The organism is Deinococcus arboris, assembly GCF_009755355.1.
Classification (GTDB): domain Bacteria; phylum Deinococcota; class Deinococci; order Deinococcales; family Deinococcaceae; genus Deinococcus; species Deinococcus betulae.
In genome coordinates, this window is the sequence record NZ_WQLB01000010.1 from 55,669 (window position 1) to 109,806 (window position 54,138).

At 65.9% G+C, this 54,138-nt stretch carries 59 protein-coding genes and 1 riboswitch (2 of these 60 cut by a window edge); of the genes, 31 read left to right on the top strand and 28 right to left on the bottom strand.

The genetic code is table 11. The annotated features are described in order from the left end of the window. The 6 genes from GO986_RS09490 to GO986_RS09515 form a co-directional block, all read right to left on the bottom strand. Positions 1-144: the 5' portion of a malate dehydrogenase gene (locus tag GO986_RS09490; RefSeq protein ID WP_157459053.1), read on the bottom strand. 849 nt of this gene lie to the left of the window's left edge; 144 of the gene's 993 nt are visible here — the first part of the coding sequence; the start codon lies at positions 142-144; its stop codon lies beyond the left edge, outside the window. 87 nt (positions 145-231) lie between these two features. Beyond that, on the bottom strand, positions 232-624 hold the full coding sequence (locus GO986_RS09495) for an Imm10 family immunity protein (protein WP_198170556.1): 393 nt from the start codon (positions 622-624) through the stop codon (positions 232-234). Between the two features lies 1 nt (position 625). Beyond that, on the bottom strand, positions 626-1,447 hold the full coding sequence (locus GO986_RS09500; RefSeq protein ID WP_369409269.1) for an enoyl-CoA hydratase/isomerase family protein: 822 nt from the start codon (positions 1,445-1,447) through the stop codon (positions 626-628). A gap of 95 nt (positions 1,448-1,542) precedes the next feature. Then, the gene (locus tag GO986_RS09505) at positions 1,543-2,478 is read right to left on the bottom strand and encodes an ABC transporter substrate-binding protein (RefSeq protein ID WP_157459056.1); all 936 of its coding nucleotides are present in this window, start codon (positions 2,476-2,478) and stop codon (positions 1,543-1,545) included. Between the two features lie 73 nt (positions 2,479-2,551). Next, positions 2,552-3,067, bottom strand: coding sequence for a hypothetical protein (locus tag GO986_RS09510; RefSeq protein ID WP_232337690.1), 516 nt, complete (start codon positions 3,065-3,067; stop codon positions 2,552-2,554). A gap of 118 nt (positions 3,068-3,185) precedes the next feature. Beyond that, on the bottom strand, positions 3,186-4,127 hold the full coding sequence (locus GO986_RS09515) for a response regulator (protein WP_157459057.1): 942 nt from the start codon (positions 4,125-4,127) through the stop codon (positions 3,186-3,188). Between the two features lie 128 nt (positions 4,128-4,255). On the opposite strand from GO986_RS09515, the gene GO986_RS09520 reads away from it, so the two are divergent. Both GO986_RS09520 and GO986_RS09525 read left to right on the top strand, forming a co-directional pair. After that, complete coding sequence (locus GO986_RS09520; protein WP_232337693.1) at positions 4,256-4,921, top strand: HD domain-containing protein; 666 nt, start codon at positions 4,256-4,258, stop codon at positions 4,919-4,921. Between the two features lie 31 nt (positions 4,922-4,952). Continuing rightward, on the top strand, positions 4,953-5,528 hold the full coding sequence (locus GO986_RS09525) for a hypothetical protein (protein ID WP_157459058.1): 576 nt from the start codon (positions 4,953-4,955) through the stop codon (positions 5,526-5,528). Between the two features lie 12 nt (positions 5,529-5,540). On the opposite strand, the gene GO986_RS09530 is transcribed toward GO986_RS09525, so the two are convergent. The 3 genes from GO986_RS09530 to GO986_RS09540 all read right to left on the bottom strand — a co-directional run bounded on the left by GO986_RS09530 (position 5,541) and on the right by GO986_RS09540 (position 9,856). After that, entirely contained in the window at positions 5,541-6,182 is a 642-nt protein-coding gene (locus GO986_RS09530; RefSeq protein WP_157459059.1) for a hypothetical protein, read from the bottom strand. A gap of 28 nt (positions 6,183-6,210) precedes the next feature. Continuing rightward, positions 6,211-9,351 carry an eCIS core domain-containing protein gene (locus GO986_RS09535; RefSeq protein WP_157459060.1) on the bottom strand — a complete coding sequence of 1,047 codons (3,141 nt, stop codon included), beginning with the start codon at positions 9,349-9,351 and terminating at the stop codon, positions 6,211-6,213. Between the two features lie 64 nt (positions 9,352-9,415). Then, positions 9,416-9,856, bottom strand: a complete 441-nt coding sequence (locus GO986_RS09540) for a MarR family winged helix-turn-helix transcriptional regulator (RefSeq protein ID WP_157459061.1) — start codon at positions 9,854-9,856, stop codon at positions 9,416-9,418. A 70-nt stretch (positions 9,857-9,926) separates the two neighbouring features. Between GO986_RS09540 and GO986_RS09545 the strand changes: the two genes are divergently transcribed. Next, the gene (locus tag GO986_RS09545; RefSeq protein ID WP_232337695.1) at positions 9,927-12,752 is read left to right on the top strand and encodes a DUF6022 family protein; all 2,826 of its coding nucleotides are present in this window, start codon (positions 9,927-9,929) and stop codon (positions 12,750-12,752) included. Between the two features lie 455 nt (positions 12,753-13,207). Here GO986_RS09545 and GO986_RS09550 read toward each other — a convergent pair whose 3' ends face one another. Both GO986_RS09550 and GO986_RS09555 read right to left on the bottom strand, forming a co-directional pair. Then, positions 13,208-13,831 (bottom strand): histidine phosphatase family protein, encoded by a 624-nt coding sequence (locus GO986_RS09550; RefSeq protein ID WP_157459062.1) that lies wholly within the window; start codon positions 13,829-13,831, stop codon positions 13,208-13,210. After that, complete coding sequence (locus tag GO986_RS09555; RefSeq protein ID WP_157459063.1) at positions 13,828-14,271, bottom strand: acyl-CoA thioesterase; 444 nt, start codon at positions 14,269-14,271, stop codon at positions 13,828-13,830. Before GO986_RS09555 ends, GO986_RS09550 begins: the two co-directional genes overlap by 4 nt. 374 nt (positions 14,272-14,645) lie before the next feature. Here GO986_RS09555 and GO986_RS09560 point away from each other — a divergent pair, with 374 nt between their 5' ends. Next, a complete protein-coding gene (locus GO986_RS09560) occupies positions 14,646-15,083 on the top strand; it encodes a response regulator (RefSeq protein WP_157459064.1) in 438 nt (145 codons plus the stop codon). Positions 15,084-15,147: 64 nt separating this feature from the next. On the opposite strand, the gene GO986_RS09565 is transcribed toward GO986_RS09560, so the two are convergent. After that, on the bottom strand, positions 15,148-15,309 hold the full coding sequence (locus GO986_RS09565; protein ID WP_157459065.1) for a hypothetical protein: 162 nt from the start codon (positions 15,307-15,309) through the stop codon (positions 15,148-15,150). A gap of 48 nt (positions 15,310-15,357) precedes the next feature. Here GO986_RS09565 and GO986_RS09570 point away from each other — a divergent pair, with 48 nt between their 5' ends. After that, complete coding sequence (locus GO986_RS09570; protein WP_157459066.1) at positions 15,358-15,558, top strand: hypothetical protein; 201 nt, start codon at positions 15,358-15,360, stop codon at positions 15,556-15,558. Between the two features lie 29 nt (positions 15,559-15,587). Here the strand turns inward: GO986_RS09570 and GO986_RS09575 are convergent, their stop codons facing one another. After that, positions 15,588-15,848, bottom strand: coding sequence for a hypothetical protein (locus GO986_RS09575; RefSeq protein WP_157459067.1), 261 nt, complete (start codon positions 15,846-15,848; stop codon positions 15,588-15,590). 181 nt (positions 15,849-16,029) lie between these two features. Here GO986_RS09575 and GO986_RS09580 point away from each other — a divergent pair, with 181 nt between their 5' ends. The 7 genes from GO986_RS09580 to GO986_RS09610 all read left to right on the top strand — a co-directional run bounded on the left by GO986_RS09580 (position 16,030) and on the right by GO986_RS09610 (position 19,532). After that, the gene (locus GO986_RS09580; RefSeq protein WP_157459068.1) at positions 16,030-16,263 is read left to right on the top strand and encodes a hypothetical protein; all 234 of its coding nucleotides are present in this window, start codon (positions 16,030-16,032) and stop codon (positions 16,261-16,263) included. Between the two features lie 106 nt (positions 16,264-16,369). After that, positions 16,370-16,618, top strand: a complete 249-nt coding sequence (locus GO986_RS09585) for a DUF7669 domain-containing protein (protein WP_157459069.1) — start codon at positions 16,370-16,372, stop codon at positions 16,616-16,618. A 303-nt stretch (positions 16,619-16,921) separates the two neighbouring features. After that, on the top strand, positions 16,922-17,368 hold the full coding sequence (queF, locus tag GO986_RS09590) for a preQ(1) synthase (protein ID WP_157459070.1): 447 nt from the start codon (positions 16,922-16,924) through the stop codon (positions 17,366-17,368). 2 nt (positions 17,369-17,370) lie between these two features. Continuing rightward, a complete protein-coding gene (locus GO986_RS09595; RefSeq protein WP_157459071.1) occupies positions 17,371-17,775 on the top strand; it encodes a 6-pyruvoyl trahydropterin synthase family protein in 405 nt (134 codons plus the stop codon). After that, the gene (locus GO986_RS09600) at positions 17,772-18,464 is read left to right on the top strand and encodes a 7-carboxy-7-deazaguanine synthase QueE (RefSeq protein WP_157459072.1); all 693 of its coding nucleotides are present in this window, start codon (positions 17,772-17,774) and stop codon (positions 18,462-18,464) included. The genes GO986_RS09595 and GO986_RS09600 overlap by 4 nt, the downstream gene beginning before the upstream one ends. A gap of 97 nt (positions 18,465-18,561) precedes the next feature. Next, positions 18,562-19,263: a 7-cyano-7-deazaguanine synthase QueC gene (gene queC, locus GO986_RS09605; protein ID WP_157459073.1), complete on the top strand. Its 702-nt coding sequence runs from the start codon at positions 18,562-18,564 to the stop codon at positions 19,261-19,263. A 44-nt stretch (positions 19,264-19,307) separates the two neighbouring features. Next, positions 19,308-19,532 carry a hypothetical protein gene (locus GO986_RS09610; protein WP_157459074.1) on the top strand — a complete coding sequence of 75 codons (225 nt, stop codon included), beginning with the start codon at positions 19,308-19,310 and terminating at the stop codon, positions 19,530-19,532. A gap of 52 nt (positions 19,533-19,584) precedes the next feature. On the opposite strand, the gene GO986_RS09615 is transcribed toward GO986_RS09610, so the two are convergent. Continuing rightward, entirely contained in the window at positions 19,585-19,755 is a 171-nt protein-coding gene (locus GO986_RS09615; RefSeq protein ID WP_157459075.1) for a hypothetical protein, read from the bottom strand. 158 nt (positions 19,756-19,913) lie between these two features. Further along, a riboswitch (guanidine-III (ykkC-III) riboswitch) is annotated at positions 19,914-19,983 on the top strand. A 20-nt stretch (positions 19,984-20,003) separates the two neighbouring features. Between GO986_RS09615 and GO986_RS09620 the strand changes: the two genes are divergently transcribed. Continuing rightward, positions 20,004-20,324: a DMT family transporter gene (locus tag GO986_RS09620; RefSeq protein WP_157459076.1), complete on the top strand. Its 321-nt coding sequence runs from the start codon at positions 20,004-20,006 to the stop codon at positions 20,322-20,324. Positions 20,325-20,371: 47 nt separating this feature from the next. On the opposite strand, the gene GO986_RS09625 is transcribed toward GO986_RS09620, so the two are convergent. Next, positions 20,372-21,460, bottom strand: a complete 1,089-nt coding sequence (locus tag GO986_RS09625) for a quinone-dependent dihydroorotate dehydrogenase (protein WP_369409270.1) — start codon at positions 21,458-21,460, stop codon at positions 20,372-20,374. Between the two features lie 5 nt (positions 21,461-21,465). Next, the gene (locus GO986_RS09630) at positions 21,466-22,686 is read right to left on the bottom strand and encodes an MFS transporter (protein ID WP_157459078.1); all 1,221 of its coding nucleotides are present in this window, start codon (positions 22,684-22,686) and stop codon (positions 21,466-21,468) included. Positions 22,687-22,717: 31 nt separating this feature from the next. On the opposite strand from GO986_RS09630, the gene GO986_RS09635 reads away from it, so the two are divergent. Beyond that, entirely contained in the window at positions 22,718-23,410 is a 693-nt protein-coding gene (locus tag GO986_RS09635) for a hypothetical protein (RefSeq protein ID WP_157459079.1), read from the top strand. Positions 23,411-23,458: 48 nt separating this feature from the next. Here the strand turns inward: GO986_RS09635 and GO986_RS09640 are convergent, their stop codons facing one another. Further along, on the bottom strand, positions 23,459-23,920 hold the full coding sequence (locus GO986_RS09640) for an RrF2 family transcriptional regulator (protein ID WP_157459080.1): 462 nt from the start codon (positions 23,918-23,920) through the stop codon (positions 23,459-23,461). Between the two features lie 100 nt (positions 23,921-24,020). Here GO986_RS09640 and GO986_RS09645 point away from each other — a divergent pair, with 100 nt between their 5' ends. The 3 genes from GO986_RS09645 (at position 24,021) to GO986_RS09655 (ending at position 27,491) form a co-directional block, all read left to right on the top strand. Next, a complete protein-coding gene (locus GO986_RS09645) occupies positions 24,021-24,791 on the top strand; it encodes a hypothetical protein (RefSeq protein ID WP_157459081.1) in 771 nt (256 codons plus the stop codon). 118 nt (positions 24,792-24,909) lie between these two features. After that, entirely contained in the window at positions 24,910-26,799 is a 1,890-nt protein-coding gene (locus tag GO986_RS09650; RefSeq protein ID WP_369409271.1) for a chorismate-binding protein, read from the top strand. Further along, positions 26,796-27,491 (top strand): aminotransferase class IV, encoded by a 696-nt coding sequence (locus GO986_RS09655; RefSeq protein WP_157459082.1) that lies wholly within the window; start codon positions 26,796-26,798, stop codon positions 27,489-27,491. The genes GO986_RS09650 and GO986_RS09655 overlap by 4 nt, the downstream gene beginning before the upstream one ends. A gap of 439 nt (positions 27,492-27,930) precedes the next feature. Here GO986_RS09655 and GO986_RS09660 read toward each other — a convergent pair whose 3' ends face one another. Further along, positions 27,931-28,530 (bottom strand): hypothetical protein, encoded by a 600-nt coding sequence (locus GO986_RS09660; RefSeq protein ID WP_157459083.1) that lies wholly within the window; start codon positions 28,528-28,530, stop codon positions 27,931-27,933. 126 nt (positions 28,531-28,656) lie between these two features. Between GO986_RS09660 and GO986_RS09665 the strand changes: the two genes are divergently transcribed. The 3 genes from GO986_RS09665 to GO986_RS09675 all read left to right on the top strand — a co-directional run bounded on the left by GO986_RS09665 (position 28,657) and on the right by GO986_RS09675 (position 32,611). Continuing rightward, complete coding sequence (locus GO986_RS09665) at positions 28,657-29,631, top strand: polyprenyl synthetase family protein (RefSeq protein ID WP_157459084.1); 975 nt, start codon at positions 28,657-28,659, stop codon at positions 29,629-29,631. A 305-nt stretch (positions 29,632-29,936) separates the two neighbouring features. After that, positions 29,937-31,181, top strand: a complete 1,245-nt coding sequence (locus tag GO986_RS09670) for a Glu/Leu/Phe/Val family dehydrogenase (protein WP_157459085.1) — start codon at positions 29,937-29,939, stop codon at positions 31,179-31,181. Positions 31,182-31,288: 107 nt separating this feature from the next. Next, positions 31,289-32,611: a Glu/Leu/Phe/Val family dehydrogenase gene (locus GO986_RS09675; protein ID WP_157459086.1), complete on the top strand. Its 1,323-nt coding sequence runs from the start codon at positions 31,289-31,291 to the stop codon at positions 32,609-32,611. 76 nt (positions 32,612-32,687) lie between these two features. Here GO986_RS09675 and panB read toward each other — a convergent pair whose 3' ends face one another. From panB to GO986_RS09690, 3 genes are all read right to left on the bottom strand, one after another. Beyond that, on the bottom strand, positions 32,688-33,509 hold the full coding sequence (gene panB, locus GO986_RS09680; protein WP_157459087.1) for a 3-methyl-2-oxobutanoate hydroxymethyltransferase: 822 nt from the start codon (positions 33,507-33,509) through the stop codon (positions 32,688-32,690). Between the two features lie 194 nt (positions 33,510-33,703). Then, on the bottom strand, positions 33,704-34,939 hold the full coding sequence (locus GO986_RS09685) for an MFS transporter (protein ID WP_369409272.1): 1,236 nt from the start codon (positions 34,937-34,939) through the stop codon (positions 33,704-33,706). A 197-nt stretch (positions 34,940-35,136) separates the two neighbouring features. Beyond that, positions 35,137-35,619: a DUF420 domain-containing protein gene (locus GO986_RS09690; RefSeq protein WP_157459088.1), complete on the bottom strand. Its 483-nt coding sequence runs from the start codon at positions 35,617-35,619 to the stop codon at positions 35,137-35,139. 149 nt (positions 35,620-35,768) lie between these two features. On the opposite strand from GO986_RS09690, the gene GO986_RS09695 reads away from it, so the two are divergent. From GO986_RS09695 to GO986_RS09730, 8 genes are all read left to right on the top strand, one after another. Then, complete coding sequence (locus GO986_RS09695; RefSeq protein ID WP_157459089.1) at positions 35,769-36,740, top strand: COX15/CtaA family protein; 972 nt, start codon at positions 35,769-35,771, stop codon at positions 36,738-36,740. Continuing rightward, a complete protein-coding gene (locus tag GO986_RS09700) occupies positions 36,737-37,660 on the top strand; it encodes a heme o synthase (protein WP_157459090.1) in 924 nt (307 codons plus the stop codon). Before GO986_RS09695 ends, GO986_RS09700 begins: the two co-directional genes overlap by 4 nt. Positions 37,661-37,825: 165 nt before the next feature. Further along, complete coding sequence (coxB, locus tag GO986_RS09705; RefSeq protein ID WP_232337705.1) at positions 37,826-39,022, top strand: cytochrome c oxidase subunit II; 1,197 nt, start codon at positions 37,826-37,828, stop codon at positions 39,020-39,022. Next, positions 39,019-41,475 (top strand): cbb3-type cytochrome c oxidase subunit I, encoded by a 2,457-nt coding sequence (locus GO986_RS09710; RefSeq protein ID WP_369409273.1) that lies wholly within the window; start codon positions 39,019-39,021, stop codon positions 41,473-41,475. The genes coxB and GO986_RS09710 overlap by 4 nt, the downstream gene beginning before the upstream one ends. Before the next feature lie 707 nt (positions 41,476-42,182). Further along, the gene (locus GO986_RS09715) at positions 42,183-42,878 is read left to right on the top strand and encodes an SCO family protein (protein ID WP_157459091.1); all 696 of its coding nucleotides are present in this window, start codon (positions 42,183-42,185) and stop codon (positions 42,876-42,878) included. Between the two features lie 75 nt (positions 42,879-42,953). Next, entirely contained in the window at positions 42,954-43,952 is a 999-nt protein-coding gene (ruvB, locus tag GO986_RS09720; protein WP_157459092.1) for a Holliday junction branch migration DNA helicase RuvB, read from the top strand. 80 nt (positions 43,953-44,032) lie between these two features. Further along, entirely contained in the window at positions 44,033-44,398 is a 366-nt protein-coding gene (locus tag GO986_RS09725) for an ArsC/Spx/MgsR family protein (RefSeq protein ID WP_157459093.1), read from the top strand. A 264-nt stretch (positions 44,399-44,662) separates the two neighbouring features. Then, complete coding sequence (locus GO986_RS09730) at positions 44,663-45,646, top strand: glycoside hydrolase family 6 protein (RefSeq protein WP_157459094.1); 984 nt, start codon at positions 44,663-44,665, stop codon at positions 45,644-45,646. Positions 45,647-45,692: 46 nt separating this feature from the next. Here the strand turns inward: GO986_RS09730 and GO986_RS09735 are convergent, their stop codons facing one another. The 7 genes from GO986_RS09735 to GO986_RS09765 all read right to left on the bottom strand — a co-directional run bounded on the left by GO986_RS09735 (position 45,693) and on the right by GO986_RS09765 (position 51,675). Continuing rightward, positions 45,693-46,034, bottom strand: a complete 342-nt coding sequence (locus GO986_RS09735) for a hypothetical protein (protein ID WP_157459095.1) — start codon at positions 46,032-46,034, stop codon at positions 45,693-45,695. 85 nt (positions 46,035-46,119) lie between these two features. After that, positions 46,120-48,156 (bottom strand): molybdopterin oxidoreductase family protein, encoded by a 2,037-nt coding sequence (locus GO986_RS09740; protein ID WP_157459096.1) that lies wholly within the window; start codon positions 48,154-48,156, stop codon positions 46,120-46,122. A gap of 250 nt (positions 48,157-48,406) precedes the next feature. Then, complete coding sequence (locus GO986_RS09745; protein WP_157459097.1) at positions 48,407-48,799, bottom strand: VOC family protein; 393 nt, start codon at positions 48,797-48,799, stop codon at positions 48,407-48,409. A gap of 11 nt (positions 48,800-48,810) precedes the next feature. Further along, positions 48,811-49,224 carry a VOC family protein gene (locus GO986_RS09750; protein ID WP_157459098.1) on the bottom strand — a complete coding sequence of 138 codons (414 nt, stop codon included), beginning with the start codon at positions 49,222-49,224 and terminating at the stop codon, positions 48,811-48,813. A 1-nt stretch (position 49,225) separates the two neighbouring features. Beyond that, positions 49,226-50,689, bottom strand: coding sequence for a DHA2 family efflux MFS transporter permease subunit (locus GO986_RS09755; RefSeq protein ID WP_157459099.1), 1,464 nt, complete (start codon positions 50,687-50,689; stop codon positions 49,226-49,228). 20 nt (positions 50,690-50,709) lie between these two features. Then, on the bottom strand, positions 50,710-51,255 hold the full coding sequence (locus GO986_RS09760; RefSeq protein WP_157459100.1) for a DUF4287 domain-containing protein: 546 nt from the start codon (positions 51,253-51,255) through the stop codon (positions 50,710-50,712). Between the two features lie 6 nt (positions 51,256-51,261). Beyond that, on the bottom strand, positions 51,262-51,675 hold the full coding sequence (locus GO986_RS09765) for a VOC family protein (protein WP_157459101.1): 414 nt from the start codon (positions 51,673-51,675) through the stop codon (positions 51,262-51,264). A 169-nt stretch (positions 51,676-51,844) separates the two neighbouring features. On the opposite strand from GO986_RS09765, the gene GO986_RS09770 reads away from it, so the two are divergent. The 3 genes from GO986_RS09770 to GO986_RS09780 form a co-directional block, all read left to right on the top strand. Continuing rightward, positions 51,845-52,489, top strand: coding sequence for a winged helix-turn-helix transcriptional regulator (locus GO986_RS09770; RefSeq protein ID WP_157459102.1), 645 nt, complete (start codon positions 51,845-51,847; stop codon positions 52,487-52,489). A 47-nt stretch (positions 52,490-52,536) separates the two neighbouring features. Continuing rightward, the gene (locus tag GO986_RS09775; RefSeq protein WP_157459103.1) at positions 52,537-52,995 is read left to right on the top strand and encodes a hypothetical protein; all 459 of its coding nucleotides are present in this window, start codon (positions 52,537-52,539) and stop codon (positions 52,993-52,995) included. 66 nt (positions 52,996-53,061) lie between these two features. After that, positions 53,062-54,138: the 5' portion of a hypothetical protein gene (locus tag GO986_RS09780; protein WP_232337706.1), read on the top strand. Its footprint extends 450 nt past the window's final position; the window shows 1,077 of its 1,527 coding nt (coding positions 1-1,077); the start codon lies at positions 53,062-53,064; its stop codon lies off the right edge, out of view.

Consider the following 54,138-nt stretch of genomic DNA (forward strand, 5'->3'; position numbering starts at 1 on the left):
GGCCGGGGTGATTTCCAGCAGTTGCAGAATGACGGGCTGGTCCTTGCCCAGCATGTCGCCGGACGCGATGCGGAAGAGCAGGCTGTAGCCAATCTGGCCGGCGGCGCCGGTCACGGCGACACGGACGGGTTGCTTGGTGGTCATGGGGTTCCCTCCTACAGGAATGGTTTTTCGGCCCACAATAACGCGGGCCGGGCGCATGGGGGCCAAGTTCCCCGGACAGAGACAGGGCTAAGCCAGCTGAAATACAGGCGGGAGGCGGTCAGCCATGACCCGCTGCAAGCCGCGTTTTAGCTCGGCAGAAGCGGCTTCAGTCAGATGCAACTTCAGTTGGAATACAGAGGTGCCCAGCACACCCGCCGCCTCTTGGTCCAGGTGGAGTTCGAGAACAGCCGCCGACAGGATGCAGGCTGTCACGCCCCCGTATACAACTGCACCGTTGGCCCGCACCAGACAATAGGTCTCCATGCCCAGGGCCATCTCCTGTTCATCCTCAAACAGCGCGCGCTGAAGCTCCAGCCACTCCTGTGGGTCGTCTGGGTGATCACTCAGGACCACTGCGAACGTCTCCAGGTCTTCAAGTTCACCGACAAACACGGCGTTGACGTCAAAGGTCACAGTCATTCTAAATCGGTGCATCTTTCTGAAACTTCGGCTCCCGCTTTTCTCGCAGGCTGCTCAGACCTTCCTGCACATCTGGGCCAGTAAAGCCCAGGAATTCCAGCGCCAGGCTGGCGTCAAAGGTGGGGCCCATCGCGCGCAGCCAGTTGTTCAGGGCGTACTTGGTCCAGCGGATGGCGGTGGGACTGCCGGCGGCCAGTGTCCGGGCCACCTTCCAGGCACGGTCCAGCAGCTCATCGTCAGGCACGCTGAGGCTGACCAAGCCAATGCGCTCGGCCTCCTCGCCACTGACGGGTTCGCCGGTCAGCAGGTGGTACTTGGCCTTGTTCAGCCCGCACAGCAGGGGCCAGATAATCGCGGCGTGGTCGCCTGCCGCCACCCCCAGACGCACATGCCCGTCCAGCAGCCGCGCCGACCTGGCCGCCACGCTGACATCGGCCAGCAGCGCCACCGCCAGCCCCGCGCCGACGCAGGGGCCGTGAATGGCACTGACGATGGGCCGCGAGCAGTTGATGACGTTATAGACGAGGTCGCGCGCTTCCTTCCAGACACGGGCCAGCGCAGTAAAGTCGCTGGCCATCTCTTCAATCAGGGTAAAGTCGCCGCCCGAGGAAAACCCCCGGCCTTCGCCACGAATCAGCACAGCCCGGACACCCGGCGTGTCGTCTATATCGCGCCACACGCGCGTCAGGGCGCGGTGGGCGCCTGCATCCACCGAGTTCAGGGTCTTCTCGCTGCGGATAACAATTTCCAGAATGCCGCCGTCGTGCAGTTCAAGGGTCAGGCCGGGGTACTGGCCCAGCGCGGTCAGGGTCTCAGGATTCACTCTGGCAGGGTACGGCAGCCGCCTGCCGAGGAGAGCAGGCTAGCCAGAGGCGCGGCCCCTCATTTCAGCAGGGACCGCATCATGAGACATGCTTCCTAGCGCCGAATCAGTTTGGCCAGGGCTTCGGCGCGTTTCAGGTCGGTCAGGGGCCCGCTGGAGGCTTCCTGCGGGTCCAGCGGATAGGTGAACACCGGCTTGCCCAGGCGCTTCAGCACCTCATCTGTGGCGTTGCGGGGCACCATCTGGCCGTTGTTCAGGCGGCGCAGAATCAGCACGCGGTCGGTCTTCAGGGTCAGCAGTTCCTCAGTATTGAGCTGCTTGAAGCTGATGCTCGGGTCAATGCCGGCCGGCGTGTTCAGCGTCAGGCCCAACGTGGCGAGGTTCCGGCTGAAGGAGAAACCGCGCCCCAGCACCATGATGGAATTAGGCTCGTACATATACAGCAGCGTGGTGTTCGGCGCCGCCTTGCTGACCGCTGCCAGTTGCGCTTTCAGAGTGGCAATGCGGGCGTCATAGGTCTGCAAGTAGCGCTGGGCCTGGGCCGACTTGCCAAACAGGCGGCCCAGTTCGCTCAGGGCCGTGCGCCAGGGCAAGGTGTCGTAGTTGTAGGCCAGGGTGGGGCCGTACTTTCTGATGGTGTCGTAGGTGGCCCGGCTGCTCTCTTCTCCGTCCATCAGAATCAGGTCGGGTTTCAGAGCCGTCATCAGCTCGGCTGAGGGCTGGTTGTACGCGCCCACGAACACCGCACTTTGCAGGCTGCCCTTGGCCAGAGTGCTCAGATTCTGTGCCGGCTGACCCAGACGCCCTTCGACGCGGCCCGAGCCAAACCCCACCGCCTTGATGCCCAGCACACTGAGCAGCTCCGCCTGCTCCTCGCTGAGCGTCACCACGCGGGCTGGGGTCTTCTGAAATGCCAGGGTGCCCAGGCTGTGCTTGATAGCGAGGGGAAAGGAACCTGCGGCCCAGGCACCCGCAGCGGCGAGACAGCCAGAGGTGAACAGCACATAGGAGGCCAGACGAACACGGGTCATGTCTTCATGCTGCCTTAATCCGACTAGCTCAGTCAACTTTTACCAGGCAGTAGGCCCCTCGGAAGCGGCGGCTCTACGCCAACTCACCGGGCAATAGCAGCGTGGGCCGCGCCTCCAGCGCCACGCTACCGGTGTCGTCCAGCCGGGCCAGCACGGCCTCAAAGCCCCAGTCCTGCGCCCAGAGCCGCTTGACCGCGTGCAGGGCGGCGGTGCCGGGAGGCTGCACCTGCGCGGTTTCGGCCACCTGTTCACCAGGGCGGCGCACCACGAGTGTGGGGCCCAGGTCGGCCCGCGCCAGCGCCCGGTAGAACTGCTGCACAGCGTCGTCCATCAGGTAGGTGGTGCGAATCAGCACCTGGGCCTGGGTCGCCAGTCCTTCCAGGGCGTCCTCATCAATGCGCGCGGGGCGCAGAGGCGCGAAGAGGCGACGGAGCTGCTCCGGCAGATTGCCGTGACGGTAAAAACTTTCCTCAAAGGTGGGCGGGAGGCCCAGGCCCCGCACACCCTGTTCGGCCAGACGCGCGCCCTCGGCGCCCAGGTCGCGGGCCATCTGTGCTGGGGACGCCCCCGCTTCGGCCAGAATCACCATGGGACCCAGCCTAGCGTGCTCCTCTGCCCGTGACAGCGAGAGAGTGCCTTCTGGCCGTCAGGTGGCGTGAGCAGCACCAGACAAGTCAGCCTCTCCCTGAGAGTGATAAGGCTTCCTCTCAGTTCAGGCGGTGGCGCAGCCAGGCCTTGACGCCGCTAGCGCTGGGAGTGTCGCGCACCAGGGCCGCCACCACCCCGCCGGGCACCGGGCAGACCACCAGCACCTGCTCCTGAAACTCGACTTGCAGCGCCTTGATGGGCAGAGGCTGGGCCAGGTGATGGGTCAGGGTCTGCGCCGCCGTCATCAGAAAGCGCAGGTATGCACCCACCTCGGCACCTATTTCAGTGGTCACGCTCAGGGCCGCGCCGCTGCTGTCAAAGGCGCCGGCTGCACTGACGCCCGGCAACACGCTCAGGCCTGCGATATATGCCTGGGCCTGCTCGGCGGCCTGCAGGCGGCTGGCCGCTTCCTGACGCTGGGTGGATGTGGGAGCAGCCAGAGGCTGAGAGGCGGGCGCCTCTTCAGGCTCTGGGGGCGCCGGCACAGCAGCTGGTTCAGCGGGCACTGGGGCTGCCTGTCCCTGCGGGGCCTCTGGCGTCACCCGAATGGGGCCCAGGCGCGGCGCAGGAGCAGGCGACGGGGGGGGCACCGGGGCCACCTTCACCTTAGGGTCAGGCAAGATCAGCTGCCCGGCCAGCCACTCCTGCAAGGCCGGAAACAGCCGCTCGGCCCGCAGGGGCTTACGCAGCACGTCCAGCACCCCCAGCGCGCGGGCCTGGGCACGCAGTTCATCCTCGACGATGCCGCTCATAAACACTACGGGCAGGTCAGGGTGAGTGCGCCGCAGCCGCTGCGCCAACTCCACACCGCTCATGCCGGGCATCCGCACGTCGGTCAGCACCAGGGCCGTGTCAGGGGTCAGGCGCTCCAGGGCAGCGCTGCCGCTGTCAGCCAGGGTGACCGGCAGATGAGGCCGCAGCATGGACTCCATGGTGTGCAGCAGCCCCGGACTGTCATCCACGATGAGAATCGAGGGCGGGTGGGGGGCGGCGGCGGTCATGCCCTACGGTAGCCGCCGGAGCATCACCCGCCGCTTACGCCCGGCCCGGCCTGCGTGAGGTTTCTCACCCGATCTCATGAAGTGGCGCCCCCCACCTGGGGGCATACTGCACCCATGATGGAGTCCGCTTGACCTCGCCTCTGGCGCCGCTGCTGGCGCATGATCCCCGACTGAACGCCGTGTGGACCTGGGTTCAGGGCAACATGCGCGCCGACGCCGCCCATGATGAAGGGCACCTGGCGCGGGTCGCCCGCTGGACGGTGCGCTGCGCCCCAGACGAACCCGCTGCGCTGGCAGTGGCGGCGGCCCTGACGCACGACGTCGTCAATCTGCCCAAAAACCACCCCGAGCGTGCCCAGGCCAGCGAGCGCAGTGCCCAGGCGGTGCGGGCGCATCTGCCAGGGCTGGGCTTTACCGCCCACGAAACCGAGGAGGTCGCGCTGGCCGTGCGCGACCACAGCTTCTCGCGCGGGGCCATTCCGCAGACCACCCTGGGCGCGGCCTTGCAAGACGCCGACCGGCTGGACGCCCTGGGAGCACTGGGGGTGCTGCGCGTGGCGGGTGTGGGCGGGCAACTGGGGCGCGCGCTGCTGCACCCAGAAGACCCCTGGGCGGTGGCCCGCACCCCCGACGACCTGACCTATACTGTGGACCACTTTTTTACCAAGTTGCTGCGCCTGGACGGCACCTTCCGGACCCTCCCCGGCCAAACCGAGGCCCGGCGCCGCACCCTGACCATGCGCGCCTTCCTGGCTGAGCTGGCCAGTGAGTTGGAGGTGGCCCCGCCAGGATGACCTGCTCATCGCTGGGCTTTACGCTGGACCTATGCTCCGGCGCACCTGGCAGTCCGCAACCGCCCTTCTTGTGCTGGCAGGTGGCAACGTACAGGCTCAGTCCACGCCTGTCCTGACTCCGCTGACCCTGAAGGGCTTTCAAGACTGGGTGAACCGGGTCTGCGCCAGTGGGTGTACTGAGGTCAAACCAGCAACCTTGCTCGCTGTCCACGGCGAGCAGCTGCTTCCAGGCGGCAAGGTTTTTCTCGTGCGCCGTGGCCAGGAAAGGTTTTATCTGGCATACGACCTGGGCACCTACAACGGTCAGCTGGACCTGAGTCAAATCGCCTTCTTTCCCGTTCGTCTACAAGACCGGTGGACGCCGCAGCGACTGGAGACTGTTGCTGCGTGGTTCAAGGCCCTGGCTGGCGGTCAGGCGGATGCCAAGAAGTTATGGACTTGCGTTGAAAGTTTAAAGAGGAATCAAGTGTCGAGCGAGCTTTTTGATAATGGCTATGGCAAGACAGCACTCGGCATTCTGAAGGTTGGGCCGCAGGGCACGACCCAGGGAAAGTGCTTTTGGCTCAAGGGCGACAAAGCCGTGGGGTTTGGCTTCAGAACGTACTGAAACTAAAGTCCGTTACCTGTCTGCCATGAGGTTCTTCTTCAGTTTGGCTTCCAGGAACTGGGGCCTCAATTGAGCAGGAGCCAGCATGCTTAAGCCCAGCTGAGTGAAGCCAGGCGAACATGATTTGAATTTTGCACGAAGCGACAGCCGCACGCCCGCCACACTCTTTGCCTGCTGATAGTCAAAGAACGCAAACTCTCGAAAGTCAAAGGGTTGAAGAGAGAGGCACCTTGTGACTTCCAGTGCCTCGTTGATAGTTTCCAGATCCGAAATTGCTCCTGTAATACCGTAATCTCGCAGGGCTTTTTGAACGAATGGGTCCCCCGAAAGGGCTCTGAGTACCTCCGCTCTACTGAAGAGTTCCAGAAGACCAACAGGTTTCCCTGTGGCCAGATTCAAAGTCCCATACGTTCTAAGAATCGCTGGACTGGCCCCGCAGTAGTACTCCTCCTGCGTGAAGTAGGAGGCGAAATGGCCGACCAGAGACTTGACTTCGCCCTGCCAGCGGTCAGCTGAGGTCGGGCAATCAGGGTCTTTCCTGCTCTGGTAGATGGGTGTTGTTTTTGACGAACTGAAGGCGGTGGCTCGCTGGCCGTCATAGAAGACTTTCCAAGCGGAGTTCGAGAGCTGTCCGGCGCTACTGGTACCAGACACGCAGAGGGCGGCAAGCCAGAGGGAGCGCCTACGCATTCCCGGCTGCCTTGTAAGCCGTACTCAGATTTTTCCAGTTCTGATTCTTTAACAGAGTCTGCAAGAAGGCCTGGGCTTCTGCGGCAACCTTGGCTCCGTTCTGTAGTCCGTCGCCGTTGATCATGTTTCTGGCTCCAGTGAAATCATTCCCCTGAACATTGAAATACATATCGAGGCTTTGCAGAATGCGCTGTCCCGCAGCATTCTTCTTACTTCTAAAAGACCCCGCCTTCATACCTTGCACCAAGATCACGCTCGCAAGCTCTGGGACCTGGCTGACATGTTCATGCTGGGTCAGCAGGTCAATAGGCACCCCGCCCTTGCCATATTTTTTCCCTGCAAAAGAGTATGAAAAGCCGATCTTGTTGAGCAGGGCACTCATGGTCCCGTAGTTGCTTCTCCCGGTGAGCTGGACGAAGCCTTGGCCCCTGTAGTTGTAGCCGTCATCGGTTCCCGCCCTGTTGCCCAGCCCAGTATTGCGCCCATACGCCTCGTTGAAATAGGCAACGAGGCTGGCACCAGGAACCCTTCGACCTGTGACGTGATTCACGCGGTAGGACCCCTGTGCATCCTGCTTCAGAGGGTTGGCATCTTCCTGAAGAGTAGCGCTTCTTGTGAACTTAGGAATGCCGAATCCAGTTTCGTGATAGGCCGTCGCCAGGACGTAAGCGACTTGGTTAGGATTGTCGATTTTTGCGCGCAAACAGTCGTTGAAGATCAGTTCGAGATGCTTTCGCAGGAGGGCCGGCACCTCAGCCTGTCTCTGAACTGACAGCTGGTTGGGCGACAGCATAGGCATCTGCACAAACTGGTCAATCAGACCGGCTAACTGTCCCTGAAAGCCGCCGCCGCCGAGAGCAGCTTTGGTTTCTTTAGCCATGAGTTCCGGCGTTGTCCCAGGCACTCGCACACCAGCACGGGCGAAGAAAAGCATCGGGTCTTCATAATGCTGTTTGACAAATTTGTTGATTTCTTCCTGGGTTTTTCCTACTGGTGTACCATTCCACATCGCCGCATTGACATACTCCTTGATAACATCAAAGTGAAGATGTGGCAAACCAGTGTTGGTATTTCCAAGAACTGCCATCTCGGCCCCGGCCTTGACAATCTGACCAACCTTCAATGTCCCCAGATCTTTCAGATGGCCGTAGCGTGTGTGGCGTTTAAATTGCGGATGGTACAGAACGATGGTGTTGCCCATCCCAGTCCAGCCCTTGTACCAAACGATGCCATCTGCGGCAGCTTTGGCCATGGAGCCTCCAGGAACATTTTCCATGGTGGTATTTAAGTCCCAACCGCTATGCACCTGATGAAGACCAGAAGCGTACTTCAGAGGACCATTTTTGTCCTGGTAATCCGGCCCTTGGCCAAAGAACTCGGTGCCTGTCCAGGGACGTGCCGTCTGCACTTCAGCCGGCTTCAGGCCTTTGACATCCGCCAGCATTTGCCGTGTGACGGCTCCAGCGAGACCAGTTGGCTGGGGAGCAAATCTGGTTTGGCCTGTGGTGGCCGTGGTGGTGGCGAATGACCCCTGCGCGCTGAAATCCTTGGGGTCCAATTTCAAAGTGGTGCCATCGGGCAGCTTGAGAGAGGCCGGCACGGCGTGGATGCCTTGGTCTAGGCCCGGGCCACCCCCGGCACTGTCTGCCTCCGCCTCCGGTACAGTCTCTGATTCCTGATGCTCTGCCTTCAGTCGGTAGGCCACAGGTTTGCCCTGGGCATTTTGCCCCAGCCAAGTACCCAGCACCCGCGTCGGCACGCCCTTCTCGTTCTGCTCAATACGGCCATGAAACTTGCGAGCCTTGTCCTTCAGGACACCCGTTTGATAGCGGGCGGTCCAGTACACGTTCCCCTTGCTGTCCAGAAATCCATCAATGCGGCCCGTCCCGTTCGTGGCCGTGAACTGCCCAACAATTACCCCTTTGCCAATCACTTGGAGAGCTGTGATGCTCAGTTCAGAACTTCCAGTAGGACTGGCAAGTTGCCCTTCGAAAGCGTGGGGCTGCTCCCAGCGCCGCGAGGCTGTAGGCGCTGCCAGTCGCTGAAGAGCCTGACCGGGTGACATGTGACCAAAGCTCAGCGGCGGCGTGGCACGCCGAACCGCCTGCCTGGGCAAAGCCGCTATCTGCCGACCCATGTTCTGCGCCTGCACCTCCAAACCGGCGTCCGGGTCTACGCCAGGCCCCACCTGCCCCCGCATCTGCTGCACGGCGTGGGTGGCCTCGTGCGCCAGCAACTCCAGCCCAGTCTGGGTGTTGGGGTCATATCGCCCGGCCTGAAAGTAGATATCAGTGCCACTGGTAAAGGCGACGGCATTGACTCCTTTGGCAAGGGTATGGGCTTCAGCGTCGGCATGGACGCGGACTCGGCTCAGGTCATGGTTGAGGCCCTGTTCCAGATGCCGCTGCACTGCTCCGGGCAGTGGACGCCCTGCCCCCCGCCGCGCCTGTATACGTTCCAGGGCCGGTTGCGCCTCCTGGGCGTCCAGTTCTGCCAGCTGCCGCTGAAGGGTCTGCTGGGCCAGTTGCGCCCGCGCGGTCTGCTCACGGGCCAGGGCGGCGTCCAGCGCGCGTTGCAAGGCTGGGCGCTCTCCAGGGGGCACCAGCGCCAGGGTCGCCCCCGCCACCGGCGCGCTAAGTGGGTGGTCCTGCAAATGGGCCAGGTGCGCCGCCAGACGTTCTTGCCGCACCTGAGCAGGCCCTGACTCCCGGCGGTAGCCTTGGCTGAGGTGCGTGGCCACCTGCCGCTGAAGGGCCGTCCACGCTGTCCATTCTCGTGGCGACAGCGCTTTCCCCTCTGTCTGCTGGGCCTGATGGCGCATGACGGTAACCCAGTCGGCAGGGCTGCGCGGCGCAGTAGGCACCGGTGCAAGCGTGGAGGGGACTGGGTGGGCGACATCCTCCTGCGACTGCGTCATCAGTCTCTGCCGCTGAAGCGCGCGGGCCTGGGTATCTGCCTGAAGCAAGGCAGAGGCCGCCAAGACAGGCTGAACCACCTGCCGCTGAAGTGAAAGCGGACGGAACAGGAAGGAAGGCAAGGCGGGTGATGGGGCGTCAACCTGCGGAGACAAAGAGGAGGACTTGTGCGGGCGGCCCGCCTTTGTCCGGCGCAGGGGTTTGGATTCAAAGTTCATGGTGCCCTCCCGGTCAGCTTCATGGTAGGAGGTTCACCCGAAAAGTCACGCGAACTTGTGGCCCTCAGCGCCGGGCCAGTGCCCGCTCCACCGCTGCCAGCAGTTCCACGGCGTTTCGCACGGCCACTTCATCTAACCCGTCAGCCACCCGATTGGCCCAGGCCGCCTGAGCGTCTTCGATGGTCGTCAGCACCCGCTGGCCTTCGGGGGTCAGGCGCAGCAGCTTGGCGCGCTTGTGGTCAGGGTTGGCTTCGTAAGCCGCCAGGCCGTCCCCCACCAGCAGGTCGGCCGTGCGCTGCACGCTCTGACGGGTCAGGCCCATCGTGCGGGCCACCGCCGCCACCGACTGCGGCGCGTGGTCAATGCAGCCCATCACTTGCCAGCGACTGCTCGTCTGGTCACTGGGGGCTGTCAACCGGTCACCGGCCTCTAGTAGCAGCCCATTCAGGTGAAACACCTGCACCACAAGATCGGCAAAGGCAGCGGCGGCGGGCGTAAGGGCCATATCTTGACAGCATACTGTCATTTTAAGTACGCTCATTGACTTGACAGAACACTGTCAAAAGGAGGCTTCTATGACTGTCCTTCCTTCTGTTCCAAGTGGTGAGATTGAAGCGCTAGGCGAGTGGCTGGATGCTGTTCTGGCCGCCCAGTGGCAGACCGTGCTGACCACGCACGCCGACAAGTTGGCCGACGCCTATGCCCGGGCCGGCGACGCGGCCTACGGCACCTACCTGAATCTGCTGCTGCGCGGGGCCAAGCGCGACCTCCGCGCCGCTGGCCTAAGCGCCGAGCCACCGCTGCCGGGCGAGTTCGGGGTTTCGCGTGAGTGGGGCAACGCCGACGAGACCGATCAGGAACGCTGGATGTGGAGCGTGGTACGCAGCCCAGCAGGTGAGGCGCTGGGCACCCTGGTCCTTACGGTGCCCCACAGCCACGCCCAGTTCCAGCTGCCCCGGCGGCCCCGCGCGTTTGGGCTACGAACCGTTGACCTGGCGGACACCGAGGCGTCCCTCTCGAAGAGGTCGCCCGACTTTGCCGCCGCCCTCCCCTTTCACGGCTGGTACCAGGCCTACCTGGAGAGCCAAAGGTTAAGCTCCGCTCAAGACCAAACGCCGGGAATTTTCACATCTGGCTCAGAGAGGCTGGAAGCAGGAGGACCATCCATGACGGAACGGGCATTCATTGAAGTGCGTGGGGCACGCGAACACAACCTCAAGAACATCTCGCTCAACATTCCCAAGCACCGCATTACCGTGTTCACTGGAGTCTCGGGGTCCGGCAAGTCTTCGTTGGTGTTCGATACGGTGGCCGCCGAGGCGCAGCGGCAACTGAACGAGACGTTCACGGCCTTTGTGCAGGGTTTCCTGCCCCACTACGGGCAGCCGGACGTAGACCGCGTGTCGCATCTGAATGCGCCGGTCATCATTAACCAGAAGCGGGTAGGCGGCGGATCACGGTCCACCGTGGGCACCTACACTGACATCGCCGCGCCGCTGCGCCTGCTGTTCTCGCGGGCCGGGCAGCCGTCGGCGGGGCCAGCCTTCGCCTACTCCTTTAACACCCCGCAGGGGATGTGCCCCGAGTGCGAGGGAATTGGCAAGACCACTCAACTGGACCTGGACCGGCTACTGGACCGCACCCAGTCGCTGAACGGCGGCGCCATCCTGCACCCGGACTTCAAGCCCGGCAAATGGCTGTGGAAGACCTACGCCCTCAGTGGCCTGTTTGACAACGACAAACCTGTGCAGGACTACACCGAACAGGAACTGCACCTGCTGCTGCACGGGCGCGACCTCAAGGTCTCACTGGGTGAGATCAACATGACCTATGAAGGGCTGGTCGAGCGCTTCGAGCGCATGTACCTCAAGAAAGACGCCGCCGCCATGTCCGACCGCAGCCGCGCCGTGTTCGAGCAGTTTGTGACCAGCCAGACCTGTCCGGTCTGCGGCGGGGCGCGCCTGAACGCTGCGGCGCTGGCCTCTCGACTAGAGGGGAAGAACATCGCTGAGCTGTCGGACCTGGAAGCGACCGAACTGCTGACCTTCTTGCAGGGGCTGACCGACCCTGCGGCGGCCCGCGTGGCGGCGCACCTGGCCGAGCGACTAGCCCACCTGGTCGAGATTGGCCTGGGGTACCTGAGCCTGAGCCGCGAGACTGCCACGCTGTCCGGCGGCGAGAGCCAGCGCCTGAAACTGGTGCGGCACCTGGGCAACAGCCTGACCGACATGCTGTATGTGCTAGACGAACCCAGCGTGGGCCTGCACCCGCGCGATGTGTCGCGGCTGACTGGCCTGCTGGGCGCGCTGCGTGACAAGGGCAACACCGTGCTGGTGGTGGAACACGACCCGGATGTCATTCGGATGGCTGACCACGTGGTGGACATCGGGCCGGGCCCCGGCGTGCGCGGCGGCGAGGTGGTTTTTGAAGGCAGCATTGAGGGCCTGGAAGCGGCGCCCACCCTGACGGGCCGGCACCTCACCCAGCAGTTGCCTCTGAAGGCGTCCGTGCGAGAGCCGCGCGGGTGGCTGAGTGTCAAAGGGGCGCGGCTCCACAACCTCAAAGACGTCTCTGTGGAGATTCCAACTGGCGTCCTGACAGTGGTGACGGGCGTGGCCGGGTCCGGCAAGAGCACCCTGATTCACGACGTGTTTCTGCCGCAGCATCCCGACGCCATCGTTATTGACCAGTCGCGCGTGACGACCAACAGCCGCTCGGCGCCCGCCACCTACACCGGCATCATGGACCCCATCCGCAAGGGGTTTGCCAAGGCCAGCGGCCAGAGTCCGGCCCTCTTCAGTTTCAATTCGGAGGGCAGTTGCCCGAATTGTGCAGGTCTGGGCGTCGTCTACACCGACCTGGCTTTTATGGAAGGCATCTCGACCGTGTGTGAGGTCTGCGAGGGCAAACGCTTCAAGCCCGAAGTGCTGCGCCACACGCTGCGGGGCCAGACCATCAGCGACGTACTGAACATGACGGCCGAAACGGCGCTGGCCTTTTTCACCGAGAAACCCGTTCGCGCGGTGCTGCAAGCCATGAACGACGTGGGCCTGGGCTACTTAACGCTGGGCCAGCCGCTGAGCACCGTGTCGGGCGGCGAGGCGCAGCGCCTGAAGCTGGCGACCGAGCTGCACAAGAAAGGCAGCGTCTACGTGATGGACGAACCCACCACGGGCCTGCACCTGTCGGACATCGGCCTGCTGATGGGGATTATTGACCGGCTGGTGGACGGCGGCAACAGCGTCATTCTGATTGAGCATCAGCTGGACGTCATTCGGCAGGCCGACTGGCTCATTGATCTGGGGCCGGAGGGGGGCCGGGCCGGTGGGGAAGTGCTGTACAGCGGGCCGCCGAAGGGGCTGCTGACCTGTGAGCGGTCGGTGACGGCGCGGTATCTGTAGACGGCGAGGGCGACAGCGCGCAACGCTTGAGCAATCAAAAGGTATGCACCTACCGAACGTGGCGGTTTCTGACCGACTGACCCCACCCCCCAGCCCCCTCCCCCAGAGGGGCAGGGGGGGCAATCGCTGCGCTGGGCAAGAGTTTCTACTGATGTTGGCGACGTTGCTCAACTCGTTCACGGGTCTGGCCTCGACGCCATCCTTCGCCCCACCGCAAGGGCCTGCGCGCTGCGCGCACAATGGCCTCGTCTGGACCTGGGCGGCACTGAGGCAAGGTGTGCGGGTGTGAACAATAGGTTCTACTTTTAAAAACAGGTAGGGCTGTTGCTCCCTCCACGCCTATAGGGGACACAGAAAGCAGGGGACACAGAAAGCTGTGAAGCAGAGGACGGGGGCAGGGGCGTATGACCCCTGCTCCTATCTTTTCCCACTCCCTACTTCCCACAACCTGCTCCTTACTCCTCCAAATGAGCGTGGTCGTTGTAGGTCAGGAGGGTCCAGCGGCCGTCCACGCGGGTCAGGGTGGTCAGGCTGGTATGGGAGAGCTGATAGGGAAACGGCAGCACGTAGCCGGGTTGCGGTGTGGCAGGCCAGCTGAACAGGTCGCACAGCAGCGCGCGGATGGCTGCGCCGTGGCTGAAAGCGATCACGCGCCCACCTGCCAGGCCATCGGCCCAGTCGCGCAGGCGCTCGGCCACCTCCTGTAGGCTCTCGCCGTCCGGGGCCGGCTGCCCCCAGGGGTCGCGCTGCCATTCGGCATACCGGGGGTCGTGCAGCACGTCGTCGGTGATCACACCTTCAAACGCCCCGAAGGCCAGTTCGCGCAGGCGCACATCCAGAATAAGGGGCTGCCCAGGCAGGGCCAGCATGGCCGTGTCGGCAGCGCGGCTCAAGTCGCTGCTGTGAATGGCGTCGTAGGTACGTCCGGCCAGGCGGGCCTGCAATTTCAGGGCCTGTGCCTCCCCCGCTTCGCCCAGTGGGGTGTCGGTCCAGCCCTGCCAGCGCCCGGCACCGTTCCAGTCGGTCAGCCCGTGGCGCACCAGGGTCAGGTGCAGCAGCGGCAAGAGGTCTTCACTCATGGGCGGGCCTCTGGGTCCGGCTGGGCGCTGCTGGTGTCCTGGCCTTCAGGCAGGGGCGGCACCGCTCTGGGCTTCCCGGCGTCATCCAGCGCCACAAACACGAAATAGCCGGTGGTCGCTATCTCCTGCTCGCCGCTGGCCATGTGTTCGCGGTAGACATCCACCCGGATGGTCATGGAGGTGCGGCCCACCTTGACCACCTGGGCGTCCAGCGCCACGGCGTCGGCCACCCGAATGGGCACGTGGAAGTCCACACCGTCCATGCGTGCCGTCACCACGTTGCCTCCGGCGTGACGCACAGCGGCGATGCTGGCGGCCTTGTCCATCAGGGACAGCACCCAGCCCCCGAAGGCAGTGCCGTGATAGTTCGTGTCCTTGGGAAACACCAGTTCCAGCATGCGGGCGCGGCTGCGCGGCGCCTGTCCTATCTTTTCTTCCATTTTCCCCCCTCTAGCCTCTCTAAGGCCCAGGTGACTGAGCCCCACGGCCGCCTTGCATCAGCGCCTTCTTCTGGCCCTCTGCGCGTCCGTGAGTGTACAGGCGCGGCGGAATGCTCGGGTCGGTGTCGGCCGGAAATCAGATCAGCTCGTCAGAGGTCCACGCACCTCGGAGCGATCAGGGGATTTGATCTCTATGTCAACCAGACTGTTCTAGCAGAGGCCAAAGGCACAGCTGGTCAGAGGCAATGGCACAGCGATCAAGATGACAGTACGCTGGTCACTCACGACTGGAATATAGGGACAGTCCCACAACACCTAAGGCTTAACCAAGCTCTAGAGTCTCAAAGCTATCTCAACAGTGATAGACCTCGGGGATGCCCTCGACACCGACCTTTTTGCTGATCGAGGATTCACCATTTGACCGCACGCTGATCCAGGCGGTCTTCGAGTTGGTCGCCCCCGAGGTGGTTCTGACTGTGGTGCCTGGAGGGCAGGCCGCGCGGTCATATGTGCAGACGACTATGCCCGCCGGCCCGCAGGTCGTCCTGTTGGGGCTCCACCTGGACGATGAGCAGGTCTGGGCAGTCTTGGCCTGTCTTCGGCAGCAGGGACCGTGGGCGACGATGCCGGTCATGGTGCTCGGGGCGGCTCTGCGCGAGGACGATCTGACGCGGGCGTATGGCCTGGGTGTGAGCGCGTGCGTACACAAGCCAGATGCCGTTGCCGAGTGGGAAGCGCTGGTGCAGCAACTGGTCGTGTTCTGGTCCGGCGTGCAGTATCACTCTGGCACGGGGCAGCGCTTCTCCAGATAAGCGCAAAAAAGCGACCCAGTGGCCGCCTTACTCTCCTGACTCCTGAGTGACTCATATGCGCTGCTTAATTGACCGGCAGTACACCTGCGCCAGCGGCCAACGCCGAACGAGGCGTATGGAGCACCAGCCAGAGCACCAGATTGCCCACCACCAGAGCAATCACCGTCAGCATCAACCAGACGGGAATGCCACCCGGTGCACCTTCTTTCAGATTCAGAGCTTTCACAGCCAGGTGTGCAGGCCTGCACCTGACGGGTGAGGCGTAGGCTAAGGGATGGACACCAATAAGGTCGCCTTTGCCACCGCTGCGCATCTGTTCCGCCTGTACGTGATGGCTTTTAGCGGTATTGAGTCTGAACAGGCGGCCGTGACCTCGGCGGGCGCAGCCGTCGAGGCTTATCTGGTGGACTGCGGCATGTCGCAACACGAAGCGGCACGGCACCGCGACGAACTTATGTTGTCGTTCCGAAATTAGGCCGCACGCGGGGGGGCCTGCCGCACCCCTCACGAACGCGGCAGAAACGACAGGTGCCCTTCAAAGGAACGGAGGCGCAGGCGGGCGGGGGTCTTCTCACTGAGGGTCCCCTGCATCCACCCAAAGGCGGTGTTGACCTGCACGGCACATTGCCCAGCGTTGGCCGCGCAGGCGTCTTGGACGGCTTGAAGATCAGAAGCCAGCACGCCAGATAAAGGCCGAATAGGATCAGCAAAGAGTGTCATCCGTTTGGTCGGTGAAATTGCATAAAGGCCTTCGAGTCTCAACATCAGAACAGCATAGTTTATTTATGAAGTGTCAACTGCATGGGCAGAACTATTAGATCTCAAAAAACACGCCGATCAAATGAAGTTGAGAGAAGGATTTTTTCTTGCCATCAGAACATCATGAGGGTCAGATAGACTGTAAAAGTTCGGGCTTCATTTGGAGCTCTGGCAAAGCGAGGCAGTCATGAGCAGTTTTTCTTTCCTGGCCCTGTCCTGGGTGCCGGGCACGATGGACCGTGTGCAGTTCACGACCGCAGGGCGCCGGTATACCGTGCTCTTGCGGCATATTGAACAGACCACGGTGCACGCCGTATCGGACCTGTACCTCAAAGGCCGAGTCATTCTTCAGGTGAGTGCCGAGCATCACGCTCAGCTGATGAGCACCCTGGCGCTGCAGGTTCGCGCCGTGCCCGCCTGAGTTCATTTCCTCTCTGTGTGGCCGCTGTCTGAAGCGTGGCCCAGCGGTGTCGAGCGCGCCACGGCTCGTTCCAATTCTTCTCCTGCGGTCCTGTCACACTGCACAGATGACGTGCCGAACAGACATCCTTGCCGTGGCCCGCGACCTGGCTGCCGGGCATCCGGAGGGCACGTTTTCAATGCAGGACATTGTGCAGGCCTTGCGCGCACAACAGACCACCCACACCGACGCACAGATCCGGCGACATGTCAGAGCGATCATGTGTGCCAACAGCACTGAAAAGGGTGCCGGGCAGTTTCCGGATTTGGAATGGGTGGCCCGCGGCCGATTTAGATTGTTGGAACAACCGGTGTAATGACCTCACTTTGGGCGGCGACACTGGCCGCCCATGTTCTCTTGCAGTGGCCCTCTGCTGAAGGGCTGAGTTGGCACAAAGACTCAGGACCTGGTGACTTTCCCACCCGTCCAGATGCAGTCTGGGCAGGCTCCGAATCGAAACAGTGGCTCTAACGCCTTGCTGATCATGTCTCTGTCTTCCCTGCGCACCCTTCGCCTCAGTAACGGCTGATTCCACCACCAGCCGAATGAAGTGCGGCTAAGATGACGCCGGGCCGACCTGTTTTGTTGGCCTGCTGCCACGCGCAGCCAGAGGAGACCTATGACCACCACGCTTCACCCTGCCGACGCCCAGACCGGGTTTCAGCGCCGCTACGACGTTCAGGACCTGTCGGCCATTGATGTGGCCATTCTGGACACTTTTCCGCATGTCCGGGAAGACGACCAGAGCCCGTACCCCGGCCAGCCCATCGAGATCGTGATCTCGACCGACGAGTTCAGCCCCGTGTGTCCCTGGAGCGGCCTGCCCGACTTTGGCCGACTGGAAATCCGCTACGTCGCTGCCGAGAAGTGCGTCGAGCTCAAGAGCCTCAAGTATTACCTCACCAGCTACCGCTTCGTGGGCATCTACCACGAACACGCCACGCGCCGCGTGCTGGCCGACCTGGTGCGGCTGCTGGAGCCGGTCCGCATGACCATCACCTGCGACTATGGCGTGCGGGGCGGCATCAACACCGTGGTCAAGGCCGAGTACACGCGGGCTGACTGAGCATGCCCTGGCAACTCAACACGGAGTTCACCTTTGACTCCGCGCACGTCATCACGGGCTACGACGGGCCGTGTGGCCGCCTCCACGGGCACACCTACCGGGTGCGCCTGGAGCTGAGCGCCGACCGTCTGCGCTCCAGCGCCCATGTGCGGCGCGCCATTATGGTGGCCGACTTCAAGACCCTCAAGTGGGCCAAAAAAGATGTCCAGGCGGGCGGGCTTGACCACGCCTACCTGAACGACCTGCTAGGGGACGACACCACCGCCGAAGTCATCGCGGCCCACATTCACGGCGAAACGCTGCGGCGAGTCCGGGACACCCTGGACCCCGGCGACCAGGGCCAGGACCTGTGCCTTAAGGTCATTCTCTGGGAAACGCCCGATTCCAATTGCGAGTACTGGGAATGAAATACCCGGTGTACGAACGGTTTTACACCTGGCAGGGCGAGGGGGTGCATCTGGGCCGGGCGGCGTACTTTATCCGCCTGTACGGCTGCCCCCAGGCCTGCCCGTGGTGCGACAGCGCCGGCACCTGGCACCGGGATTACCGGCCGGACTCGGTGCCGCTGCTCTCGGCGCAGGAGCTGAGCGAGGCTGTCCAGCAAGAAGCGCCGCAGGGTGCCTTCGTGGTCCTGACGGGGGGCGAGCCTATCTTGTTTGACCTGGCCCCACTCGTGACCCTGTTGCATGCCCAGGGCCGCCGCGTCCACCTGGAAACCAGCGGCATTGCTCCTCTGCGCGGCGCGGTGGACTGGGTCACCCTCAGCCCCAAGCCGTTTGGCCAGCCGCCTCTGCCCGAGGTGGTGGCCCAGGCCACCGAAGTCAAAATTATCGTTCACGAGCCGGACGACATTGCAGCCGGCCTGGCGACATTGGAGGGCCTGCCGACCGACGCGCCCATCTGGCTGCACCCGGAATGGAGTAAGGCCCGCGACCGAGACGCTGGCGTGCTGAATGCCATCACCCAGGCGGTCAAAGCCGATCCCCGGCTGCGGGCGGGCTACCAACTACACAAGCTGTACCGCCCCGATGAACTGGACCCCCACAGCGACAAGCGCCTAATTCCGCTGGGCGGCCAGGTCGCCCTGGGGTACTGATCTGGACTGCACTACATGTCCGTGAGCCTACGGTTGTCCCTTCTTCCTCCTGCCGGAGTTCACCGTTTTCGCTACCAATTCAACCGGAGTTCGCATCATGCCTGAACGCGCCGTTGTTCTTCTGTCGGGTGGGCTGGACTCCAGCACCGTGCTGGGGCTGGCCACCCGCGCGGGCCTGGCCTGCACCGCCCTGTCGTTCCGCTACGGCCAGCGCCACACCATCGAGCTGGAGCGGGCCAGCCAGATTGCCGCCCACTTTGGGGCCAGCCACCGCGTCGTGGACATCAATATCGGGGCTTTTGGCGGCAGCGCCCTGACCGATGAGACCATGGCTGTTCCGACCGGAGGCACCTCGGCCGAGATCATTCCGCCGACCTACGTGCCGGGCCGCAACACGGTCTTCATTGCGATTGGACTGAGCCTGGCCGAAGCCATCGGCGCCTCCACCCTGCACCTAGGCATCAATGCCGTGGACTACAGCGGCTACCCCGACTGCCGGCCCGAATACCTGGCAGCGTATCAGCGCCTGGCCGACCTGGCGACCAAAGCAGGGATTGAAGGCCACGGGGCGCAGCTGGTGGCGCCCCTTCAGCACCTGACCAAAGCCGACATCGTGCGCGAGGCCCTGGCGGTGGACGTGCCAGTGAACGTCACCTGGTCGTGTTATCAGGGCGGGCAGGAACCCTGCGGCGAGTGCGATTCGTGCCGGATTCGGGACGAGGCGGCGGTCGCAGCTGGACACCCGGAACTGGCCACCCCCATGGGCCGCGCCCGCCTAGGGTTGACCAGCCTGTCTTGACCGCCCTCTCACGGCCCCGCCAGCCTGGCAGCGCATCCTGGAGCATGACCCAGAACAGTGAAGATCCCAGTGTGGGCACCGGGCTGACCGACCAGCAGGCCACCGACCTGAACGCCAACCCCGGCCGGGGCGCCCGCCACGAACCCGGCGCGGGTGAGGACCCGGATGAGGGCGCCGAGGCCCTGGAGCCGAACGCCACCCAGGACCGCCTGGAAGGGAACGACGAGGACGGCAGCCAGGCCCAGGACGGCCGCAAAGACGCGGGCTAAGAATCAATGAGCAGGGCCCACCCATTAATCCGGGTGGGCCTTGCTCCTGCACTCAGCTGTGGCCGGGGTCGCTGTCGTCGCTGGGACGGCCGTGGGTGCCGTCCTCAGCCTCTGCCGGCTTGGGCTGCTGCAGCGGCTGGTCGGCCTGGGCCGGGGTTTCCGTCGGCTCGGTGCTGGGGGTGTCGGTATCGCTGACGGGCGTTTCGGGTGTTGGGTCGGTCATGGGGGCCTCCTGAGGATTGGAACCCCTTGAGCATGCCTGGCGCCACCCTCACCTGCCCCCAGACAACCTAAAGCGGCCTTGAGATCCATTAGGTGCGGTGTCAACGCACCCTGACACGCTTCTCCTCTGCTGCTTACATTGCCGCGTTACAGTGGCCTGAGTCGCCCCCAGCGGGCTGACTTCCGGACGAGAGACCCGCCGTACCCGGTCAGGACAAGACGGCGCTGGCACACTGGAGGTGTCACGGTATGGCATGGACGCTCCTCGTTTTGGCGGGTCTGCTGGAAGTCGGCTGGGCCATTGGCCTGAAATACACGGAAGGGTTTTCGCGGCCCTTGCCCACGGCACTGACGCTTATGAGCATGGTCGCCAGCCTGGCCCTGCTGGGCCTGGCCACCAAGACGCTGCCCATCGGTACGGCTTACGGGGTCTGGGTGGGGATCGGCGCGGTGGGTGCGGGCATCCTCGGCATCGTGCTGTTTCACGAACCAGCCACGGCGGCCCGCATGGGCTTCATGGCGCTGATGCTGGTGGCCATCATCGGTCTAAAAGTGACCAGCGGGCACTGACAGCCGGAGAGGTCGGGCGTGCTGAGCCCCTGACCTCTCCACCATTCTCACTGGGCGTCCACGCCCACCGCGTCTTCGACCGTCCCCAGGCCGTCGCGGCGCAGCAGGTCAGCCAGGCCCACGTTCAATTCGCGCACCAGGCCGGGGCCACGGTAGATCAGGGCGGAGTACACCTCGATCAGGCTGGCCCCCGCGCGGATCTTGTCGTAGGCATCCTGGGGGGTGAAGACGCCGCCCACCCCCACGATGGGCACACGCCCCCGCGTCTGGCGAAAGGCGGCGCGCACCAGGGCGGTGGCGCGGGCTGTCAGGGGGCGACCGCTCAGGCCACCAGGCTCCCGCTGAGCCGGGTGACTCAGGCCGTCGCGGGCCAGGGTGGTATTGCTGACGATCAGGCCTGCGGCTCCCGCATTCACCACCGCGTCCACACTGGCTTCAAAGTCGGCGGGGTGCAGATCGGGGGCCAGCTTGACCAGAACGGGCGGGGCGCTGAGGGTGCGGACACGCCCGGCCTCCACCTCTGCCAGCACCTCCCGCACCAGGGCGGCTAGGTCATCTGCCGCTTGCAGGGCGCGCAGCCCCGGCGTATTGGGGCTGCTGACATTGACCACGAAGGCGTCGGCCACGTCTTGCAGGGCCGCCACGCAGCGGCGGTAATCCTGAGCGGCGTCCTCGTTGGGCGTCGCCTTGTTCTTGCCGATATTCACCCAGACCGGCACAGCGCGCGTGCGTAGCGCGCTCAGGCGGGCGTGCAGGGCGGCAGTGCCGGCATTGTTGAAGCCCATGCGGTTAATCAGCGCCTCGTCCTCTGGCAGGCGGAACAGCCGGGGCCGGTCATTGCCCGCCTGCGGCAGCGGCGTCACGGTGCCGACCTCCAGAAACCCAAAACCCAGCGCGCCGAAAGCCGGCACCGCCACCCCGTTTTTGTCCAAGCCCGCCGCCAGCCCCACCGGCGAGGCGAAGTGCTGGCCCCACAGCGTCTGCGTGAGGACCTCGCCGCCCGGCACCGTCAGGGCGCGCGCCGCCTGAGGCCACAGGGGCACCTTCGAGGCCGCCTCTAGGCCCCCCAGCGTCAGGTGGTGGGCGTCTTCGGCGTCCAGGCGGAACAGGGCAGGCTTCAGCAGCGAACGGTACACGGCCTTCAAGATACGGGGGCGGCCGCCCGGCCTGTCCGGCCCAGCAGGCGCAGGGCCGCCAGGCCCACCAGCACCTGAATCACCCCTTGCAGGCAGATGACGGCCAGAATGCCCTGCGGCCCACGCGCCAGACTGGCGAGCCCTGTGCCCAGCAGCACCCCGGCGGCCATCAGGTGACCGGCCAGGCCGAAGACCCGGCCCAGCGCGGCGTCCGGGGTCAGGCGCTGCACCAGGGTGGTCCAGCCCGCGCCGGTGGCGGCGGCCGGCAGCCCCACCAGCGCCATCACCAGCAGCGGCGGCCACACCTGCGGGGTGAGCAGCGGCAGGCAGAAGACCGCCAGGTCGCCCAGGCCCAGCCCCAGACTGCCCGCCACCAGCAAGGCCTCGGGGCGAAGATGCGCGGCGAACCGGGCCACCAGCGCGCCGCCCACCAGGCCCCCCACCGCCTGCACACTCAGCAGCCAGCCGTAGGTGCGGGCGTCACCGTGCATGACCTCGGCCACAAAGGGGGCAATCAGGGGGCCAAACACACCCTCTCCCAGCGCCGACAGGCCCGCCAGCCCCACGAGGAGGCGCAGTGGCGGCGAGCCGCGCACGGTGTGCCAGCCGGCCACAAACGCGGCCCGCAGCCGCGTCTGGGCGGCCTCCGGCGCGGCGGGCATGCGCGGCACCCCCAGCAGCAGCGCCGCCGCCAGCAGGAACGACAGCAGGTCGGCCAGCACGGCGGCCCGCAGCCCCAGCGCCGCCAGCAGCGCGCCGCCCAGGGCCGGGCCTGCCAGCCGCGCCAGATTGTTGTTCAGGGCATTCAGGGCGTTGGCGCGGGCCAGCTGGTCGGCGGGCACCAGCGTTGGCAGCAGCGCGCCCTCGGCCGGGCCCACCGGCAGCGTCACGAGCGCCAGGAGCGCAGACGACAGGGCGGCCGCCCACAGCGGCGGCAGGTCGCCCCCGCCCACCAGCAGCGGCAGCAGCGCCAGGGCCGCCAGCAAGTTGCTGGCCAGCAGCACGTCGCGCCGGGGCCAGCGGTCAGCCAGCACCCCGCCCAGCGAGCCCAGCAGCACCCGAGGCAGGGTGCCGGCCAGAAACATCAGCGTTGCGGCGGGCACCGAGCGGGTCTCCAGATACACCTGCGCCGGCAGGGCCGCCGCCAGGAGCCAGTTGCCGGTCATGCTGATCAGGCCGGCCCACCACAGCCGGGCAAAGGGACCAGAGAGGATCAAGGTGAACATGCCCCGCAGCGTGCGAGCTACCCTCTGACCAATGACACTGCCTTCCCGTCAAAGACCTGTGGTGGTGACAGACCCGCAGGCGGCGGCGCTGCTGCTGGACGCGCGGGCGGTGCGCGCCCTGGGGCCCTTTCTGGGCCGCGCCCTGAACGCCCAGGCGGCGGCGCGCGAGGCCGGGCTGCCCATCAGCACCTTGCAGTACCGGGTGCGGCAGTTTCTGGCCTGCGGGCTGCTGCGCCGCGCGGGCCTCCAGCCCCGCGCTGGGCGCGCCATGACGCTGTACGAGGCTCCAGGCGCCCTGTTCGTGCCGTTTGCCTCCACTCCACTGGTATCGGACACCCTGCTGTCGGCGGCCAGTTTCGGGCGGTGGCAGGCGCGGCTGACCCGCTCTATCGGCGCGGCCTGGGTGCAGGCGGCGGGGCAGCGCCGCATCGGGCTACATCTGATCGGTTCAGAGCAGGGCCTGATCTCCCGCAACGTCGAACCCGAACCTGACCCGGAAGCCCCCAACAGCTTTTTCGAGTATCTGCTCAGTGACCAAGGGCCGGCGGTGTGGGATTCCTGGGGCGTCCTGAGCCTCCCGCCTGACCAGGCCAAGGCCCTGCAACGGGACCTCGCGGCCCTGATGGGCCGGTACCGTTCGGTCGAGACCGAAGGCGTCACGCCGCATATCGTGCGCGTGGCCATCGCGCCGCTGGTGCCCGAGGACGGCGAGGCAGAACAGTAAAAAAGGCCAGCGCAAGACGCTGACCCTGGTCCCGCAGTTCACCGAAGTTTAAACCGGCGGGTGCGCGTAACTGCTTTCCAGCTGCACCAACCGGGCGTGCTGCTGCTGCTCGCTCTCGACCATCAGATCGGCCAGGGTGGTGCTTCCCAGCACGTCGCGCAGGGCGCTGTCCACGCGGTGCCACAGGTTCTGGGTGCCGCAGACGTTCTGGCTTTCGCAGACATGGTCGTCTTCCACGCAGGACACCGGGGCGATGCTGCCTTCCATGGCGGTCACCACGTCGTAGGCACTGATCTCCTGGGCGGGGCGGGCCAGACGGTACCCGCCGTGCGCGCCGCGAATACTCTTGATAAAGCCCGCGCGGCGCAGGTTGCTGGCAATCTGTTCGAGGTAGTGCTGGCTGATGCCCTGACGTTCAGACACGTCCTTGAGGGGCACGGCCTCACCGCCCCGGCGCGCGATTTCAATCAGGGCACGCAGGCCGTATTGCGCTTTGGTCGAAACCCACATGCCCCCAGTCTACTCCGGAAACTCGGACACAACGTAAGGGTTTTTTCGTTGTGACCTCCACGAAACGCCCATGCAACGGCCCAGGGCCTAACCTGCGGCCATGATTCCTCTGGTTCTGCGCCGCGCGGCCTTCCTCGCCCTGCTTCTTGTGCCGGTGGCCTACGCCCAGAGCGGCTGTGTGGGCTTCGTGTGCAGCGCGCCTGGGGCAGGCACGGCGGGCCGGGGACCGCTGGACAGCGCGTATCTGGAGGTGCTGGGGCGCGTCAGCAGCGCCCAGGAACGCGGCTTGTGGGAGGCGCGGGGCGTGCGCGAGGGGACCCTGAGCGCCGCGCAGGCGGCCCAGGTGCGCGCCGAACTGCGGCGCAACGTGCACGCGCCCGCAGCCAGCGCCCTGCTGAGCGACCTGACCCTGCGGGTGTTTCTCGATTCGTTCGGGGCCGCGCCGCACCCCAACAATCCCTTTTTCAAGCTGCTGGGTCAGCTGGCCAAAAAACCCGACAGCACCTACGCCAGCCTGCTGGACTTCACGCGCAGCTACCTGCAAGACCCGCAAATTGACGGCGCCCGAGAAGGGCTGATTTCCGCGGCCTACATCCGCAGCCTGGGCCGGCCGCCCAGCAGCGGCGACCTGACCTACTGGCAGGCGCAGGTGAAGGCCAGTGGCCGCAACTTTACTGACATCGTGCAGGCCGGCCAGGACTGGGTACTGAGTGCAGGCAACGAGGCGGAATTTTCGGCCCTGATTCGGCGGGCGTTCAAGGCGGCTGGCCGCGCCGCGCCCACGGGCGACCAGATCATCAAGATTCGGCTGGCCAACCAGACCACGCGCCGCACCTTCGACGAATGGAAGGTCTTTGTGCAGAAGTTCTAGCTCAGGGCACTGGGGACTGGGGCTCTCTGGGCCGCCTGGACATCCTGGCAGGGCTCCGGCTGGGGAGGCCGTGACCCAGGCCCCTGCCTGTGCCGCAGAGACGAGTAGAATCCGCCCCGTGACGGCGCCTCCAGTGTTGCCCCCCGACCTGTCTCCGGCCCGCGCTCTGCGCCGCCTGCACGCGGCTGGTGCGCCGGGGCTGGTGCTGCTGGAATCGCTGGGGCCAGTGGTGGCGTACGGAAGGTACACCTTTCTGAGTGCGTGGCCGAGCCAGGTTCGCCATGATCTGCCGGACGTTCCGGCTGGGGACGCCCTCTTTCCCGCCTGGCTGGGCGGCCTGAAATACGAGGCGGCGCGGGGCTTTGGCCTGAACACGCATCCGGCCCAGGGCGAGGCGATGTGGTGGGGTCACTACCCCTCGGGGCTGGTGTGGGACCGCGCCGCCGGCACCCTGGACGTGGTGGGCAGGGCGCATCTGGACTGGGCTGCCCTGCTGTCGGGCGATCCTGGCCCGGAGCCTGAGCTGACCGTGGGCCCTTTCGGCGCCGATGACGTGGACTATCCAGCCGGCGTGCGGGCCGTGCAGGAGCTGATCCGGGCGGGTGAGGTCTATCAGGTCAACCTCTCACGCGGGGTGCAGGCGCAGGCCCACGGCGACCCGCTGGCGGCCTACCTGCGGCTACGAGAAGTGAACCCCAGCCCCTTTATGGCGTATGCCGATCTGGGGGACGAGGTGGTGGTGTCGTGCAGTCCAGAGCGGCTGGTGCGCTGGGCCGGCGGCCTCGTATCGGCGCGGCCGATTGCCGGCACCCGCCGCCGGGGCGACACGCCACAGGAAGACGCCGCCTTTGAAGCCGAGCTGCGCGCCAGCCCGAAAGAAACCGCCGAACACACCATGCTGGTGGACCTCGTGCGGCACGACCTGGGCCGGGTGGCGGCGCCGGGCAGCGTCACGGTGCCCGACCTGATGCTGGTCGAGCGCTACAGCCACGTCATGCATCTGGTTTCGGAGGTGCAGGCACAGGCCAGAGCCGGCGTGACGCTGCGCGAGGTGCTGGCCGCCACCTTCCCCGGCGGCACGATCACCGGCGCCCCCAAAGAGCGTGTGATGGAGGCGATTGCGGCCCTGGAACCCGGGCCGCGCGGCTGGTACACCGGCGGCCTGGGCCTGATCAGCGGGGCGGCGGTGGACCTGAATATCCTGATTCGCACGGCGGCGTTTACTCGCACGGACAGCGGCTGGTCGGTCGAGGTGCGTGCAGGCGGCGGCACCGTCATCGACGCCGACCCGGCGCGCGAAGCCCAGGAAACGGTCCACAAGGCCCAGGCCCTCCTGAGCGTGCTGGCCGGCGTGCCGGGCCGCCCAGCGCAGCCGCCGGTCCCGCCGGTGCCAGGCCGTCCCTGGGCGCCGCCCCCGGCCCAGACCTCGACCGGCCTGCGGGTGCTGCTGCTGGACAACCGCGACTCGTTTACCTGGAACCTGGCCCACGACCTGCTGGCGCTGGGGGCACAGGTGGAGGTGCGGTCTCAGGACGAGGCAGCGCGCGATCTGCTGGCCAGCCAGCCGGACGCGGTGTTGGTCGGGCCAGGGCCAGGGACGCCCGAGACCAGCGGCTGCACCCTGGCCCTGACGCGCGCCTGCCTGCAGGGCGGCGTGCCGCTGCTGGGCGTGTGCCTGGGGCATCAGGCGCTGGGGCAGGTGCTGGGCGGGCAGATTGCGCGGGCCGCGCCGGTGCATGGCCGCCCAGAGTACGCGCGCCACAGCGGCGCCGGCCTGTTTGAGGGTGTGCCGCAGGGCGCGGCCTTTGGGCGCTATCACTCGCTGGTCGTTCGTGACCTGGACCCCGCCCTGGTGACCGCCACCAGCGAGGACGGCGAGGTCATGGCGCTGGAAGTGCCGGGCCGGCCTGCCTGGGGGGTGCAGTTTCACCCCGAAAGTGTTCTAAGCCCCGCCGGACGCACCCTGCTGGGCAACTGGCTGGGGCTCAGCGCGGCGCACCGGCGATGAAGCCCCTGCCCGACGAGCTGAACCAGCCCGCCTGGCTGCACGGGACGTCGGCTTTTACGACCGTGCGGACCCGGCACGGCACAGCGCTCCACTGGCCCGCCCACCTGAGCCGGCTGCGCGGCACCTGCGCCTTTCTGGGCCTGCCTGTGCCGGACCACGTTCTGCCCGCCTTTGACGCCTTCCCCTGGGGCCTGCTGCGCGTCACGGTGACCGAGGGCGGCACCTTCTGGTCCCACCGTGCCCTGACCCCTGGCCCCCGCCCATCCGGCGTGACGGTGCGCCTGACGGACGTGCAGGTTCACCCTCAGCTGGCCGCCCACAAGACGGGCAACTATCTGCCCGCCCGTCTGGCGGCCAAGCAATCGGCGCCCGCCTTTGAAGGCTGGCTGCAGGACGCCGGCGGCCACGTTGTGGACGGCAGCCGGACGGCGCCACTGCTGGAACTGGACGGCGAGCTGGTGGTGCCCGCCGGTGGCCTGCCCAGCATTACGCGAGTGGCAGCTCTGGCAGGGCGACCCCACGTCACGCGCCCGGTCCACAGGGCCGACCTGCCCCGCATCACCCGCGCCTGGATCTGCGGCAGCGGCGTGGGTGTGGTGCCTGTGCAAAAGATTGAAGGGCCAGCATTAAACTTAGCCCTGCCGACCACCTGGCTGACCACGGCGGACCCTGCACTGGTATGGCCGGAGTGAGTGGGGTGTGGGGAAGGCCGGAACCGTAAGAGACTATGCGCGGAACAGAGCCGAAAAAACCTCGTCCTGAGCGCCGCACCCTGCGGGAGTTTCACAAGTTCTCCACAGCAGAGAGGAAGACACAACCATCAAGTCCTTTGAAAAGTAGAATCTCTCGCCCCCACCACGCCTTCTTGCCCCGTTCCCGCCCAGGTCCAGGCAAGGCCATTGTGCGCGGAGCGCGCAGGCCCTTCCGCTAGGGCGGAGCATGGCGTCGAGGCCGGACACATTGACGAACTGTACGGCCTTGCCAACGTCAGTAGGAACTCTTGCCCAGTGCCAACGCTGCTCCCCCTGCCCCTCTGGGGGAGGGGGCTGGGGGGTGGGGCGAACGCACCGCCTAAACCCCATCAAAAAAAAGCCCCAACCTAACCAGGCTGGAGCTCCTCGCCAATCCCGCTTAGTGGCCGTTGTTGCCGGTACGCTCACTCTGCAGCTGTCCGCCGCCCACCACATCATCCAGCTTGACCGCGCCAAACTTTCTCATCAGGCTCAGCGCCTCATCGGTGCGCGCACCATTGGGGTCACGGGCAATCACCATGACGTGCCCGCCCCGCAGCCCCTGGTAGAACTTCTCGGCCTGTGCGGCGGGCACGCCCATACGGCGCAGCAGCTTCACGTAGTCGCCGTGGTCACTGCCGGCCAGGGCGCCGAACAGGCCGCCCAGCCCAGCGCCGCCCAGGACGCCGAACAGCACCCCAAACAGCCCGCCTTCCTGATAGATGCGCGTGACCGGATAGACAATGAGAATGAGCCAGACCGGCACCGTCAGGGCCAGGCCGCCCAGGATGCCCAGAAGGGCGCCCTTGATCACGCTGCCCGAGCCGCCGGGCGCGCCAGCTTCAGGGCTGACCCCAGTTTGCTGGGCAATATCGTCTTCGGCCACCACGTCGGTCAGGGCAAAGCCCAGGTGGTCACGGTCAAAGCCGCGCTGTTGCAGGGCCTGCAAGGCGCCCTGCGCCTGCTGAGGTTCGCGGAAAAGAGCCACGACGCTTTCCATATCCTGTTTTGTAGCACGCGGCCCTCCTGGCCTGCGAGGGACAAAGCGGGGGAGTTGCTTTAGATCTGGGGCGGCACCGTGGGGCCGGTACGTTTTACCCGCCGCCGCTTTTCTATACTGAACCCCATGACTGGCGTGGTGGCCCTGGGCGTGCCGGACGCGGCCTTTGAGGCGCGGCTGCGCGAGGTGCTGCGTTCGCGCGTGGAGTTCATAGAGCTGATTGGCGACGACCTGGTGGCCGCCGGTGGCAAGCGGGTGCGGCCCCTGCTGACCTACCTGGCCGCGCAGGCGCTGGGCGCCCACCCTGGCCAGCCTGACTGGGCCGGCGTGCGCGACCTGGCGGTAGGCGCCGAACTACTGCACTCGGCGTCGCTGCTGCACGACGACCTGATTGACGACGCCGACACCCGCCGGGGGCATCAGGCGGCGTTCCGGCGCTTTGGCAATGTGGTCAGCGTCATGAGCGGCGACTTCATGCTCTCGCGGCTGCTGCTGCTGCTCTCCGGCTTGCCGGCCAGCGCCGAACTGACGCGCCTGTTTGGCACGGCCGCCAGCGTGATCTGCGAGGGCGAGGTCCTGCAGTTTCAGGTGGCGGCCTACCAGGACTACGCCTGGGAGCATTACCTGCAAGTCATTCACGGCAAGACGGCGGCCCTGACCGAGCTGGCCACCGCCGCCCCCGCCGCGCTGCTGGGGGCCAGCGCCGCTCACCGCGAGGCCCTGGCCACCTACGGGCGCGAATTTGGGATGGCCTTTCAGATGCAAGACGACCTGCTGGACCTGACCGGCGACGAGGGCCGCACCGGCAAGCCCGTCGGCGGCGACCTGCGCGAGGGCAAAGCCACCGCGCCGACCCTCTACCTGCTGGACGGCCCCCACGCCGCCGAAGTGCGTGAGGTGCTGGAGCGCCGCGCCGCGCAGCAGGGTGACGTGGCCCGCGTGCACCTGCTGGCCGAACAGAGCGGCGCCCTCCAGGCCACCCGCGCCGAGATTGCGCGCCGCAGCCACCTGGCTGCCGACGCCCTGTCTGTCCTCCCCCCATCTGACGCCAGAGCCGCCCTGCTGGACCTGGCCACAAGAGAGAGAGAACGGACGCACTAACCAGTTTGTCCCGCATGGCAGAACATGGCTGGCCTCTGCTCTGAGCTGGGGCGCTTTACACATGCAAAGTTCAGCAGAGTCACCACAGCAGCTGTACGGCTGGAATCGCTTCATACCTGAACTGTGTACAGCGCGCCTGGGCGGCCTTGACCCCTGTGCCCGCGCCCGCTACAACGGGGGCGGCCCGGACGGCCAGACGGAACACCCCCAGCCTGTCTATGCGTCTTTTCAGAGGCGTGTATGCTTCAAAAGCAGCCAAGCTTTCACCCACCCAAAGTTCCCACCGAAGGGAAGGAGACTGTTACATGCGGGCATCAGGACTCAACTGGCAGGGCCTTATGGAGCAACTCCAGCAGGCGCTGCCCCACTGCGAGGTCACCGACCAGTCTCTCGCGTATTTCAAGTATCCCAAGCGGACGGTCAGCGTCAATCTGCCGGTGCGGATGGACGACGGCCGCATTCGCGTCTTCAAGGGCTACCGCACCGTTCACAGCACCTCGCGCGGCCCCAGCATGGGCGGCGTGCGTCTGCGTGAGGGCGTCAGCGCCCACGAATGCGAGGTTCTGGCGGCGATCACCACCCTGAAGACCGCCGTGGCCGACCTGCCGCTGGGCGGGGCCAAAGGCGGCGTGGACGTGGACCCTGGGTCTCTCAGCCCGCACGAACTGGAAGGCCTGACCCGGCGCTACACCAGCGAACTGGTGGAACTCATTGGCCACAACGAGGACATCCTGGCCCCCGACGTGGGCAGCGACGCCCAGATGATGGCCTGGATGCTCGACACCTACGCCGAGAACACCGGCACCACCAGCAACGGCGTGGTGGTGGGCAAGCCCATTCCGCTGGGCGGCAGCTATGGCAGTAAAGACGCCCGTGGCCGCAGCGCCGCCCTGGTGACCGCGCGCGTGCTGGACACCGCCGGCGAGAGCCTGAGCCGCGCCCGCGTGGCCGTGTACGGCTTTGGCGACGTGGGCCGCAACGCCGCGCAGACCCTGGCCGCCCAGGGCGCGCTGGTCATTGCGGTCAGCGACCAGAACGGCGCCACCTTTGCCAGCGCGGGGCTGGATCTGGGCGCCCTGGCCGAGTGGCGAGAGAACAAGGGCACCGTGGCGGGCTTTGCCACCGACATCACCCCGGATGAGGTGACCGAACTGGACGTGGACGTGCTGATGCTGGCCTACGACTACGGCACCATTCATGCCGGCAACGCCCACGCCATTCGCGCCCGCTACGTCGCAGAAGCCACCAACCGCGCCGTGCTGCCCGAAGCCGAGCGGTTCTTAATTGAGAACGGGGTCAAGGTCATTCCCGACCTGATTGCCAGCATCGGCGGCGTGATTGTCAATTACCTGGAGTGGGTGCAGGACGCCAGCAACTTCTTCTGGTTAGAAGACGAGATTCTGGCAGCCATTGACCTGCGCGTAAACGCCGCCTTAGACGCCGTGCTCGCCACCCAGCGCACCAGTCAGACCGACCTGCGCACCGCCGCCTACGCCCTGGCCTTGAACCGCCTGCACAGCGCGACGGTTATGCGTGGGGTGTATCCATAACGCCGGTGGCTGAAGGCCAATGGCAGATGGCGCACAGCTGAAGCCAGAGCATCAGCCCTCGCTTGTCCACTCCCCACTTCCTACTCCCCTCCGAAGGAGGCTTCCCCATGACCGCCACCCAGGACCCCACCAACAACGCTGGCCCCAAGACCGGCGCCCACACCATTCCCAGCTACCTTGACCCCAACAACATCGGCCCCTACGAGATTTACCTGGAACAGGTCGAGCGCGTCACGCCTTACCTGGGCAAGCTCGCCTACTGGGCCGAGACCCTCAAGCGGCCCAAGCGCATTCTGGTGGTGGACGTGCCGATTCACCTGGACGACGGCACGGTCGCGCACTTTGAGGGTTACCGCGTGCAGCACAACACCTCGCGCGGCCCGGCCAAGGGCGGCATCCGCTACCACCAGGACGTGACCCTCTCTGAAGTGATGGCGCTGTCGGCCTGGATGACGGTCAAGAACGCTGCCGTCAACCTGCCCTACGGCGGCGGCAAGGGCGGTATCCGCATTGACCCGCGCAAGTACAGCACCGGTGAACTGGAACGCCTGACCCGGCGCTACACCACCGAAATCGGCCTGATTATCGGGCCGGAAAAGGACATTCCCGCCCCCGACGTGAACACCAACCCGCAGACGATGGCGTGGATGATGGACACCTATTCCATGAACGTGGGCCGCACCGCCACGGGCGTGGTGACAGGCAAGCCCGTGGCCCTGGGCGGCAGCCTGGGCCGCAGCGACGCCACCGGGCGCGGCGTGTTCGTGACCGGCGCCGAGGCCATGAAGAAGCTCGGCATGCCTATGCAGGGCGCCCGGATTGCCGTGCAGGGCTTCGGCAACGTGGGCGAGGCCGCCGCGCGCATCTTCCATGAACACGGCGCCAAGATTGTGGCCATTCAGGACGTGACCGGCACCATCGCCAGTGAAGCTGGAATTGACCCGGCCGCCGCCCTGGACCACCTGCGCCGCACCGGCAAGATTACCGAGCTGCCCGGCACCGAGGAACTGAAGCGCGACGAGTTTTGGGACGTGGCCTGCGACGTGCTGATTCCCGCCGCGCTGGAAAAGCAGATCACGCTGGAGAACGCCGGGCGCATTCAGGCCAAGTTGATCGTGGAAGGCGCCAACGGCCCGACCGTCCCCGCCGCCGACGACCTGCTGGCCGAGCGCGGCGTGACGGTGGTGCCCGACGTGCTGGCCAACGCGGGCGGCGTGACGGTGTCTTACTTCGAGTGGGTACAGGACTTTTCCTCGTTCTTCTGGACCGAGGAAGAAATCAACAAGCGCCTGGACCGCATCATGAGTGAAGCCTTCCTGAGCCTGTGGGACGTCAAAGAAAAGCACGGCGTGACCCTGCGCACCGCCGTGTACATCGTGGCCTGCACCCGCGTGCTGGAAGCGCGTGCGCTGCGGGGGCTGTACCCGTAAAGCTGTAGATGGTTAAAAGGTGATGGTTGATGGAAAGGGGTGTTCTCCATCAACCATCACCCTTCTTCCATCACCTTCAGTACAGCTTGCCCAGCACGTCATCCTTCATCACAAAGGCGTTGTCCTTGGTGGGAAACTCGCGGGCACGCACTTCTGCCGCGTAGGCCTCAATGGCCTCGCGGGCAGCGCGGCCCAGTTCCGCGTAGCGCTTGGCGATTTTCTTCTCCTCGCCCTCATAGACACCCAGCAGGTCGTGGGTCACGAGTACCTGGCCCCCGCAGTGGACCCCAGCGCCAATGCCGATGGTGGGAATCCTTAGGCGCTCACTGACCAGTTTGGCTAGGCGGGCAGGAATGACCTCCAGCACGATGGCAAAGGCTCCGGCGGCTTCCAGGGCGGCGGCGCCGTCCAGGGTCAGGCGGGCCGAGGCGTCGTCCTTGCCCTGCACGCGCAGGCCACCCTGAGCGGTGGCGGTCTGGGGCAGCAGGCCCACATGGCCCATCACAGGAATCCCGTTGCGGGTCAGCGTCTGCACCACCTCCAGAATCTCGGGGGTGGCGCCCTCCATCTTGACCGCGTCGGCGCCCGTTTCCTGAATCACGCGCACGGCGTGGCGCATGGCGTCCTGCACACCGGTGTGGTAGGTCCCAAACGGCAGGTCCACGATCATGAAGGTGTCGGGTGCGCCCCGCCGCACCGCGCGGGCGTGGTGAATCATGTCGCCCAGTGTCACCGGCGCCGTCGAGTCGTAGCCCAGCACCACGTTGCCCAGCGAGTCACCGACCAGAATCAGGTCCACGCCCGCCGCCTCGGCGTGGCGCCCGCCGGGATAGTCGTAGGCCGTCACCATGACCAGCGGGACCTCGGCGTGCTGCAACTCGGGGATGGAGCGCTTCATGGTGGGCAGCGTAACAGAAGGGGGTGGGAGCAACTGACAGCCGCCTTTCGTTGCCGTGAGGGGACCACGCCCCTCAAGTTCAACTCCTGTCCTTGACGGTCAATTGCGTGGCTGCGTGGCCTGGCCAGCTTGCGATGGAAAGCCTGCTCCTTTCAAGCTAGGCCGTCAGGCCGCTGACCGGCCCAGTGCTCAATTCAGTCCTCAATGTCGTCCAGATTCATGGCCCGCAGTTCGGGGGCCAGCAGGGTGGTGGCCGCCACCACGACCAGGGTCACCACCCCGCCCAGCCACACGCTGCGCGCGGTACCCAGCAGCCGCGCCGCCACGCCACTTTCAAAAGCCCCCAGCTCATTGCTGGCACCGATAAACATGCCGCTGACTGCATTGACGCGCCCGCGCATGTGGTCCGGGGTCTTGAGCTGCAGCGTCGCGCTGCGAATGACCATGCTGATGCCGTCAAACACCCCTGCCGCAATCAGCGCCGCCACGCTGAGGGCCAGGTTCTGCGAGAGCCCGAAGACAATGATGCTCAGGCCAAAGCCCGCCACCGAGACCAGCAGCGTGCGCCCCGCACCCTGGCCAGGCGGGCGCCGCGTGGCCAGCAGCGTCACCACCAGTGACCCCACGCTGGGGGCCGCCACCAGCAGACCCAGCCCGGTCGGCCCGGTCCTGAGGATGTCGCTGGCAAAAATAGGCAGCAGCGCCACCGCACCGCCGAACAGCACACTGAACAGGTCCAGGGCCATGCTGCCCACCAGCACCTGCCGCTGCACCACAAAGGCCAGGCCTGCCTTGACGCTCTGCATGAACGGCTCGCCGGGGGTGAAGGCCGGGCGCCCCTTACTTTTGACAAAGGCCACGCAGCCCAGCGACACCACGAACAGCACGCAGGCCACCAGATACGCCCCCTGCGCCCCCACCGAGGCGTACAGCACCCCGCCCAGCGCTGGCCCGATGATGGCAGCGGCTTGCCAAGCACTGGAGCGCCACGCCGAAGCCCGCAGCAGCAGTTCGCGCGGCACCACCTGCGCCTGAAAGGCGGGCAGCGCCGGGTCCGAAAAGCCGCGCGCCACCCCCAGCATAAAAATCAGGGCCAGCAGCGGCCAGATGCCGCCCACCCCAGCGTGCGGGGCGTATAGGGCAAACAGCGCCGCGCAGGTTACCTCCACCCCGATGGTCAGCAGCAGGATGCGCCGCCGGTCACTGCGGTCAGCCACCACCCCGCCCAGCAGGGCCAGGCTGAGGGCCGGAATGGCCTCCACCAGCCCCAGCAGCCCCAGGGTCAGCGGGTCTTTGGTCAGCTGATACAGCTGGTAGGCCACCGTCAGGGCCACCGCGCGCCCGGCCAGCGTGCTGGTGACAGCGGCCACCAGCATGGCGCGGAACTCGGGGTAGTGCAGAACGTTGGCCGACACGGGGGCAGACTTCACGCGGCCGAGTCTAGGCCGGACAGACGCCGGCCTCTGTCACCCCGCTCCCGTCTGGTCAACCGCCGTGGTCAGACTTGGCCTGCCTCCGTTAAGGCGCCTCCGGTCAGCCTCTCTCCTTCCCAGTTTGGTGGCAGAGGCGCTGGGAGGGAATTTAAAAAAGCTCCGCACCACGCACGGAGCCCAGCTTGACTTTGGCTTCAGCCGCCCTTGATGACCTCGCCCCAGCGGCCCAGCACCAGATAGATGATCCAGCCTGTAACAGCCACGTACAGCCACACCGGCACTGTCCAGCGCACCCAGGCGCGGTGCTTATTGAACTGGCCGCGCGCCGCCGGGGTGTCGATGTTGTTCAGGTTGCCGGCGGCCTTCAGGCCCTTGACCGCGTGCCAGAGGGCACCCACGGCCAGCGGCAGGTTGGCCGCCGCCAGAATGATGTGGCTGATCAGCAGGACAAAGTACGCTGTGCGCCACTCTTCAGGGCCGACATACTTCTTCTCGTAACCCAGGCCCAGGCGGGTCAGGTACAGCACCAGAAAGATCGTCGCCAGGCTGCTCGCCACAATCATGGCGCGCATGTGGGCTTCGCGCAGGCCGCGCCGGATCAGGTACACGCCCACGCACAGGGCCAGGCCGCTCAGGATGATCGTGATGACCGCCCACTGGTTGATGGTTTCCGCCATAGTCGCTCCGCAGTGTAGGGGCGCAGGCACAGGGCAGGTGTCCGCCGCCCGCCCCAGGGGACAATCTGCTCCCAGTCCCCCCCGGTACAATGCCGAGCGTTGACCGCCGCGCCCTTGAAGGGGCCGCGCAGGCGGCGAGGACGGTGACGATGAGTGGAACCCTGAGTATGCCCCGCGCGGCGGGGGCGTGGCTCCCCCGCCTGGCGTGGGCGGCGCTGGCCTACAACGTGCTGGTGATTCTGTGGGGCGCCGTGGTGCGGATCACGGGGGCGGGCGCCGGCTGCGGCGACCACTGGCCGCTGTGTAACGGCGTGGTCCTGCCGCAAAGCCCCGAACTGCACACCGTCATTGAATTCAGTCACCGCCTGACCAGCGGCCTGAGCGGCCTGCTGGCCATCGGGCTGGTGGCGCTGGCCTTTCAGACGACCCCCAAAGGGCACCCCGCCCGCTTTGGGGCACTGCTCAGCCTGGGGCTGATCATTCTCGAAGGCCTGGTGGGCGGGGTGCAGGTGCTGCTGGGGCTGACTGCCGACTCCACTGACCCGGCGCGCGGCTTTGTGCAGGGCGTTCATCTGGCCAACACGTTCCTGCTGCTGGGCGCGCTGCTGCTCACGGCCCTGTGGGCCTCGGGTGCACCGCGTCTGCGGCTGCGCGCTCAGGGCCTAGTGGGCGCCTGGAGCGGCGTGGGGCTGCTGCTCCTGCTGCTGCTCGGCATGGCCGGCGCCGTGACGGCGCTGGGGGACCTGCTGTTTCTGCCTGCCGACGGCAGCACGCCCCTGGCCACAGTCAAACGCGACTTTGGCCCAGCGGCGGGTCTGATCGAGAACCTGCGGGTCGTTCATCCCATGCTGGCGGTGATGACCAGCGCCTTTCTGGTGTGGCTGGGCACGTTTTTGCGCCGTGAACGGCCGGGCACTGAGGTCCACCGCTGGAGTGGGGCGCTCTGGGCACTGATCGGCGCGCAGATGGTCGCCGGCTTCGCCAACGTGGCCCTCAAGGCGCCCGGCTGGATGCAGCTGACCCACCTGCTGCTGGCCTGCGCGCTGTGGCTGGTCACTGCGCTGCTGGTCTTTCACGCCCTGACGGGCCTGCGGGTGCGCCCCGCAGCGGGGCGGGCATGACCACCTCTGAACCCCTGAGCGCCCCCCGCGCCCGCGCCACCTGGCGCGACTACCTCTCGCTGACCAAGCCTAAGGTCATCAGCCTGCTGCTGTGGACCACCGTGACCGCGATGGTGATGGCCGCTCAGGGCTGGCCGGGGCTGTGGCTGCTGCTCGTGGTCAGTGTGGCCGGCTACATGTCGGCCGGCTCGGCGGGCGTCTTTAACATGATTATTGACCGCGACATCGACATCAAGATGGCGCGCACCGCCCAGCGGCCCACCACCAGCGGCCTGATCAGCACGCGCGACGCGGCCATCTTCGGTGCCTCGCTTCAGATTCTCTCGTTCGTGATGCTGTGGGTCTGGGCCACGCCGCTGGCCGCCTGGATGAGCCTGGCGGGCTTTCTCACCTACGTGGTGGTCTACACGCAGCTGCTCAAGCGCAACACCTGGCACAACATCGTGCTGGGGGGCGCCGCCGGGTGCTTTCCGCCGCTGGTGGGCTGGGCGGCGGTCACGGGCGACCTCAACCTGTTTGCCTGGTTTCTGTTCGCCATCATCTTTTTCTGGACCCCGGTGCACTTCTGGGCGCTGGCCCTGATGATCAAAGATGAGTACCGCGAGGTCGGCATTCCCATGTTGCCAGTCGTTCACGGCGACAAATTGACGGTGGCCCAGATTGGCCTGTACGCCATCTATACGGTCGTGCTGTCGGTCATGCCGGTGTTTTTTCAGGAGGTCGGCGGGCTGTACTTCGTCTCGGCGCTGGGACTGGGCGGCTGGCTGCTGGTGCTGTCCTGGCGCCTGTACCGCCATGTGATGGCCGGCCACAAGGTCGAGCGCAAGGTGGCGGTGCCGCTGTACCTGTACTCCATGCTGTACCTGGCGCTGCTGTTCGTGGCCGGCGCCGTGGACCGCGTGCTGCTGGCCGGTCTGTAACGCCGGATCAGGACACATGCCCGGTCCCTCATCTGGTCTCATGCAGCCCTGGGCTGACCGCTCGGTAGAATGGCGCGGCACAGCGCAGGCCCGCCCATCAGGCCGGCCGCACACGCATGGCCACGCGGAACGTCTTAGACTGCGGGGCAGAGGAAAGGAGTGACGTTGAATACCACACACCGCCACAGTGGCACACGGCGAACCAGGTGGGCACTGCCCTCCCTGGCCCTCTTTGGCGCGGCCCTGCTCACCGGCTGTCAGCAGGCGCAGCAGAGCCTTTCGATTGGGGACATGGCGTCGGCCTTCAACCGGGAAATCTGGGTGATGAGCATCTGGGCCATCGCGCTCTCGGTCATCATCTTTATTGGCGTGTCGTTCGCGCTGTTCTACACGGTGCAGAAGTTCCGCGAAGACAAGCACGACGCGCCGCCCGCGCAGTTTCACGGCAACAACAAGCTCGAAGTCTGGCTGGTGGCTGTGCCGGTGGTCATCGTGATTTTCCTGAGCGTGCTGACCGTGCGCTCGATGGCCATCCTGAACCCCACCCCCGACCAGGCCACCAAGATTGACGTTCTGGCCAAGCAGTTCTGGTGGAACTTCACGTACCCCGAGACCACCGCCGACGCCGGCGGCAAGGTGGCCAACGGCAATGAGCTGCTGATGCCCACTAGGCAGCCTGTGGCCCTGACCGTCACCAGTGGCGACGTGATTCACGGCTTCTGGGCCCCCAACATCGGCGGTCAGCGCGCCGCCATGCCCGCCGTGCAGAAGACCTGGCAGGTGGACACCGACCGCGCAGGCGTCTACCAGGGCAACTGCTCGCAGCTGTGCGGCGCTTCTCACGCCAACATGCGGTATAAGGTCGTCGCACTGGAGCAGGAACGGTACAACACCGTCCTGGCCGCCATGAAGGCCTACCGCGCCCCCGAACCCGCCGCCGGCAGCGCCGAGGCGCGCGGCCTGCAACTGTTCTTGCAGGGCAAGCCCGAAACGGGCGCCGCTTCCTGCGCGGGCTGCCACCGCGTGCAGGGCACCTCGGCTGCTGGCCAGGTCGGTCCTGACCTGAGTTTCTTCGGCACCCGCCGCACCCTGGGCGCCGGCATGTGGGAAAGCGAGAAAGCCCAGGAGATGCTCATCCCCTGGCTCAAGCACGCTCCGCGCGTCAAGCCCGGCGCGCTGATGCCCACTTATGACGGCAGCGAGTACATGTCAAAGGGCAAGATGCTCAAGGGCGGCACCCTCACCGACGCTGAAATCAGCGATATCGCCGCGTACCTGCGCAGCCTGAAACTGCCTGAGGAAGCGGATTACTGGCGTGACGTGCCCGTGATTGGCGCGGCCAGCACCGGAGGCACCCAGTGACCGTTCAGCACGCGCCCCTGAAGGATCATGTCGCCCGCCCTGGGCTGTGGCACGTCCTGAAGGACTACATGATGACCACCGATCATAAAAAGATCGGCACCCTGTACATCGCCACCAGCATCCTGGGCTTTGCCATCGCCGGGATTCTGGCGGTCCTGATCCGCCTGCAACTGGCGGTGCCGGACAACACCTTCCTGGTGGGCAACGCCTACAACCAGGTGCTGACCCTGCACGCCGCCCTGATGATCTTTTTCTTCCTGATTCCGATTGGCCTCTTCGGTTTCGGAAACTGGTTCCTGCCGCTGCAGCTGGGCGTGCGAGACGTGGCGCTGCCGCGCGTGAACACCTTCGCGGTGTGGCTGTTTATCTTCAGCCTCATTCTGGTGGTGCTGGGCCTGGCCAACGGCGGCGCCCCTGGCGTGGGCTGGACCTTCTATTACCCGCTCTCAGTGGACGCCAACCAGACCGGCGTGGCCGTCCTGATGGTCGCGCTGACCCTGAACGGCATTGCCTCTTTGCTCGGCTCGGCCAACTTTGCCGCCACCATTGTGAACATGCGCGCGCCGGGCATGAGCCTGTGGAAGATGCCCATTTTCGCCTGGAGCATCTTTGCCACCTCGATCCTGCAGCTGATTTCGCTGGGCGGCCTGACGGCAGCGGCGCTGGTCACCTTCCTGGAACTGAAACTGGGCCTGAGCCTGTTCAACCCTGGGATTGGCGGCGTGCCGGTCATGTTCCAGCAGTTCTTCTGGTTTTACTCGCATCCCGCCGTGTACGTGATGCTGCTGCCGTACCTGGGCATTGGCGCCGAAATTGCCAGCACCATGGCCCGCAAGCCGCTGTTCGGCTACCGCGTGATGGTGTACTCGATTCTGGGCATCGTGCTGGTCAGCCTGCTGGTGTGGGTGCACCACATGTTTGCCGTGGGCCTGCCCGAAGCCTGGCAGATCGCCTTCATGATCGCCACCATGATCGTGGCCGTGCCGACCGGCGTGAAGATCTTCAACCTGATCGGGACGCTGTGGGGCGGACGCATCATCATGAAGTCCCCGACCTACTGGCTGGTGGGCTTCATCTTCAACTTCCTGATCGGCGGGATTACCGGCGTCTCCCTGGGCATGATTCCCTTTGATTACCAGGTCACCATGTCGTACTACGTCGTGGCGCACTTCCACAACGTGATGATGTTCGGCACGGCGTTCCTGGCGATGGGCGGCCTGTACTACTGGTGGCCCAAGATGACCGGCCGCTTTATGAACGAGAAACTGGGCCTGGCCCACTTCTGGCTCTTTATGGTCGGCTCGTGGATGACCTTCCTGCCGCAGTACATCCTGGGTCTGCTGGGCATGCCCCGGCGCTACTACACCTACCCCGAGGGCAACTTTGCCTGGAGCGAACTGAACCTGATTTCCACCCTGGGCGCCCTGACGCTGCTGGCCGGCGGCATTGTCTGGGTCTGGAACATGATCCAGAGCTTCCGTGGCCCGGTGACGGCCTCGAAGAACCCCTGGGGCGGCTTCACTCTGGAATGGACGGCGGACAGCCCGCCCCAGCCCTACAACTTTGCCCACGACTTCCCCAGGTCCTTTCCCACCGAGCGCCCCCTGTACGACTGGGAGCAGAGCGGCGAGACCCTGATTCCGGTGGACCCCAAGACCATCCACCTGCCCCAGGACTCTATCTGGCCCTTTATGACGGCTGTGGGCATGATGCTGATGGGCTACGGCCTGAGCTTCGGCTGGTTTACCAACTACACGCCCGGCGACGGTCTGCGGCCCTTTGCCGATGCAAGTTTCGGGTTCCAGCTGGCCACGGTACTGCTGTACATCAGCATTCCCGTGTTCCTGTACAGCCTGTTCAAGTGGGCCGGCACCCGTGAATATGCTGTGCCCGTCGCGCACCATCACCTGACCAAGTACGACAACGGCTTCATGGGTATGGCGTGGTTCATCATCTCGGAAGTGGGCCTGTTCGGCGTGCTGATTGCCGGCTACGTCTACCTGCGTGTGATCGGCGCCGCCGAGCCGCCTGCCCTGCGCCCCAGCATCTGGCTGGCCGCGCTGAACACCCTGATTCTGGTGGCCAGCTCGTTCGTGATTCACCGCGCCGAGCAGGACAACCACCACGGCAAGCTGACCCGCTTCCGCCTGGGTCTCTTTATTACCCTGATCCTGGGCGCCGTCTTCATGATCTTCCAGGTGTACGAGTTCACGCTGTTCGGGGTGGAAAGCGACTGGCGCCAGAACCTGTGGCAGGCCTGCTTCTTCACCATCGTCGGCCTGCACGGTCTGCACATCCTGATTGGCGGCACCGGTGTGGCGCTGCCCTTCTACCAGACCATGACCGGCAAGATGGACAAGTACAATCACGGCTCTATTACGCCGGCCAGCTTGTACTGGCACTTGGTTGACGTGGTGTGGCTGCTGATTCTGGCGATTTTCTACGCCTGGTAAAGGTAGTGGGAAGAAAGAGGCGCTCCCTGGTGGGCGTCTCTTTTTTGGCTTGGTGAGGGGGTCTTGAACTGATTGGGCCCACCCCCCAGCCCCCTCCCCCGGAGGGAAACGACTTCGCCGCGCAGGGCAACCTGCGCGTTGCCGCTGGTTTGACTGACGCGCCTGAAACCTGGTGACAGGGAGAGCAGACGTTGGCACTGGGCAAGAGGTTTGACTGGCGTCGGCCAGCTTGCCCATTTCGTTGACGGGTCCGGCCTCAACGCCATCCTTCGCCCCACCGGAAGGGCCTGCGCGCTGCGCGGACAAATGGCCTCGTCTGCCTCGTCTGAACCTGGGTGCTGAGGGGGCAGGAAGGCTTAGTAAAGAAGAGGAGCGCCCTTTTTCTTACGTTTTTGCCTTTGAAAAGTAGAACCTCGTGTTTTAAGCGTCCCCACTCTGCAGCTGTACGGGGCCAGCAGCGGAAGCCGTCGTGCGCGCAGCGCGCGGGCGTGGGTCGATGGGCGGTAGGAGCGCCACGGCGTCTACTGCGCAGAAAGACCTGGCCTCCCCGCCGCGCCAGTCAACCCCTGCCCAGTGCTAACGTCTGCTCCCCCTGCCCCGCCGGGGGAGGGGGCTGGGGGGTGGGGCCACGCCGTAAACGAACCCGCCCAACGCCCCGACCCATTCAAGGGACACCCCACCCCAGCCCTCTCCCCTACCCTGCACCCATGAAGCTGCTCACCCCCAAAAGCATGACCGCCGCGCTGCTGCTGGTGGCCGCTGTGCTGGCGGCCTTGCTGCTGTGGCGTCAGGCCGGAGCCGCTCCGCTGGGCGGAGACGCCCTGCCCACCCCCAGGCCCCTGCCTGCGCTGGCCCTGCTGAATGAACGGGGTCAGGCCACCACCCTGGCCGCCAGCGACGGCCGGCTGCGGCTGGTCTTTTACGGCTTTGTGCGTTGCCCGGACGTCTGCCCGGTCACGTTGGCGAGCCTCAAAAATACCTACGCGGCCCTCACACCCGCGCAGCGGGCCAGGGTGCAGGTGCAGTTCATCACCGTAGACCCCGAAAACGACCGGCCTGCCGTGGTGCGCGATTACCTGGCGCGCTTTGACCCAGCGTTTACGGGTCTGACCGGCCAAGCCCCCGCCATTGACGAGGCCGCGCGCGAGATGTTTGTGACCAACGTTAAACCCCTGCCCGCGGCCCAGGATCACAGCGCTCACATACAAGAGGAGCAAGGGAGCAGGGCCACCAACGCCCAGGCCGCCGGGGCCAGCGCCGCAGCGGCCGCCCGCTTACACGGCGACCAGCTGAGCGTGGTGGACAGTCAGGGCCGCTTTGTGCGGGTCTACGGCAACACAGCCGTTGTGGACGGCACCCTGGACCGCGACCTTCCAGGGCTGATTCGCCAGTATGCAAACTGAGCCCGGGCGCCCCAGGTGCTTCCAACTGTGCCCAGGATATTCCGCTCTGGGCAGAATCGCGCTAAACTGTTTGGCATGACTGAACCGCTCGACGCCGCCCTGCGGCCCAAGACCCTGACGGAATACGTCGGGCAGGAGCGCCTGAAGGAAAAGCTGACGGTCTACCTTCAGGCCGCCAAAGGCCGCCGCGAGGCGCTGGACCACACGCTGCTGTTTGGCCCGCCCGGCCTGGGCAAAACCACTCTGGCGCACATCATCGCCCACGAACTGGGCGTGAATATTCGCGTGACCTCTGGCCCAGCGATCGAGAAGCCCGGCGATCTGGCGGCCATCCTCACCAACAGTCTGGAAGAGGGCGACGTGCTGTTCATTGACGAGATTCACCGCCTGGGCCGCGTGGCCGAGGAACATCTGTATCCCGCGATGGAAGACTTCAAGCTGGACATCGTGCTGGGGCAGGGTCCGGCGGCCCGCACCATTGAACTGCCCCTGCCGCGCTTCACGCTGGTCGGGGCCACCACCCGTCCTGGCCTGATTACCGCGCCCATGCGCAGCCGTTTTGGCATCATTGAGCACCTGGAGTACTACACGCCCGAGGAAATCGGCATTAACCTGCTGCGTGACGCCCGCCTGCTGGGCTTCGGGCTGGTGGAGGAAGCCGCCATTGAAATTGGCGCCCGGTCGCGCGGCACCATGCGTATTGCCAAGCGGCTGCTGCGCCGCGTGCGCGACTACGCCGAGGTGGCGGGCGAGAGCACCATCGAACTGCCCCGCGCCCAGGACGCCCTGGACAAGCTGGGCCTGGACAGCGCCGGCCTGGATGACCGCGACAAGAAGTACCTCGAAACCCTGATTCACCGCTTTGCCGGTGGCCCCGTGGGCGTGGATACGCTGGCGACCGCCATCAGTGAGGACTCGCTGACGCTGGAAGATGTCTACGAGCCCTACCTGATTCAGCTGGGTTTTATCAAGCGCACGCCGCGTGGGCGCGTGGCGACGGCCCACGCCTACGACCACCTGGGGCTGCCGGTCTCAGGTCATCTGAGCGACGGCCCCGGCTTCTATACGAACTAAGGCATGTCCGTCCCGCCCGCTGGCCTTTCTGGACCAGCGGGCCGCCTTTTAGCCGCAGACGCCGCATTACACTGAGGCCCATGAGCGACCTTCAGGTGCAAATTTTCGGCACCCGCAAAAGCAAGGAGACGCGCGCCGCCGAACGCTTTTTCAAAGAGCGCAAGGTCAAGGTGCATTTCGTGGACCTGCACGAGCGCCCCATCAGCAAAGGGGAACTGACCCGCTTTGTGCAGAAATATGGCCTGAACGCCCTGCTGGACTTAGAGGGTAAAGCCTATGAACGCAGTAACCTCGCCTATCTCCGCACCACCGAGGACAGCGTGATCGCCAAGGTGATCGAGACGCCGGAACTGCTCAAGCTGCCTCTGGTGCGCGGCGGCAAGGTCCTGGCTGTGGGGGACGACGCCGAAAAATGGAAGGAAATGGTGGGTCAAGGCAGCGCCTGATCTAGAGGTGTCTGGTTCCAATTCAATTTCAATTAGCCCCGATTTGAGAGCGCTTTCATCCTCTCCTGCAAGCCCACCTCTATTTCTCAAGGGTCAATCTAGGCAGCGGGCTCTCAATTTTGCTTGACCTGTCTGGCAGATGTTGGGTACACTCAGCCTATTCCACACAACAGGCCTGCCGTTCGCTTTGCCGAAAGCGCTTTCAGATGTAGGCTCCGCCGCTTCGCTCATTTCTTCCTTCTTGCCGTGTACCCGAGGAGCCTGATGCAGCGTTCTGCCCTGATGCTTTCAACCGCTTTCCTCCTGTCTGCCTGTGGCCAGGCCACCCACCTGACGCCGCAGGCTCAGGCCCAACAGCCCCAGCTGTCTGCCCAGGCAGTCAGTTTTTACGCCGACCCTGGCGGCGCCGCGGCCACGTGGGTCAGGAATAATCCAAATGATGGCCGCACAAGCCTGATTCGCAGCCGCGTGTCCACCCAGCCCGCCGCGCGCTGGTTTGGCAACTGGAGCGGCGACATTCGTTCGGCCGTCAACAGTTACGCCACTGCGGCGGCTCAGGCAGGTAAAACGCCCATTCTGGTCGCTTACAACATCATTGGGCGTGACTGCGGGCAGCACAGCTCTGGCGGGGCCGGCAGCGCCGACGCCTACCGCACCTGGATTCGCAATTTCAGCCTGGGCCTGGGGCAGCGGGCAGCCGTGGTGGTCATTGAGCCCGATGCGCTGGCGCAACTGACGCAGTGCCTGAACGCCAGCGAGCAGAGCGTCCGGCTGGGCCTTCTGAGCTACGCCGTGGACCAGCTGGCCACGAACGCCCCCAACGCCAAGGTGTACCTGGACGCCGGCAACAGCAACTGGATTGGGGCCTCGGACATGGCCGACCGGCTGAAAAAGGCCAATGTGGCGCGGGCACGGGGCTTTGCCCTGAACGTCTCGAATTATTACCTCACCAGCGACAGCACGACTTACGGGAACGCCGTAACGAACGCCCTCAACGGGTTGGGCGTCGGAGGGCGGCGCTTCGTCATTGACACCAGCCGCAACGGCGCCGGCCCAGCAGGCGGCGAGTGGTGCAACCCAGGTGGGCGCAAACTGGGCAGTCCGTCACAAGTGACGGCGAACACCAGCGGGCTGGAAATGCTGCTGTGGATCAAGAATCCCGGCGAGTCGGACGGCAACTGCGGCATTGGCGGCGGCTCCAGCGCCGGACAGTTTCTCCCTCAGGCGGCCTACGATATGGCGAGGTAGAGGCGCTACGAACTCCTGGGTCTTGCAGGTCTCACCTACTCCTGATTTACGAAACCCACACAGACTGAGATTGCCCATCAGGCCCAAGCTCGTAGCCGCATCCATACTTGGGCCCGAAAAAGAGCTCAACGGTAAGATGCCCATCGGTTGGATTGCGGGCAAAAGAGCCTCGGCCGATGTCAAACAGCAGAGGTGCCTGACCTGAGCGGCGGGGCCCCTCCGCCCCGGTGTGCCAGATCTGCTGCACCTGCATAACGTAGAAACGCCGCCATGCCAGCAGATCACGTAGCTGGACGCCACTGTGATCGAAGTACCAGGCACGAATCGGCCACTCCTGCTGTTGCAGCAGGAAGCCATTGGCCGACCATTCGAAAGGCTCTTCAGTCAACCAGAGCGCCTGAGGACACAATGACTCGTAGCGGTACCAATCGGCATACAGCAGGTCCAGTACCTCGCGTGGAGGAAGGGTCAGCCTAGCCCTCCACCGGCACCAACCGGATGCGGGTGTTGTGAAAGGTGCTGCCGCCGCCCAGGTCAGTCAGGGTCTGGGCGGTCAGCTCGTTGATGCTGGTGCCGTCGGGGGCCGACAGGCCCCACCAGGTGCCTTCCACCACCGCCGTGCCCGGTTGCGTGACGTCGGTGACTTTCACGCGGCGGCGCACGGCACCGATCTCAGATTCCAGGCGGGCGTAAGCAGCGTCATGCAAGCCAAACTGCTGGGCGTCGTCAGGGTGGACCAAGACGTGTGGCTCGCCGCCCTCGGCGCGGTTCAGGTTCTCCAGGTTGCCGTAGGTGGAGTTGAGAAAATGGTGCGCGGGTGGCGTCAGCAGGCGCACCGGGTACTCGGTGTTCAGTGCCGCCTCTGGCTCGCGGTGCTGGGGAGCCGGTGAGAGCTGCACCTTGCCGCTGAGGGTCTCGGCGCCGTGGGCATAGGGCAGAAAGAGATCGGGCAGATGAAGACGCACGCTGCCCTCGGCCTTCAGACGCTCCGGGGAAATGCCGGCTAGATGTGGATGGTCGGTGGTCAGCAGGTCGCTCAGCAACTCATCCACGGTCCAGTACACGCTGGGTTCAGTCACGCCCAGGCGGCGGGCCAGCTCCTGCATCACCCAGGAATTGGGGCGCGCCTCGCCGGGGGCGGCCAGTTCGGCGCGGTTGTAGCCCAGGTAATGATGCCCGTAGCTGGTGTACACGTCTTCATGTTCGGCGAAAGTGGTGGCCGGGAGCACGTAGTCAGCCAGGCGGGCGGTGTCGGTCATGGCCTGTTCCAGCACGACCACCAGCAGGTCGTCGCGCTGCAGGCCCGCGCGGACCCGCCCCGCGTCAGGGGCCACCACGGCGGGGTTGCAGTTGTAGATGATGGTCGCGCCAAGACCCGCCTCGGGTTGGAGGGCGCGGGCATATTCGTTCATGTTGACGTGCGGTGTCTCAGCGCGAATCAGGTGAACAGCGCCCAGCCGGCGGCGGTTGAGCTTGAAGGCCCCACTGGCACTCAGGGCGCAGCCGCCGCCCCGCCAGCGCCAGTCACCCGTCAGAGCTGGAATCAGGGTGACGGCACGCAGATTGGTGCCGCCGTGTTCATGGCGGGTCATACCGTACCCCACCCGGATATAGGTGGGGCGGGTGGTGCCGATGGCGCGCGCAAACTCGCGCACGGTGTCGGCGCGCAGGCCCGTTACCTCGGCGGTGCGTTCCGGGGGCCACTCGGTGGCGGCCTGACGCAGATCCTCTGCGCCCACCGTGGCCTCTGCAAGGTAGGCCTCGTCGGTCCAGCCGTGCGCAAACAATTCGTGCATGACGCCCAGGGCCAGCGCGGCGTCGGTGCCAGGCCTGAGTTTCAGGTGCTCGTCGGCAAAAGCGGCGGTGCGGTTGCGGTACGGGTCCACCGCGAGAATGCGTGCCCCAGCCTTGCGCGCGGCCGTCAGGTGCGGGGTCAGGTGGCTGTTGGTGGACAGCGAATTGATGCCCCACAGCACGATCAGGCGGGCGTGCGCCACGTCCTGCGGGTCCACGCCGTAGCGCGTGCCGTAGCCCAGTGCCCAGGCCTCACCGCCGGCCGTGGCGCAGATGGTCTCGTCCAGTTCGGGGGCGCCCAGTGCACGAAACAGAGCGTGCACATGGGTGCCTTCCATCAGCCCCATGGTGCCCGCGTAGTTGTAGCGCAGCAGGGCCTGGGGGCCGCGCGTGTCCAGCAGCGTCCGCAGGCGGCTGGCAATGTCGTCCAGCGCTTCATCCCAGGTCACGCGCTGCCACACCGGGGCCTCGGTTTTGGCGTTCAGGCGCCGCAGGGGGTAGAGGGGCCGCTCGGGGTGGTTGGCGCGGGACGGGTAATGCACCGTCTTGGCGCAGGCAAAGCCGCGCGTAACCGGATGGGTGGGGTCGCCGGTCAGCTTGGTCATCCGCTCCTGGTTGTCCTCGCCGCGCGTCAGGGTCACTTTCAGGCGGCAGGCGTCGGGGCAGTCCAGCGGGCAGGTCAGCAGCACATCACGCGAGGCGGGCAGGGCCGTCATAGCCGGCAGTTTAAAGCGGCTGCCTGGGCCGCACTCAGAGCCACTTTACACAGGAGGCAGCAGGCCAGATCAGCCTGGCCGCAGGGTGAGCCCCCGCGCGGCCAATGCGGCCCCGAGCACATGCGGGGCTTTTGGACTCACGCCCCAGCGCTTCTCCTTTGGTCAGGCAGGCCACCCCAGACAGAGTGGTAACGCCCCTGGCAGCCAACGCCGCCGTCGCGGCCCAACGCGGTGGGCAGCGCGTCCCCCTTTACGGCACGTTCAGCTGCCACGACACGCCAAAGCGGTCATTGACCCAGGCAAAGCGGGTGCTAAAGCCGTAGCTGTCCGGCGGCATCAGCACCTCGCCGCCGTCCGACAGGCCCGCGTACAGGCGCTTAAAGTCGGCCAGCGCCAGCCCATCCACGAACAGCGACAACGACGGGGTGAAGGTAAAGGCATGCGAAATCGGACTGTCCGAGACGCGCAGGCGCTGGCCCGCCAATTCGACCTCGGCGGTCAGAATGGTGCTGGGGGCGCCTGGCCCGTCGGCGCCGTAATCCTGGCGGGCGATCACCTGGGCGTCTGGAAAGAGCGAGAGATAGAGGTCCAGCGCCTCGGCCGCGCGGCCTTCGAACATCAGAGCGGGGGTGAGCTGAGTCATAGGGCCTCCTGTCAGAGTCGGGCGCTGATTTGTTGCACGGCCCAACCGTTGCCATCGGGGTCGCTAAAAAAGAGAAACCCACCGTTGTTCAGGTCTTCGCCGGGAACGGCGGGGCGGGCACCTGACGGCCCCAGGACCTGCACTTTACTCACTGCCACGCCCCGCGCTGTCAGTTCGGTGTGGGCGGCCCGCACGTCATTGACGACCAGTTGCAGGCCCCGCAGCGACCCCGGCGCCATTTCGCTCAGGCCCTCGCCCAGCACCACCGAGCACCCCGAGCCGCGTGGGGTGAGCTGCACGAGACGCTGCCCCGCACCCAGTTCGGTGTCGTGGTCCACCACAAAACCCAGCCCGCCGGTGTAGAACGCCACCGCCCGCGCCACGTCGCTGACCGGCACCACCACCACTTCCAGGGTCCAGTTCATTTCAGTCTCCGGGATGGGCCAGGGGGGCTGCGTCGTCGGTAGGAGAAGTCTGCGGCTGGCGTGTGGCCCGCAGCCCCAGGGCCAGGCCCGCCGCCAGCACGCCCACGCCCGCCGCTGCCAGAAAGGCCAAGTGCAGCCCGGCCACCTGGGCGTCGGTGGCAGAGGCACCGGCCGCAGTCAGCTGGGCGGCGCGCCCCGCCATCAGCGCCACCAGCAGGGCGGTGCCGGCGGCGCCCGCCACCTGCTGCAACGTGCTGAGAATGGCGCTGCCATGCGAGTACAGGTGGGGCGGCAGCGGCGCAAGGCTGCTGGTAAACACCGGCGTGAACAGCAGGGCCAGACCCCCACTAAGGGTCAGGTGCAGGGCCAGCAGGGCCCAGATGGACGTACCTACGTCAATCCGGCTCAGGCCCAGCAGCACCGCCGTCATCAGAACCGTGCCCGGCAGCGCCAGTGGCCGCGGGCCAATTCGGTCATGCAGCCGCCCCACGGTGGGGGCCAGCAGCCCCATCAGCAGGCCGCCCGGCAGCAGCAGCAGGCCGGTTTGCAGAGTACTCAGGCCCCGCAGATTTTGCAGGTACAGCGGCAGCAGAATCATGCCGCCGAACAGCGCCACCATGGCGATCACCAGCAGGCCCACTCCCAGCGCGAACTGCGGAAACCGGAAAGCGCGCAGGTCCAGCAGCGGCTCGCCCCGGCGGCCCAGCACGACCTGCCGCCCCAGAAACGCGGTCAGTGCCACGGCGCCCACCAGCAGCGGCGCGCCCGTGGCCAGGGTCAGTCCACCCCGGCCCCCCTCGCCCACCTGGCTGAGGGCGTAGACCAGGCCGCCAAAGCCCAGCGCGGCCAGGGGTACCGACAGCAGGTCCAGCGCCACCGGGCGGGGCGTGCCCACGTTGCGCAGGGTACGCGCGCCGTAGGCCAGAGCGGCCAGCGCCACCGGCAGCACGAACACGAACAGAAAGCGCCAGGGCAGCACCTGCAGGATCAGGCCCGAGAGGGTGGGGCCAATGGCCGGCGCCACCGAAATGACGATGCTGAGATTGCCCATGACGGCCCCGCGCTGGCGAACCGGCACCAGGGTCAGCACAGTGGTCATCAGCAGGGGCAGCATGATCGCCGTGCCCGTCGCCTGCACCACCCGCGCCAGCAGCAGCGGCACGAAGCCTGGCGCCAGCGCGGCCAGCAGCGTGCCCACGCAGAACAGGCCCATCGCGGTGAAGTACACGGTGCGGGTCGCCAGCCGCTGCAGCAGGAAGCCGGTGACGGGAATCACCACCGCCATCGTGAGCATGAAGGCCGTGCTGAGCCACTGGGCCAGGCGGGCACTGACGTCCAGGTCGGCCATTAAGCGTGGCAGGGCTACGTTCATAATGGTCTCGTTCAGGATGACCACAAAGGTCGAAATCAGCAGCACCAGAATGACGGTGCGGTCGCGGGGGGTCAGGGTGTCAGGCGGGGTCATGGGAGGCCTCCGGGGCAGGGTCAGCGGGCCTGGTACGCCGCGCTCAGGGCGTCCAGCAGGGCGGCGGCCGGCTCACCTGGGCTGGTCAGCCGCAGGCGGTGGGTCACCATCGTGTTCCAGGACCCGGCCGGTTCGAATGGGGCGGCAGGCACCTGACCAGGCAGGCGCAGGCCCACATCGGCGCCCTTCACGCCCGGCTGCAGCAGAGCAAACTTCTTGCCGCCCCGGGTCAGGCTGAGATACGTCTCGGTGGGCGCCACGCCCACATCGGGGCCCAGCGCCTGCACGTGGGCCAGCAGCGCCGTCCAGAGGGGCTGCCAGGCCACCTTCTTGCCGCTGAACATGGCGGCTATGCGCTCCTCTGGGGTGGCTTGCCGGGTCTCGGCCTTGAGCAGCGCCGCCGCCACCGCAGTGGCGTGCCCATGCCCCAGACCGTGCTCGGTCTTGAGCCAGGTCACGATCTGGCCGTGTTTCTCCAGGCCTTTGGCGCCGGCCAGCTCGCGGAAATCGGACACCGTCTTGCCGGTCTGGGCCTGCACCGTATCCAGGTACGCCTGAAACGACATCGGCGCTCAGCCTCCCTGAACGGCTTCGGCGTTCAGCAGCCAGTGGATGCCGTACTGGTCGGTGAGGTGGCCAAAGGTGGAACCCCAGAACGACGGGCCCAGCGGCTGCGTGACGGTGCCGCCCTCGGCCAGTTTTTCGAAGGTGGCGTGCGCCTGCTCGGCACTGTCACACTGCAGCATCAGCGAGACCGACTGGGTGCGCCCCGTGTCCTGCGTCATATCCGACGCCAGCAGCGTCAGGTCGCCGGACACCAGCCGGCCGTGCAGGACATGGTTCTGCATCTCGGGGGGCAGCTGGGCTGCGACGGGCGAGGCTGCCACAGTCATCAGGTCCAGGCTGCCGCCCAGGCAGACCTGGTAAAAGGTCATGGCCTCCTGGCAGTTGCCGTTAAAGCCGAGGTAGGGCTGAAGCTGGGGCATGGGACTCCTTCGGCTGTTCGGGGCGTGGGTGTCCAGTCGCCACGCCCGCGCGTGACGGGCTGCGATTGTGCCCGAACTTCCTTTATCTCGTTTAGCTTAGAACATAATGCTCCGCAATTGCAAGTCTTCACTCCGTTTTCCGGAGGAGACCCGGTACACTGAGGGTTCAATGCCTGGAAAGCGCGTCTACGATGATGGCTGCGCCGCCGCCCACGCCCTGGATCTGGTGGGAGAGCGCTGGGCGCTGCTGGTCGTGCGCGAACTGCTGTTGGGCCCGCGCCGCTTCACCGACCTGCAAGAGCAGCTGCGGGGCATCAGCCCCACGGTGCTGACCCAGCGCCTGGGTGACTTGGAAGAGGTGGGGGTGGTGCGGCGCGAGCAATTGCCGCCCCCGGTCAGCGCACGGGTGTACGCCCTGACGCCCTGGGGCCGCGAACTGGAACCTGTCTTGCAGGCGCTGGGCCGCTGGGGCGCCCGCTCGCCTGGCCGTCCGGCCCAGGCCCCCATCAGTACGGCGACCCTGCTGACCGCCTTAAAAACCATGAATGGGGGCAAACTGCCTGGGGCGACCGTGGCCCTGGATCTCGGGCCAGAGGGGCAGTACACCGTGCTCCTCCGGGGGCAGACGGCGGAAGTGACGTCTGGGCTGAGCCTGACAGCCGAGGTGACCCTCACGGGCCCGGTGGGTGCGCTGGGCGCTGTGATTTTCGGCGGGCAACCGCTGGACAAGATCATAAAGGTCGCCGGCGACCGCGACCTGGCCGAGCACTTCGTCCGGGCCTTTCCGCTGCCGCCTTCGGTTGAGCGGAGCTGAAGGGCACCCGCCTCTGCGCGCCTTTCCCCGGCGCCATCATGGGTCCTATGACGGCGGACCCACCCGATGCAGCCTCGCTGCTGGCCGACCTGACCTCCCGCGATCCGCAGCGCGTGTGGGCCGCTTCCCATGCGGTCATTCGGCTGCCCGTCGCGGCGCGCCTCCCCCTAGTGCCGCACCTGGCCGCCATCCGGCAGGCCACTGACGGTCTGGACCTGGGCGGGGCCTTTTATTCCAACAACGATCATTTGCGCCAGGCGCTGCGGACGCTGAAGGCGGCGCGCGACGGACGCTGCTCCTGCACGCTCTATCCGGGGTACCTGTTCTACGACCCCAACAAGGAACAGGCCAGCGGCGCTGTAAGCATCCTCTCGACCTCGCCGCCCGACTGGAACATAACCTACCGCTGCCAGTGTCGGGTCTGCAGCACCAAATACAACGTGGAACAGGGTGAGTACCACTACACCTGGTGGGACTGGAAGCCCACGACCCGTTCTCAGGCTTGAGGATTGCTGAAGCTCAGCAGTGCTTACCCTCAGCGCCGCCGCACAGGATTCCCCTACGGTCAGGGTATGGTTCCGCTGCAACGTCTGACCGCCTGCACCGCTCTGCTGCTGGTTGCTGCCGCCTCCGCCCAAACGCCGAATGCGGCGGCCCTGCAGGCCCTGGGCACCGCATACGCCACCTACCTAAGCGCCGGGCGCCTGCGCGACGACTGCGCAGCGCGCGATCCGGGCACGGCGGCCGCCACCAAACAGGCGTATGCCGCCTGGCTGAGCGCCCAGAAGCTCGAAGGCTTTGACGCTGGACTGCGCAAACGTCTGGGCGACGCCAACGTGACGCAACTGCGCTCCAGCCTCAACCCCCAGTTGGACGCCCTGGTCGGTAGTATGCGGACCCTCGGGACGGCAGCCCAGGTGTGTGCCGCTTACCGCGCGCAGCTCAAGGGTGACACCTTCGACGTGCGCGGCAAGGTGCCGCAGCTGAATACTCTGCTGGGCACCGGGACTGCGGCCGGGACGACTGCGGCGACGACCACCACAACTAAGGCTGCGCCGGCCTCTACTGGGCCCACCGTGCGCTACACCGTGGCGCAGCTGTCCTCCCTGGCGGGGCAGACGCTGGCCGCCCTGCCCAAGACCACGTCCAGCAGCGTCGCCGAGCAGGCGGTGGTGACCAAGCTCCGCGCGCTAGGGCCGCAGGTCGCAGTCACGGGCACCGTGCAGCGCAGCCGCTCGCTGACCCAGAGCGACGACCGCCGCGAGGTCAAATGGTCGGTGTACTGCTACGACATGGCCGGCGACGCGGCCGACCCGCCCAAGGGCCAAACTGTCACCGTGGTCGGCCGCGTGCGCGAGTTTGACCGAGATACCTCTCTGACGCTGGAAGGGTGCCGCGTGGTCAATCCGGCCGGCCTGAAAGCCTCAACCCTGCCCGCAGCAGATGTGGGCTGGCGCTTCAAGAACCAGCCCGCCGAACGCTTTCTGGTGGCGGCGGGGCAGGGCCTGAAAGACAGCGAGGTGCTGGGCGTCTACACCACCCAGTCCAGCGGCATTGGGGTGGGTGGCATGGTCATCGTGACCTTCCCGCCGTACCTGTTCTTGAAAGACGGCACGGTGTACAACGACCCCTCGTGGGCGCCGAGCAGC

What these genes read in the sequence shown, in the direction of transcription:
- GO986_RS09750 (WP_157459098.1), bottom strand. Translation starts at nt 49,224, where the DNA reads ATGAACTGGACCCTGGAAGTGGTGGTGGTGCCGGTCAGCGACGTGGCG.
- GO986_RS09755 (WP_157459099.1), bottom strand. Translation starts at nt 50,689, where the DNA reads ATGACCCCGCCTGACACCCTGACCCCCCGCGACCGCACCGTCATTCTG.
- GO986_RS09655 (WP_157459082.1), top strand. Translation starts at nt 26,796, where the DNA reads ATGAAGCCCCTGCCCGACGAGCTGAACCAGCCCGCCTGGCTGCACGGG.
- GO986_RS09745 (WP_157459097.1), bottom strand. Translation starts at nt 48,799, where the DNA reads ATGACTCAGCTCACCCCCGCTCTGATGTTCGAAGGCCGCGCGGCCGAG.
- GO986_RS09740 (WP_157459096.1), bottom strand. Translation starts at nt 48,156, where the DNA reads ATGACGGCCCTGCCCGCCTCGCGTGATGTGCTGCTGACCTGCCCGCTG.
- GO986_RS09675 (WP_157459086.1), top strand. Translation starts at nt 31,289, where the DNA reads ATGACCGCCACCCAGGACCCCACCAACAACGCTGGCCCCAAGACCGGC.
- GO986_RS09615 (WP_157459075.1), bottom strand. Translation starts at nt 19,755, where the DNA reads ATGACCGACCCAACACCCGAAACGCCCGTCAGCGATACCGACACCCCC.
- GO986_RS09640 (WP_157459080.1), bottom strand. Translation starts at nt 23,920, where the DNA reads ATGTGGGTTTCGACCAAAGCGCAATACGGCCTGCGTGCCCTGATTGAA.
- GO986_RS09505 (WP_157459056.1), bottom strand. Translation starts at nt 2,478, where the DNA reads ATGACCCGTGTTCGTCTGGCCTCCTATGTGCTGTTCACCTCTGGCTGT.
- GO986_RS09525 (WP_157459058.1), top strand. Translation starts at nt 4,953, where the DNA reads ATGCTCCGGCGCACCTGGCAGTCCGCAACCGCCCTTCTTGTGCTGGCA.
- GO986_RS09495 (WP_198170556.1), bottom strand. Translation starts at nt 624, where the DNA reads ATGACTGTGACCTTTGACGTCAACGCCGTGTTTGTCGGTGAACTTGAA.
- GO986_RS09645 (WP_157459081.1), top strand. Translation starts at nt 24,021, where the DNA reads ATGATTCCTCTGGTTCTGCGCCGCGCGGCCTTCCTCGCCCTGCTTCTT.
- GO986_RS09760 (WP_157459100.1), bottom strand. Translation starts at nt 51,255, where the DNA reads ATGTCGTTTCAGGCGTACCTGGATACGGTGCAGGCCCAGACCGGCAAG.
- GO986_RS09555 (WP_157459063.1), bottom strand. Translation starts at nt 14,271, where the DNA reads ATGGAAGAAAAGATAGGACAGGCGCCGCGCAGCCGCGCCCGCATGCTG.
- GO986_RS09575 (WP_157459067.1), bottom strand. Translation starts at nt 15,848, where the DNA reads ATGTTGAGACTCGAAGGCCTTTATGCAATTTCACCGACCAAACGGATG.
- GO986_RS09660 (WP_157459083.1), bottom strand. Translation starts at nt 28,530, where the DNA reads ATGGAAAGCGTCGTGGCTCTTTTCCGCGAACCTCAGCAGGCGCAGGGC.
- GO986_RS09635 (WP_157459079.1), top strand. Translation starts at nt 22,718, where the DNA reads ATGACACTGCCTTCCCGTCAAAGACCTGTGGTGGTGACAGACCCGCAG.
- GO986_RS09585 (WP_157459069.1), top strand. Translation starts at nt 16,370, where the DNA reads ATGACGTGCCGAACAGACATCCTTGCCGTGGCCCGCGACCTGGCTGCC.
- panB (WP_157459087.1), bottom strand. Translation starts at nt 33,509, where the DNA reads ATGAAGCGCTCCATCCCCGAGTTGCAGCACGCCGAGGTCCCGCTGGTC.
- GO986_RS09535 (WP_157459060.1), bottom strand. Translation starts at nt 9,351, where the DNA reads ATGAACTTTGAATCCAAACCCCTGCGCCGGACAAAGGCGGGCCGCCCG.
- GO986_RS09595 (WP_157459071.1), top strand. Translation starts at nt 17,371, where the DNA reads ATGCCCTGGCAACTCAACACGGAGTTCACCTTTGACTCCGCGCACGTC.
- GO986_RS09770 (WP_157459102.1), top strand. Translation starts at nt 51,845, where the DNA reads ATGCCTGGAAAGCGCGTCTACGATGATGGCTGCGCCGCCGCCCACGCC.
- GO986_RS09560 (WP_157459064.1), top strand. Translation starts at nt 14,646, where the DNA reads ATGCCCTCGACACCGACCTTTTTGCTGATCGAGGATTCACCATTTGAC.
- GO986_RS09630 (WP_157459078.1), bottom strand. Translation starts at nt 22,686, where the DNA reads ATGTTCACCTTGATCCTCTCTGGTCCCTTTGCCCGGCTGTGGTGGGCC.
- GO986_RS09550 (WP_157459062.1), bottom strand. Translation starts at nt 13,831, where the DNA reads ATGAGTGAAGACCTCTTGCCGCTGCTGCACCTGACCCTGGTGCGCCAC.
- GO986_RS09730 (WP_157459094.1), top strand. Translation starts at nt 44,663, where the DNA reads ATGCAGCGTTCTGCCCTGATGCTTTCAACCGCTTTCCTCCTGTCTGCC.
- GO986_RS09670 (WP_157459085.1), top strand. Translation starts at nt 29,937, where the DNA reads ATGCGGGCATCAGGACTCAACTGGCAGGGCCTTATGGAGCAACTCCAG.
- GO986_RS09580 (WP_157459068.1), top strand. Translation starts at nt 16,030, where the DNA reads ATGAGCAGTTTTTCTTTCCTGGCCCTGTCCTGGGTGCCGGGCACGATG.
- GO986_RS09610 (WP_157459074.1), top strand. Translation starts at nt 19,308, where the DNA reads ATGACCCAGAACAGTGAAGATCCCAGTGTGGGCACCGGGCTGACCGAC.
- GO986_RS09715 (WP_157459091.1), top strand. Translation starts at nt 42,183, where the DNA reads ATGAAGCTGCTCACCCCCAAAAGCATGACCGCCGCGCTGCTGCTGGTG.
- GO986_RS09725 (WP_157459093.1), top strand. Translation starts at nt 44,033, where the DNA reads ATGAGCGACCTTCAGGTGCAAATTTTCGGCACCCGCAAAAGCAAGGAG.
- GO986_RS09775 (WP_157459103.1), top strand. Translation starts at nt 52,537, where the DNA reads ATGACGGCGGACCCACCCGATGCAGCCTCGCTGCTGGCCGACCTGACC.
- GO986_RS09600 (WP_157459072.1), top strand. Translation starts at nt 17,772, where the DNA reads ATGAAATACCCGGTGTACGAACGGTTTTACACCTGGCAGGGCGAGGGG.
- GO986_RS09620 (WP_157459076.1), top strand. Translation starts at nt 20,004, where the DNA reads ATGGCATGGACGCTCCTCGTTTTGGCGGGTCTGCTGGAAGTCGGCTGG.
- GO986_RS09545 (WP_232337695.1), top strand. Translation starts at nt 9,927, where the DNA reads ATGACTGTCCTTCCTTCTGTTCCAAGTGGTGAGATTGAAGCGCTAGGC.
- ruvB (WP_157459092.1), top strand. Translation starts at nt 42,954, where the DNA reads ATGACTGAACCGCTCGACGCCGCCCTGCGGCCCAAGACCCTGACGGAA.
- GO986_RS09665 (WP_157459084.1), top strand. Translation starts at nt 28,657, where the DNA reads ATGACTGGCGTGGTGGCCCTGGGCGTGCCGGACGCGGCCTTTGAGGCG.
- GO986_RS09700 (WP_157459090.1), top strand. Translation starts at nt 36,737, where the DNA reads ATGACCACCTCTGAACCCCTGAGCGCCCCCCGCGCCCGCGCCACCTGG.
- GO986_RS09515 (WP_157459057.1), bottom strand. Translation starts at nt 4,127, where the DNA reads ATGACCGCCGCCGCCCCCCACCCGCCCTCGATTCTCATCGTGGATGAC.
- GO986_RS09765 (WP_157459101.1), bottom strand. Translation starts at nt 51,675, where the DNA reads ATGCCCCAGCTTCAGCCCTACCTCGGCTTTAACGGCAACTGCCAGGAG.
- queC (WP_157459073.1), top strand. Translation starts at nt 18,562, where the DNA reads ATGCCTGAACGCGCCGTTGTTCTTCTGTCGGGTGGGCTGGACTCCAGC.
- GO986_RS09510 (WP_232337690.1), bottom strand. Translation starts at nt 3,067, where the DNA reads ATGGTGATTCTGGCCGAAGCGGGGGCGTCCCCAGCACAGATGGCCCGC.
- queF (WP_157459070.1), top strand. Translation starts at nt 16,922, where the DNA reads ATGACCACCACGCTTCACCCTGCCGACGCCCAGACCGGGTTTCAGCGC.
- GO986_RS09570 (WP_157459066.1), top strand. Translation starts at nt 15,358, where the DNA reads ATGGACACCAATAAGGTCGCCTTTGCCACCGCTGCGCATCTGTTCCGC.
- GO986_RS09540 (WP_157459061.1), bottom strand. Translation starts at nt 9,856, where the DNA reads ATGGCCCTTACGCCCGCCGCCGCTGCCTTTGCCGATCTTGTGGTGCAG.
- GO986_RS09695 (WP_157459089.1), top strand. Translation starts at nt 35,769, where the DNA reads ATGAGTGGAACCCTGAGTATGCCCCGCGCGGCGGGGGCGTGGCTCCCC.
- GO986_RS09690 (WP_157459088.1), bottom strand. Translation starts at nt 35,619, where the DNA reads ATGGCGGAAACCATCAACCAGTGGGCGGTCATCACGATCATCCTGAGC.